The 57671-nt window shown below is 42.5% G+C and carries 52 protein-coding genes and 1 tRNA gene (1 of these 53 running past the window's edge); 32 read left to right on the forward strand and 21 right to left on the reverse strand.

The window, feature by feature from the left end:
* Positions 1–255: 255 nt before the first annotated feature.
* Entirely contained in the window at positions 256–2232 is a 1977-nt protein-coding gene (locus tag ACA086_RS12185) for a putative porin (RefSeq protein WP_371003601.1), read from the reverse strand.
* 184 nt (positions 2233–2416) lie between these two features.
* Between ACA086_RS12185 and ACA086_RS12190 the strand changes: the two genes are divergently transcribed.
* The 3 genes from ACA086_RS12190 (at position 2417) to ACA086_RS12200 (ending at position 8179) form a co-directional block, all read left to right on the forward strand.
* Complete coding sequence (locus ACA086_RS12190) at positions 2417–6733, forward strand: thrombospondin type 3 repeat-containing protein (RefSeq protein ID WP_371003602.1); 4317 nt, start codon at positions 2417–2419, stop codon at positions 6731–6733.
* The gene (locus ACA086_RS12195; RefSeq protein ID WP_371003603.1) at positions 6730–7437 is read left to right on the forward strand and encodes a hypothetical protein; all 708 of its coding nucleotides are present in this window, start codon (positions 6730–6732) and stop codon (positions 7435–7437) included. Before ACA086_RS12190 ends, ACA086_RS12195 begins: the two co-directional genes overlap by 4 nt.
* Positions 7438–7510: 73 nt before the next feature.
* Positions 7511–8179 carry a hypothetical protein gene (locus ACA086_RS12200; protein ID WP_371003604.1) on the forward strand — a complete coding sequence of 223 codons (669 nt, stop codon included), beginning with the start codon at positions 7511–7513 and terminating at the stop codon, positions 8177–8179.
* Positions 8180–8442: 263 nt separating this feature from the next.
* Here ACA086_RS12200 and ACA086_RS12205 read toward each other — a convergent pair whose 3' ends face one another.
* The 3 genes from ACA086_RS12205 to ACA086_RS12215 are packed head-to-tail and all read right to left on the reverse strand — an operon-like array spanning position 8443 to position 13819.
* Positions 8443–9267 (reverse strand): hypothetical protein, encoded by an 825-nt coding sequence (locus tag ACA086_RS12205; RefSeq protein ID WP_371003605.1) that lies wholly within the window; start codon positions 9265–9267, stop codon positions 8443–8445.
* A gap of 20 nt (positions 9268–9287) precedes the next feature.
* Positions 9288–10790 (reverse strand): RagB/SusD family nutrient uptake outer membrane protein, encoded by a 1503-nt coding sequence (locus ACA086_RS12210; RefSeq protein WP_371003607.1) that lies wholly within the window; start codon positions 10788–10790, stop codon positions 9288–9290.
* Between the two features lie 14 nt (positions 10791–10804).
* Entirely contained in the window at positions 10805–13819 is a 3015-nt protein-coding gene (locus ACA086_RS12215; RefSeq protein WP_371003608.1) for a SusC/RagA family TonB-linked outer membrane protein, read from the reverse strand.
* Positions 13820–14031: 212 nt separating this feature from the next.
* On the opposite strand from ACA086_RS12215, the gene ACA086_RS12220 reads away from it, so the two are divergent.
* The 4 genes from ACA086_RS12220 (at position 14032) to ACA086_RS12235 (ending at position 19635) form a co-directional block, all read left to right on the forward strand.
* Complete coding sequence (locus ACA086_RS12220; protein WP_371003609.1) at positions 14032–14634, forward strand: ribonuclease HII; 603 nt, start codon at positions 14032–14034, stop codon at positions 14632–14634.
* A 27-nt stretch (positions 14635–14661) separates the two neighbouring features.
* The gene (locus ACA086_RS12225; RefSeq protein WP_371003610.1) at positions 14662–17112 is read left to right on the forward strand and encodes a ribonuclease HII; all 2451 of its coding nucleotides are present in this window, start codon (positions 14662–14664) and stop codon (positions 17110–17112) included.
* Positions 17113–17426: 314 nt separating this feature from the next.
* Complete coding sequence (locus ACA086_RS12230) at positions 17427–18962, forward strand: OmpA family protein (protein ID WP_371003611.1); 1536 nt, start codon at positions 17427–17429, stop codon at positions 18960–18962.
* A 1-nt stretch (position 18963) separates the two neighbouring features.
* Positions 18964–19635 (forward strand): hypothetical protein, encoded by a 672-nt coding sequence (locus ACA086_RS12235; RefSeq protein ID WP_371003612.1) that lies wholly within the window; start codon positions 18964–18966, stop codon positions 19633–19635.
* 60 nt (positions 19636–19695) lie between these two features.
* Here the strand turns inward: ACA086_RS12235 and ACA086_RS12240 are convergent, their stop codons facing one another.
* The 4 genes from ACA086_RS12240 to ACA086_RS12255 form a co-directional block, all read right to left on the reverse strand.
* The gene (locus ACA086_RS12240; protein ID WP_371003613.1) at positions 19696–19932 is read right to left on the reverse strand and encodes a hypothetical protein; all 237 of its coding nucleotides are present in this window, start codon (positions 19930–19932) and stop codon (positions 19696–19698) included.
* Between the two features lie 136 nt (positions 19933–20068).
* On the reverse strand, positions 20069–20767 hold the full coding sequence (gene lipB, locus ACA086_RS12245) for a lipoyl(octanoyl) transferase LipB (protein ID WP_371003614.1): 699 nt from the start codon (positions 20765–20767) through the stop codon (positions 20069–20071).
* Positions 20768–20847: 80 nt separating this feature from the next.
* The gene (locus ACA086_RS12250) at positions 20848–21207 is read right to left on the reverse strand and encodes an endonuclease domain-containing protein (protein WP_371003615.1); all 360 of its coding nucleotides are present in this window, start codon (positions 21205–21207) and stop codon (positions 20848–20850) included.
* Positions 21208–21520: 313 nt separating this feature from the next.
* The gene (locus ACA086_RS12255) at positions 21521–21676 is read right to left on the reverse strand and encodes a YqaE/Pmp3 family membrane protein (protein ID WP_297761071.1); all 156 of its coding nucleotides are present in this window, start codon (positions 21674–21676) and stop codon (positions 21521–21523) included.
* 148 nt (positions 21677–21824) lie between these two features.
* Between ACA086_RS12255 and lysS the strand changes: the two genes are divergently transcribed.
* From lysS to ACA086_RS12270, 3 genes are all read left to right on the forward strand, one after another.
* Positions 21825–23513 (forward strand): lysine--tRNA ligase, encoded by a 1689-nt coding sequence (gene lysS, locus ACA086_RS12260; RefSeq protein ID WP_371003736.1) that lies wholly within the window; start codon positions 21825–21827, stop codon positions 23511–23513.
* Between the two features lie 150 nt (positions 23514–23663).
* Complete coding sequence (locus ACA086_RS12265; RefSeq protein ID WP_371003616.1) at positions 23664–25064, forward strand: PKD domain-containing protein; 1401 nt, start codon at positions 23664–23666, stop codon at positions 25062–25064.
* 97 nt (positions 25065–25161) lie between these two features.
* Positions 25162–26595, forward strand: coding sequence for a DASS family sodium-coupled anion symporter (locus tag ACA086_RS12270; RefSeq protein ID WP_371003618.1), 1434 nt, complete (start codon positions 25162–25164; stop codon positions 26593–26595).
* A gap of 56 nt (positions 26596–26651) precedes the next feature.
* Here the strand turns inward: ACA086_RS12270 and ACA086_RS12275 are convergent, their stop codons facing one another.
* Together ACA086_RS12275 and ACA086_RS12280 are read right to left on the reverse strand one after the other, a co-directional pair.
* Positions 26652–27056 (reverse strand): hypothetical protein, encoded by a 405-nt coding sequence (locus ACA086_RS12275; RefSeq protein ID WP_371003619.1) that lies wholly within the window; start codon positions 27054–27056, stop codon positions 26652–26654.
* 354 nt (positions 27057–27410) lie between these two features.
* Positions 27411–28019 (reverse strand): hypothetical protein, encoded by a 609-nt coding sequence (locus ACA086_RS12280; protein WP_371003620.1) that lies wholly within the window; start codon positions 28017–28019, stop codon positions 27411–27413.
* A gap of 266 nt (positions 28020–28285) precedes the next feature.
* Here ACA086_RS12280 and ACA086_RS12285 point away from each other — a divergent pair, with 266 nt between their 5' ends.
* The 3 genes from ACA086_RS12285 (at position 28286) to ACA086_RS12295 (ending at position 31752) form a co-directional block, all read left to right on the forward strand.
* Positions 28286–30781, forward strand: coding sequence for a zinc-dependent metalloprotease (locus ACA086_RS12285; RefSeq protein WP_371003621.1), 2496 nt, complete (start codon positions 28286–28288; stop codon positions 30779–30781).
* Positions 30782–30979: 198 nt separating this feature from the next.
* The gene (locus ACA086_RS12290) at positions 30980–31144 is read left to right on the forward strand and encodes a hypothetical protein (protein ID WP_371003622.1); all 165 of its coding nucleotides are present in this window, start codon (positions 30980–30982) and stop codon (positions 31142–31144) included.
* A gap of 164 nt (positions 31145–31308) precedes the next feature.
* Entirely contained in the window at positions 31309–31752 is a 444-nt protein-coding gene (locus ACA086_RS12295) for a hypothetical protein (RefSeq protein ID WP_371003623.1), read from the forward strand.
* 30 nt (positions 31753–31782) lie between these two features.
* Here the strand turns inward: ACA086_RS12295 and hemL are convergent, their stop codons facing one another.
* From hemL to ACA086_RS12315, 4 genes are read right to left on the reverse strand one after another with little or no spacing between them, the layout of a single operon-like run.
* The gene (gene hemL / locus ACA086_RS12300) at positions 31783–33072 is read right to left on the reverse strand and encodes a glutamate-1-semialdehyde 2,1-aminomutase (protein WP_371003624.1); all 1290 of its coding nucleotides are present in this window, start codon (positions 33070–33072) and stop codon (positions 31783–31785) included.
* A 4-nt stretch (positions 33073–33076) separates the two neighbouring features.
* Positions 33077–33898, reverse strand: coding sequence for a glucosaminidase domain-containing protein (locus tag ACA086_RS12305; protein WP_371003625.1), 822 nt, complete (start codon positions 33896–33898; stop codon positions 33077–33079).
* Complete coding sequence (locus ACA086_RS12310) at positions 33895–34803, reverse strand: 1-aminocyclopropane-1-carboxylate deaminase/D-cysteine desulfhydrase (RefSeq protein ID WP_371003626.1); 909 nt, start codon at positions 34801–34803, stop codon at positions 33895–33897. The genes ACA086_RS12305 and ACA086_RS12310 overlap by 4 nt, the downstream gene beginning before the upstream one ends.
* Positions 34803–35210 carry a hypothetical protein gene (locus ACA086_RS12315; RefSeq protein WP_371003627.1) on the reverse strand — a complete coding sequence of 136 codons (408 nt, stop codon included), beginning with the start codon at positions 35208–35210 and terminating at the stop codon, positions 34803–34805. The genes ACA086_RS12310 and ACA086_RS12315 overlap by 1 nt, the downstream gene beginning before the upstream one ends.
* Positions 35211–35340: 130 nt before the next feature.
* Here ACA086_RS12315 and ACA086_RS12320 point away from each other — a divergent pair, with 130 nt between their 5' ends.
* The 3 genes from ACA086_RS12320 to ACA086_RS12330 all read left to right on the forward strand — a co-directional run bounded on the left by ACA086_RS12320 (position 35341) and on the right by ACA086_RS12330 (position 38016).
* Positions 35341–35499 (forward strand): DUF5522 domain-containing protein, encoded by a 159-nt coding sequence (locus tag ACA086_RS12320; RefSeq protein WP_369748433.1) that lies wholly within the window; start codon positions 35341–35343, stop codon positions 35497–35499.
* Between the two features lie 67 nt (positions 35500–35566).
* A complete protein-coding gene (locus ACA086_RS12325) occupies positions 35567–36142 on the forward strand; it encodes a DUF4136 domain-containing protein (protein ID WP_371003629.1) in 576 nt (191 codons plus the stop codon).
* Positions 36143–36261: 119 nt separating this feature from the next.
* Entirely contained in the window at positions 36262–38016 is a 1755-nt protein-coding gene (locus ACA086_RS12330) for an aromatic amino acid hydroxylase (protein WP_371003630.1), read from the forward strand.
* Between the two features lie 3 nt (positions 38017–38019).
* Here the strand turns inward: ACA086_RS12330 and ACA086_RS12335 are convergent, their stop codons facing one another.
* Positions 38020–38976 (reverse strand): GSCFA domain-containing protein, encoded by a 957-nt coding sequence (locus ACA086_RS12335; protein ID WP_371003631.1) that lies wholly within the window; start codon positions 38974–38976, stop codon positions 38020–38022.
* 4 nt (positions 38977–38980) lie between these two features.
* Entirely contained in the window at positions 38981–41596 is a 2616-nt protein-coding gene (gene alaS, locus ACA086_RS12340; protein WP_371003633.1) for an alanine--tRNA ligase, read from the reverse strand.
* 104 nt (positions 41597–41700) lie between these two features.
* Between alaS and ACA086_RS12345 the strand changes: the two genes are divergently transcribed.
* From ACA086_RS12345 to ACA086_RS12370, 6 genes are read left to right on the forward strand one after another with little or no spacing between them, the layout of a single operon-like run.
* The gene (locus ACA086_RS12345; protein ID WP_371003634.1) at positions 41701–42678 is read left to right on the forward strand and encodes a M23 family metallopeptidase; all 978 of its coding nucleotides are present in this window, start codon (positions 41701–41703) and stop codon (positions 42676–42678) included.
* Complete coding sequence (locus tag ACA086_RS12350; protein ID WP_371003636.1) at positions 42678–43007, forward strand: MerR family transcriptional regulator; 330 nt, start codon at positions 42678–42680, stop codon at positions 43005–43007. Before ACA086_RS12345 ends, ACA086_RS12350 begins: the two co-directional genes overlap by 1 nt.
* A gap of 59 nt (positions 43008–43066) precedes the next feature.
* Positions 43067–43666, forward strand: a complete 600-nt coding sequence (locus tag ACA086_RS12355) for a LemA family protein (RefSeq protein ID WP_371003638.1) — start codon at positions 43067–43069, stop codon at positions 43664–43666.
* 4 nt (positions 43667–43670) lie between these two features.
* The gene (locus ACA086_RS12360) at positions 43671–44114 is read left to right on the forward strand and encodes a TPM domain-containing protein (protein ID WP_371003639.1); all 444 of its coding nucleotides are present in this window, start codon (positions 43671–43673) and stop codon (positions 44112–44114) included.
* Positions 44095–44904, forward strand: a complete 810-nt coding sequence (locus tag ACA086_RS12365; RefSeq protein WP_371003640.1) for a YgcG family protein — start codon at positions 44095–44097, stop codon at positions 44902–44904. The genes ACA086_RS12360 and ACA086_RS12365 overlap by 20 nt, the downstream gene beginning before the upstream one ends.
* Before the next feature lie 52 nt (positions 44905–44956).
* The gene (locus tag ACA086_RS12370) at positions 44957–45418 is read left to right on the forward strand and encodes a hypothetical protein (RefSeq protein ID WP_371003641.1); all 462 of its coding nucleotides are present in this window, start codon (positions 44957–44959) and stop codon (positions 45416–45418) included.
* An 8-nt stretch (positions 45419–45426) separates the two neighbouring features.
* Here the strand turns inward: ACA086_RS12370 and der are convergent, their stop codons facing one another.
* Positions 45427–46728 carry a ribosome biogenesis GTPase Der gene (der, locus tag ACA086_RS12375; RefSeq protein WP_369748422.1) on the reverse strand — a complete coding sequence of 434 codons (1302 nt, stop codon included), beginning with the start codon at positions 46726–46728 and terminating at the stop codon, positions 45427–45429.
* 71 nt (positions 46729–46799) lie between these two features.
* Positions 46800–47531, reverse strand: coding sequence for an acetyltransferase (locus tag ACA086_RS12380; protein WP_371003642.1), 732 nt, complete (start codon positions 47529–47531; stop codon positions 46800–46802).
* 404 nt (positions 47532–47935) lie between these two features.
* Between ACA086_RS12380 and ACA086_RS12385 the strand changes: the two genes are divergently transcribed.
* Positions 47936–48175: a hypothetical protein gene (locus ACA086_RS12385; RefSeq protein ID WP_371003643.1), complete on the forward strand. Its 240-nt coding sequence runs from the start codon at positions 47936–47938 to the stop codon at positions 48173–48175.
* On the opposite strand, the gene era is transcribed toward ACA086_RS12385, so the two are convergent.
* Positions 48166–49050: a GTPase Era gene (gene era / locus ACA086_RS12390; protein ID WP_371003644.1), complete on the reverse strand. Its 885-nt coding sequence runs from the start codon at positions 49048–49050 to the stop codon at positions 48166–48168. The two genes, ACA086_RS12385 and era, sit on opposite strands and share 10 nt — an antisense overlap.
* Positions 49037–50401 (reverse strand): alanine/glycine:cation symporter family protein, encoded by a 1365-nt coding sequence (locus tag ACA086_RS12395; protein ID WP_371003737.1) that lies wholly within the window; start codon positions 50399–50401, stop codon positions 49037–49039. The genes era and ACA086_RS12395 overlap by 14 nt, the downstream gene beginning before the upstream one ends.
* Positions 50402–50523: 122 nt before the next feature.
* Here ACA086_RS12395 and ACA086_RS12400 point away from each other — a divergent pair.
* Positions 50524–50596, forward strand: a tRNA-Met gene (locus ACA086_RS12400).
* An 18-nt stretch (positions 50597–50614) separates the two neighbouring features.
* Here ACA086_RS12400 and ACA086_RS12405 read toward each other — a convergent pair.
* Positions 50615–51001 (reverse strand): hypothetical protein, encoded by a 387-nt coding sequence (locus ACA086_RS12405; protein ID WP_371003645.1) that lies wholly within the window; start codon positions 50999–51001, stop codon positions 50615–50617.
* Between the two features lie 281 nt (positions 51002–51282).
* On the opposite strand from ACA086_RS12405, the gene ACA086_RS12410 reads away from it, so the two are divergent.
* From ACA086_RS12410 to ACA086_RS12445, 8 genes are all read left to right on the forward strand, one after another.
* The gene (locus ACA086_RS12410) at positions 51283–51891 is read left to right on the forward strand and encodes a TetR/AcrR family transcriptional regulator (RefSeq protein WP_371003646.1); all 609 of its coding nucleotides are present in this window, start codon (positions 51283–51285) and stop codon (positions 51889–51891) included.
* 63 nt (positions 51892–51954) lie between these two features.
* Complete coding sequence (locus ACA086_RS12415; protein ID WP_371003647.1) at positions 51955–53226, forward strand: TolC family protein; 1272 nt, start codon at positions 51955–51957, stop codon at positions 53224–53226.
* 14 nt (positions 53227–53240) lie between these two features.
* Positions 53241–54134, forward strand: a complete 894-nt coding sequence (locus ACA086_RS12420) for an HlyD family secretion protein (RefSeq protein WP_371003648.1) — start codon at positions 53241–53243, stop codon at positions 54132–54134.
* Positions 54135–54249: 115 nt separating this feature from the next.
* The gene (locus ACA086_RS12425) at positions 54250–54675 is read left to right on the forward strand and encodes a hypothetical protein (protein ID WP_371003649.1); all 426 of its coding nucleotides are present in this window, start codon (positions 54250–54252) and stop codon (positions 54673–54675) included.
* Between the two features lie 24 nt (positions 54676–54699).
* A complete protein-coding gene (locus ACA086_RS12430; RefSeq protein ID WP_371003650.1) occupies positions 54700–55116 on the forward strand; it encodes a hypothetical protein in 417 nt (138 codons plus the stop codon).
* 10 nt (positions 55117–55126) lie between these two features.
* Positions 55127–56050 carry an ABC transporter ATP-binding protein gene (locus ACA086_RS12435; RefSeq protein WP_371003651.1) on the forward strand — a complete coding sequence of 308 codons (924 nt, stop codon included), beginning with the start codon at positions 55127–55129 and terminating at the stop codon, positions 56048–56050.
* Positions 56051–56085: 35 nt separating this feature from the next.
* The gene (locus tag ACA086_RS12440) at positions 56086–56820 is read left to right on the forward strand and encodes an ABC transporter ATP-binding protein (protein WP_371003652.1); all 735 of its coding nucleotides are present in this window, start codon (positions 56086–56088) and stop codon (positions 56818–56820) included.
* A gap of 11 nt (positions 56821–56831) precedes the next feature.
* Positions 56832–57671: the 5' portion of an ABC transporter permease gene (locus tag ACA086_RS12445; RefSeq protein ID WP_371003653.1), read on the forward strand. Its footprint extends 267 nt past the window's final position; the window shows 840 of its 1107 coding nt (coding positions 1–840); its start codon is at positions 56832–56834; its stop codon lies off the right edge, out of view.

The following is a 57671-nucleotide window of genomic DNA, read 5'->3' on the forward strand; positions in this document are numbered from 1 at the left end:
GTTAAAAACTTCCAAAGTAAATCCGAAAACCTACCCCTTCTGCTCTAACAAATTCGCTGTCTACCAATATATCAATGAACTTTTGTATTCCTCTTCTCACCCAACGATCCCTCGCTAAGCGGGTGCAAATATAGAGCCATTTTTTTGGTTGCACAACCCCAGACGATAAATTTTTCTTAAATGAAAAAATATCCTGCTAACCCCTTGAAAATGAGCATTCCTTTCTCAAAGAATTTTTTTGTAGTCAATAAAAAATCAAGAAAAGAAATTCCAGACAAGCCCAAACCTGATCACAAAGTCGCGATACGGATAAGAAGGTGCCGAATAAAAAGTGTTCCCTGTAAAAGATGAATTAAAGTGTTCTGCCTTAAGATAGACTCGAGTCTGGCGTATTTTGGCATTGATAAAGAAGTCGAGAAGAGGAAATGCCCCCAACTCTTCCCTGTTCTGTACATAGAATTCCCCAAGTAAAGGATTGTAAGCATCCATTGTATAAGAGGTAAAATATTTAAAGGTTACGCCGGTTTGCAGGAACATAGCATTCTTAAATACATTGGATGAATAGTACAGCGTATTGCGCGTTACCAGTTGGGGTACATTGAGCACCATATTGCTCTGACTCACATTCTGATACATAAGGGTATTGTTCAGGGCCCATTTTCCGAATTTGAACTCCTTTGCGTATTTTACCTTCAGATGATTTACCGAATTGCCTTCCTGCTTTGGCGTGACATAGGCATTTTCTTCTCCGTCTGCAATTTGCTGTTCTGTGGCATTGGAGGAAAAGTAGGTATAATTATCAGTAGTGGAGTACTGAGCCATTAACTCCCCCCAGACCTGCGAGCTTAAACTAAATTTTAAACTCTGTACATTTTCATTTTCAAAAGTATTGCTGTTGTTCCAGTTGTAATTGGTGTATTCCGACTGATAGAGTAAAAAATTAAAATTAGGCATCCTGGAAGAAGAATGAGCGCTAAATCCAATCTCATGCTTCTCATTGAGTTTCAACTTAGCCGAGCCGTCAAAAACATAATTCGTAAGATCTCCCGTGATCCCGTATGCCAGTTCCCCATCCAGAGAAAAACCACCTATTTGTTTACTGTAACTTCCTCCAACAGCAATCTCATCCCCCCTTAACTGATTAGGGATCGTCTCATCCTCAGTGATCAGTATACTGTTAAAGTAATAATCGTACTGATAGAGGTTCACAAAGCCCTTCAGTGTACCCAGTAATTTGCTGGAGTAATCAAGACTTAAGCGGTTGTACAATGTCTTTAAAGTGGCTTTGTCATCAATCGGAGAAATGATAATGGATCCAAAATAATCATTCTGAGCATTCTGCTGGAATTGATAATATTTTGTTTCATAGGAAAATTCGTGGCCAACCCCCAAAGAAGTGTTCCTTAGTGAGTCCCTTTTGCGGGCAAGAGCGTAACGATGGTCGAGATAGTATCTCTTACCCAAAACCTTGTTGTTTGCATTGGTAAAAAATACATCTAATCTCGATCTGTCCTGGAATTCAGGATCTTCTGATTCAAACTGCAATTCCTTATCACTCAAGCCCCCATTTTCCTCTCCTAAAATATCCTGTGCTGCAATATGTGCCCTGAGAGCATATCGGCCATTCCTCGAGAGATAATTCGCCGTTGTCCTGAAATTTCCCGACTCATTCTCACTGTACAGATATTTCCCAAGAGAGCGAAAGCCTTTATAGGCAATGGAAAAGTTTAATCTGGGAGAAGTGTTAAAAGTGAGCATGGCATCAAGCATCTGTCCCTGCTCGAAAGTGGTCTTAAAAAACAGATCGGTCATAGGAGTCGGGACATTGTAATATGAAATGTCCTCTACTTCGAGATAATTGAAATGTCTTGCCCTGGCACCCAAAGCTGGATATAAGCCCGACCTTTCCAGGTCTATACCAAGTCTGTTATAGGGTTGACCTATATTGGCAAAAGGCATAAGTTCAAAATCATCACGTCTAAGGAAATTGTATTTATACTCTTTCTGGATGGTTAGTGTTGTATCGAGAAATGTGGTGTCCCTCTCATATGAAATGATCTTGTATTCTTCTATTCTCGTTATCGATTCACTTTTATCCGTCGCCTGAGCTTGTTGAAGGTTTCGCTTTCTGAACTGAGTTGAGTCTTTCTGTTTTCCCGGAGGGGGCAATTTATCCTGCGCTGCTGCTGGAAGGCATACCAGAAAAAGTAATACTATATATAGGTATCTCATAAATTCGATCACTCGCACAAAGTTACTTTTTTTTAATACTAAAGAAGTGTGAAACTTTTATAAGAAAAACATATCATTTCCCTATCTTGAAGGGCTTTTATATAAAATTCCTAAAAAAAGGGGTTTTAGAACTAAAAAAATTGAATAATCCTGTTTTTTTCTGGATATTAGTCAAAAAAATTAAATGATAAGAAAATTACTTCTTCTCTGCCTCCTGGCGGGCTTCTCCTCTTTTGCCCAGTACAACCAGAATGCGCCCTGGCTTGCGGGGCCTGACGGGAGCAAAATGGGTGAACGTCCTGTAGATCAGCCAATGACGATTTACGAAATCTCAGAAGCTTTTAACGAATATTGGAAGAACCGAGATAAAGATGCCAAAGGAAGTGGATACAAACCCTATAAACGCTGGGAGAATTATTGGATGCATTTCGTAGACCAACAGGGCTATCTTCCCAGTCCAGAGAAATTATGGCAGACATGGGAGAATAAACAAAATCGCAGCAACATGGAGACCAATCCTACCAGTTCATGGTCTACAATAGGCCCTGATGCTGTAGGTATTTATTCCGGAAGGCTCCCCGGAACAGGAAGGACCAATGCCATAGAAGTAGATCCCAATGATCCCAATACCTGGTATGTAGGTGCCCCTGCCGGTGGGATCTGGAAAACCACAGATGCCGGTGCAACCTGGACCAATCTTTTTGACGATTTTCCACAGATCGGTGTTTCAAGCATAGCTATCGATCCTCGTAATTCTAATATCATATACATTGCTACCGGCGATGACGATGCCGCGGATTCATATAGTGTTGGTGTTTTTAAATCTATAGATGGGGGTGCCAGCTGGCAGGAAACCGGACTCAACCCTTCTACCTCTAATGTAAGTACTTTGATGACCGTGATCCTCATCGATCCAGACGACTCAGATATCTTATGGGTAGCAACTAATACCGGACTCTATAAAAGTACAGATGCAGGCGTAACATGGGGAAGCCCATTACTCTCTGGGTTTATCGCCGATTTAAAATTAAAACCCGGTGATGCCAATACAGTCTATGCGGTCGTAGGCCGTTATTTAAACCGTTCTGGAAATGAGGTTACATTTTACAAATCCACGGATGGGGGGCAGACTCCTTTTGTTGCCTTAGATGATCCTATTCTCCCGACCAGCTCGGGACGTGCCTTGTTAGGAGTGACAGCTGCAGATCCTGAGGTACTCTATATCCTAACCGCCAATACGAGTTCGAGTAATCATAGCTACCAGGGCTTATACAAGTCGACAGATAGTGGAGCAACATTTACCGAAAGTCCGAATACAACCAATATCATGGAATCGAGCCAGGCCTGGTTCGATATGGCTTTTGAGGTTTCCCCCACCAATGCGAATGAGCTTTATATGGGCTGCCTCAATATCTGGAAAAGTGTCAATGGTGGAAATTCTTTTACCCGCCTCAACCAATGGTTTGTGAATGATGCAGCCTACACCCATGCCGATATCCATACCATTAAGATCTTTAACGGACAGGTGTTTGCCTGTACAGACGGAGGAATCTACAGATCGACCAACGGAGGGGGTAGCTTTACAGATTACACTAACGGGATGGCCGTTGGCCAATTTTACCGACTTTCAGTTTCTCCGGATAATTCATCTAAAATGATCGGGGGGCTACAGGACAACGGAGGCCAGATCCTTCAAAACGGGCAATGGAATAATTACCACGGTGGCGATGGGATGGACAATGTGATCGACCCGAACAATGACAATCTGGTATACGGCTTTACACAATTTGGAGGCTCCCTGAATATTTCGTCCAATTCAGGTCAGTCTATCGGCTTTGTAGGTCCACCCAGGGATGATCAAAACGACCCAATACAAGGGAATTGGATTACCCCCCTGGCTATCAGTAGTACCGGTGATGTATATGCCGGTTTTGATGCAGTTTACAAATTAGAAGGTAATAGCTGGCAAAAACTATATACTATCCCAAGTACTCAAGGAGGCATCGATGATTTGGAAGTGGACCCTACTAATCCTTCAGTTCTTTATGCTGCCGAAGGTACATTTGTCCAGCGTAGTGATGATGGCGGCCAGACCTTTAGCGCCTTCTTTAATGCCGGGGCCGAAATCTCGGACATTGCCATCAACACAAATGATGGTTCTGCTATCTATGTTATCACTTCCTTGCGCGTGGGCAGGTCTCAATCTGAGCAACAGGGTGTTACACGAAAGATTTATAAAGTTCCTGTAAATGCCAATGGTGATGCAGGCCCTGATGAGGATATCACTTTTAACATTCCCACCGATCAGGCATTATTTTCTATTGTACACCAGGGCAGACACACAGATAATCCTATATATGTTGGAACAAGTTTAGGGGTATATCGAATAGACGATACTCTAACGGAATGGGAGGATTATTTTACCAATCTTCCAAGCGTTGCTGTGAGCGACCTCGATATCAGCCTTGATGATGAATTAATCACAGCCTCTACGTACGGAAGAGGAGTTTGGCAATCGCCGATTCCTATACAGGTACCAGACAACGATGTGCGCTTGGTTTCTTTATCCCCGGCCAATGGTTTGGTCATCTGCGGGGAAATCATTCCTGAAATAGTGGTGGAAAACAACGGCCTCAATCCAATTTCTTCGGTAGATGTAAGTTACACTGTTGATGGAGGTAGTCCACAGAATTTCAATGCTCCGGTTACGCTGAACAGCGATGAAACTACGACCATTTTATTACCGTCACTCAATCTCACCACTATTGGAGAGTATACCCTCCAGGTAACTGTGTCAATTTCCAATGACGCCTTTGAGGACAACAACGAGATAAGTCATTCCTTTTTTGTCAATGGGTTCGGAGTTGGGGACGCCATCAATACATTCGAATCCACCGCCGATGCCCTCAATACATTTAATGACGGAGGCGGATCGCCTTTGTGGGAAAGAGGCCTGCCTGAAGGAAGCCTGCTGAACCAGGCCAGTTCCGGCACACAAGTATATGGCACCAACTTAAACGGCAACCATCCTGATGGAACCATTGCCTACCTGGTGAGCGATTGTTACGAAATGTCGAGTATACTAGCCCCCGTCCTGAAATTTCAGATGGCCTATGACCTTGAGATCAATTTTGATATTGTCTACGTTGAATACACTACAGACGATGGAGCCAACTGGCAGGTGCTGGGAAGTATTGATAGTCAGCCCAACTGGTACAACAGTGACAGGACAAACGCCAGTTCAGGAGCTGATGACGATTGCCAGAATTGCCCCGGAGCCCAGTGGACAGGAACAGATGCTACCTTAACTGAATATGCATATGACTTTACAGCCAATGCCGCACTAGGTGAAACCGATCTTACGGCTGAACAAAATGTCATTTTCAGGATCGTATTTCATTCAGATCCCTCTGTAAACCAGGAGGGGGTTATCATAGATGACCTTGTAGTAGAAGGGTTTCAGGATGATGATGACGATGACAACGACGGAATCCTTGATGTAAATGATAACTGTCCCCTTGTAGGTAATGCCAATCAGATAGACACTGACGGCGACGGCCAGGGAGATGCCTGTGATACGGATGATGACAATGACGGTATATTGGATACAGAGGATAATTGCCCACTGGTAGCCAATCCTGACCAGGCAGATGCAGATGGAGATGGAATTGGTGATGTATGTGACGATGATGCTGATAACGACGGCGTACCCAATGCAAATGACCTTTGTGATAACACACCTCCGGGTACAGTAGTTGATGTAACCGGTTGTGAGATATTCACCCTCCCTACAACGAACTTTAGTTTACTTACGGTTGGGGAGACCTGTACCGCCAATAATGATGGAAGTATAACGCTCAATGCTGTGGAAGTCCTGAATTATACTGCGACAATTACGGGAAGCGGACTTAATGAAAGTCAGAGTTTTAGCGACAGCCTCAGCTTCGAGAATCTCAGCGCGGGGACTTACGAAATTTGTATAACTGTGGAAGGACAGCCTGATTACGAGCTTTGTTATTCAGTTAATATTCCAGAGCCTGAAGACCTGTCAGTCTCTTCAAAAATTGATTCATTTGACAATAAGGTTACTCTCGATTTATCCGGTGGAAAATCGTATACGATCAACCTGAATGGAGAAGTCTACCGTACTTCTGAAAAAGAGATTACCCTGCCCCTTTCCCAGGTGGAAAATACATTGACGGTTAGGACAGACAAGGATTGTCAGGGAGTATACTCGGAAACGATTATGCTGAGTTCAGAATTGCTGATTTACCCGAATCCTATTTCTTCAGGAGATCTCAACATATATCTCGGAAACAACAGTTCTGAACAGGTGGAGGTCGCTTTATTCGACCTGAATGGCCGTACTGTCTTCAGAAAGCAATACACTGCAGAGAACAATGAAATCCGATTTAATGTCGATGCTCTATCCAAAGGCATCTATTTATTGAATATCAAAACATCTTCAGGTTTGATGAATTATAAAATCATTAGAAAATGAAATACAAACTAAGCTTTTTAGGGCTTCTTTCTGTAATGCTGCTCTCCTGTGGGGGTGGAAGTGATCCGGATCCTGAACCGGAACCACCTATGACGGTTACTCCCCCCTCGGCAGCAACCCTGATCTTTCCGGATAACAATACGGAATGTAACGAGGGAACAATAATTAATGATACCCAGAGTACGGTAACATTCCGTTGGACAGATGCCCAGAATGCAGATAATTATGAACTGAATATCAGGAATCTGGATAATAACAATACCGCACGTACAAACGCCAGTACAAACAGTGCAGAGATTATCCTCTTGCAAGGTGTACCTTATGAGTGGTATGTGATTTCCCTGGCCGATGGCACAAATGAAACGGCTACCAGTCCTACCTGGCGATTTTACAATCAGGGTCCCGGAGTTGAAAATTATGCCCCCTTCCCTGCAGACGTGGTAAGTCCGGAAAGAGGTTCTACCGTAACAGCTTCAGGTACTGTAAGCCTGGTTTGGGCTGGAAGTGACGTTGATAATGACCTAGAAGACTATGAAGTGTTATTTGGCACTGATAGTTCAGCCTTAGTCTCCCTTGGCACTACTACAGATAGCACCCTTGACGCTACTGTGGTATCCGGGACGGTCTATTACTGGCGAATTGTTTCCCGCGACAGTCAGGGGAACACCTCTCAGTCAGAAATCTTTGATTTCCAGGTGCAATAATGACAGTTTTTTCTTATAAATTCCAAGCTGGAATGGTATTTGATACTTTTCTGGCAACTAAAACAATGAATACATGATTAAAAAAAATCTAATGCTGGTTTTTGCCCTTGGTGCTACGTTTACCTATGCGCAAAACATTGAATTACCTACAGAATTTATCAGTAACACTACCCTTGGGGGTGTAAATAGCGGACTGCCTGCCAATGTACAGGGATCTCCCTATGCCAATGAGGAATTCGTACTGGGAAAAGTCTATGCCAAAGGACAGGATCCATACAATGGACTACTGAGGTATAATGCCTATCAGGACGGGATCGAAATGAAGACTGATAAAGGAATTATAACCTTACTGAAAAGAGATTATCTCAGTGCTGTTATTGAAGGCAAGCACTATCGCATCGAAAACTACAAGAAAAACGGAGCTATCCGCAAGACGTACTTTGTTGAGATGAATAAAGGGAATGCCCGTTTACTACTAAAACAAAGTAAGAAGTTTGTCGAAGAACGCGCTGCAACATCCTCTTATTCCAAAGATAAGCCTGCTAAATTTGAAGATGACAACTCTTATTACATTATAACTGAAGGTAATCCGGGGATTGAAATAAAACTGAAGAGTAAAGACGTGATTTCTGCTTTACCTGATCATCAGAAAGAAGTGGAGGTATTCGCCAAAAAGAACAAATTAAAGATGAAGACCGAAGAAGAAGTTATACAGGTATTGGCTTATTATAATTCACTCTGATTCTTCATCATATTATGAGTTAAATTAAAGCCCCTCTGAGAGGGGCTTATTTTTGTCGTACATTTTCAGCAAGAAAAGTCAATGAGCTTTAGGCCCGCTTGCTTGCATCTGAATCATTTATAAATAGTGTCGCCCTGATTTAGATCCCACTAATTGAAAGCTTCCTTTCTACTATTAAATTAAACTCCTTGTTACTTCCCTTATTGGCATAAAAAAACCTGCGATAAATATCGCAGGTTTTAATTAAATATTACTATTCAGACTTACTGTCTGGTAAATGTAAATTGATAAGGTCCAAACTGCGGGCCTAATTCACCAGTTACCTGAAGTTCTCCAATGCTCTCATCATAAGATGAACCATCAGTTACTAGTACGGCAAATTCAGCAACTACCGGGTCACCTCCCTCAATCAGGATAGCACCTGAGCAAGCCAGAAACTGGAAAACGGTACCATCAGGCAAATAAGTGTTGAAACCTGCACTGTTGGTTACAACCACTTTTGTACCTGAAGCATCTCCTGGTTGCAATGCCATTTCAACCTGATAGGATTCGCCAAAGAAATCAACCAATCCAGAAGGAGCGTTTACACCATCGGTGAAGTTTTCAAATACAGTGAATGTACCTACAAAAGCATTGATGTCAACAGGACAGTCATTATCAACAATGGTGATAGTTCTTGAGGTGTTGAAATTACCTTCTCCTCCTATACCGATAGGCAAGGAATTTCCTGAAGACAATTCAATAACAACATCTAAATCTCCATCCGCTGCAACGTTATCAACAGGAGTAATAGAAATATCTGCCGAAAATTCCCCGGCAGGGATATCAATAGTCCCTGTTGCAGGAGTAACCACAAATCTGCTAGGATCTGAAGATGTCACTGTAAAGCTTACAGAGACTCCTGATTCATTGGTTCCTGTTCCTAACAATACCTGGGTAATGATAGGATCTGTCGTATCTTCCGTAATCGTTCCGGTCTCAGCTGAAAGCTGGATAAAACCTTCCGGAGTGTCGTATACTAATAAGTCTTCCTCACAAGAGGTAAGCCCTACAAGAGCTAAGACGATAAGTGCAATATATTTTTTCATAATGTGTCTTATTTTAATTATTAGTATCCTGGGTTTTGTTGCTCACGAAGACCTGGATTCGCATTGAATTCTACGATAGGCAGAGGCAATGTAAACCTGAAATCTGACGCAGGAAGCGTACATGCTCCGTTAAATGCACAGTCAATCGGATCTTTTAACACGCCCTGGTTAGCACGTGCTCCCAATCTCTTGAGATCTTTGTAACGGTGTCCTTCAAAAGACAACTCAATTCTCCTCGCATCCAGAATGGCTGCAAAAGCTTCTGTTTCGTTGGCAAATACCGGTAAAGTGGTATCGGTTCCAAAACGGGCATCGTTCAACTGCTTCAATAAAGCGGCAGTAGAATTGGTAGCTCCGTTGATGCTTCCGGCATCGGCATAGGCTTCAGCACGGATCAGTAACATCTCTGAAGAACGGAATACTTTCAGGTCGTTCATCAAAGGCTGACCTTCAGATCCGGGATACTTCTGAATCACAAGGATATCAGTTGCAGGGTCGTTATTAGTCGCGTAATCAGGATCGATCAGACTTGTAGGAGCTACATTCACGTCGTAACGAATATCTGCAGGATCTAACAAGTTAAATAAAGAACGTCCCATTTCAAAATATGGAGAACCTGCCAGCGTAGCATCTACGAAAGCGAAACGAGCTCCGGCCCATCCACCTGCAGCAGGACTACCTGTGGCACCTTGTCCGTCATAAGGGTCGTTGTTTGTCCTTTCCAATTTAAAGATGATCTCAGTATTGTCAGTATCGAGGAACATAGCCTCATACTGCGCTCTGTTTGCCAGACCGTATTTGTCTAACAACTGCTGACTTAAAGTAGCTGCAAGAGTATAATTCCCTCTGTAAGCGGCCATTCTTGCCCTTAGTGCGTTCACAGCATCGATATTCATAAAAGTAGGGTCGCTGGTATCTGTACCTAACAAGGAAGCAGCACGATCCAGATCGTCTCCGATTAATCCGAAGACCTCACCGTTGGTGTTACGCAATAACTGCTGATCTATAGTAGGAACAAAGTCCACAGCGATCACACCAAGTGCATTGTCATCCTCATAATTTGTCGTGTAGTACGACTGAAGGAAGAAATGAGCAAGTGCCCTTAAGGCATAAGCCTGTCCAAGGATACTGTTATACTGATCTTCTTCCCCGGCTTCAGGGGTTATAAGCTCTGCAGCTTCGATAAGCCTATTCGCAGAGTTGATCGCACCGTATGCTCCTACCCAGAATGTGGCAGGGGCTGTGCTACCGGCATTTAATACGAAGCCGTAATCGGCTAGTCCCTGACCTCCGTTATCGAAACCGATAGAGAGTTCATCGGTAAAGATCGAACTAAAGGCGATCTCACCGGAAAGGTCGTAATTGGCATATACTCCGAAGAGTCCGGCCTGAAGATCCGCTACGTTTTCGAAAGCGGCATCAGCGTCCAATCGTCCTGGCTGGTCAATATCAATCGCATCGTTACACGCAGCGAGAACGGTGACCAAACCAAATAGATAAAATAGTTTTTTATAATTTTTCATTGCTCTTTTTATTTTTAAAATCCTAATTCGAATCCTACTGATAAAGTCTTAGGCGTTGGATACAAGCGTGAAGTATTGTTCAACGCCTCTGCATCAAACCCTCTCCATTTTGTAATGGTAAACAAGTTTTCCGCGTTTCCGAAGATTCTCAGTCTGGATAATCCTGTCCCTTCTAACAGTCTTGCTGGGAAGCTGTATCCAATAGAGGCAAAACGCAGTCTGATATAATCAGCATCTGTTATGTATCGGTCAGAAGCAAATGAAGCCCTGTTAAATGCATCATATGCCGGAATATCAGTAATCCTGTTATCAGGAGTCCATGCCCTTAAAAGGTCACGGGAAGATCTGAACTGTCCAATATTATCAGGGTTCTGGAATCCTGAAAGATCAAAGTCGAATCGATCTACCCCAACGGTGTAGTTAAACTGGGTCTGGAAAAAGAATCCTTTGTAATCCAGATTAAATCCAAAACTTCCATTGAAATCAGGGTAGATGTTTTTATCTAACCACACACGATCTGTATCAGCATCAGGGTTCTCAGTGATGTTATCATTAGCATCGAGGAACAACAGGTTACCATTGGCAGGATTTACCCCTGCATAACGGATGGAGAAATACTCAAAGAGTTTTCCGCCATTTCTACCAGTTCCGATGAGTTCCCCATCTTCACTAGGCAATTCGTCTAATTCCTGCTTGTTGTAGTTCCCAACAAAGTTCAGAACCAGGTTTACCCCGTCATCACCTCCGTTAAGGATGTTGTAGTTCAGGGTAAGGTCAACACCAGTGTTGGTTAAGGTTCCTGTATTAGCATCTAATTGAGTAACTGCGTTGATTGCAGAAACCGGAGTACTCTGGAACAGATCCGAGGTTTCTTTAACATAACCATCAACACTACCTCTCAACCTGCTGTTAAACAACTCAAAGTCGATACCAACGTTACCCTGGGTAACTGTTTCCCATCGTAAGGTTGTATTTGCAATCTGAGAAAGGAATATGGAGTTGTTGTTTCCATATCCAGATCCGGTTGCAAAGAAGTTTCTTGTAAGGTCAGGTGCAGAGAAATAGGTATTTCCTGATATCCTCTGGTTACCTGATGTACCGTAAGAAGCTCTCAATTTCAAGACATCGAAAAATGAGTTTTCCATAAAGGCTTCGTTATCGATATTCCATCGACCAGCTACAGAGTAAAAAGTCGCGTAACGGTTACTTCCCGCGAAACGGTAAGAAGCATCACGTCTGATCGTTCCGGTGATCCCGTAACGCCCGTCGTAATCGTAATCAGCCTGACTGAAAACAGAGAACAAACCTGCGTTTCTGATGGTTGCAAAAGGATTGTCCACAAACAACTGAGCGCCTGTGCTTTGATCTACAAATGCGGGAATAAATCCGGCTCCATCACCTGGAAAGAATGTTTTTGGGTCAAGACCGTTCTCACGGAAACCAAATGTTCTGAGGTGTGCCTTAAAGTATTCTGAGTATACTCCGGCATCCACAGTATGCTTACCCCAGGTATTGTTGTAATTTAAAGAGGTAACCTGGTTGTAACTAAACTGCCTAATGGAAACCTGATCCTGATAACCTGAAGTTGGGTTTTCAGCTCCACCGAACAAAAGGGCGTTAAAAGACGTTGGCCCTTCAGCTTCTGTCTCAATCTCATTCTGATAGTCAGCACTCATGGTTACGTTTGCAGAAAGGTTGTCAGTAATTTGATAACCGGCCTGGAAACTACCTATCAACTTAACTTCTTCCTCTTTACGAGTAAAAGTCTCTAATCTGTCGATAAGGAATAAAGGAGTGTTAGAGAAAAGGAGGGGAGATAAAAGATCTGCTCCGTTTGTATAATCATCAGGAGTAATATAAGGTACTGACTGATATGCACCAAGGATATAGTTCCTGTTGATCGCTCCTGAACCAATTGAATTTGGTTCATTTGATTCTGAATAGTTAATTGTCAGATTCGTACTGTAGTTAAACTTTTCATTTTCAGACTTACCCGTAGTATTACTACGAATACTGAAACGCTTAAGGTTTGAATCCTGGAGAATACCTTCCTGGTCAAAATAACCAAGGGAAGTAAATTGTGTAAAGTTTTCACTACCTGACTGTAGGGTAACCGTGTGGTTCTGGGTAAGACCTGTATCGAAGAAATAGTTTGCCCAGTCAAAGGTTGGTGCAAGGGCGATTTCCTGGTCGGTGAGTGTAGCACCACGACCAGCGCCTCTAAGGGCTTCCAGGTTTAACTGCTCCTGAGAATCCATAAGGTTATAATCATTATCCTGTAGCGTACTAAAACTCAAAATCCCCGTGTAATTGACCTGGAGACCCTGGTTAAAGCTACCCTGACGGGTTTTGATCACGATAACCCCGTTCGCACCCCTGTTACCGTAAATGGCGGTTGCCCCGGCATCTTTCAGTACAGATACCGATGCGATATCCTGTGGGTTTAAACTCCTGAAGTTGTCTTCATCTACCGGTACGCCATCTATAATATAGAGCGGCTGAGTGTTACCATTAATAGACGTAACCCCACGAAGGTTTACATTTGAGGCAGCACCGGGCTGTCCTGTTGATGTGGTAATGTTAAGACCTGCTACCTGTCCGGAAAGCGTCTGAACAAAACTCGCGTTTGGTCTGTTCTCAATAGTCTCAGCACTAATCGTTACCGATGCAATACTCGACTTTTCCTTGGTAGAGTTACGATACCCCTGTACTACAACTTCCTGTAGTGCCTCAGCATCATCTTCCATTTGAACATTCATGGTACTTTCAGCACCTACTGTTCTCGTCACCGTCTTTTGCCCCAGATAACTATACCTTAATACCTGTCCAACGCGGGCAGTGATGGTATAGTTTCCGTCAAAATCGGTCTGTGTTCCGGTAGTCGTTCCTACAACTAAAACCGCAACACCAGGTAGCGGCATACCGTTCTGGTCTGTCACAACACCTGAAATACTTTTCTCTTGTGCAAAAGAAAAGCTCATGCAGAGCACCAATAATGGTGTCAACATCCATGTTAACTTTGATTTCATTTAATTAGATTTTTGAATTAGCCAGCTGCAAAAGTGATAATTATAAGTTAATTTTCCAAACAAGAAGTGAAAGCGGAGTTAAGCCTTGTTAAAATATGGTCATTTATTATTAATAATGTAATATTTTGGGTCTTTTCTTCAGATTTTATTAAATATTTTAACGAATTTATTTGTATAAGAAAATTCTTAACTTCCTCATATTCAGTAATTCGATGGGTGTATTAAAAGGATATCATCGCTTTCTGTACGAAGCTGGTACAGACGAAGCCGGAAGGGGTTGCCTGGCCGGTCCGGTTACGGCCGCAGCCGTTATTCTGCCCCCCGGATACGATTCAGGATTACTAAATGACTCCAAGGTGCTTTCCGAAAAACAGTGCAGATTGATCGGAGCCGAAATAATAACCAATGCCCTTAGTTATGGCATTGTCCATATCGATCCTGCAGTTGTAGATGAGATTAATATATTGAACGCCTCTATCCTGGGGATGCACAAAGCACTTTCAGCACTCAGTACCGAACCTCGCCATATCCTTGTAGACGGAAATCAATTTAAACCCTATGGTAATTTTTCACATGAATGTATTGTGAAAGGTGATGGGAAATTTATGAGTATTGCCGCAGCCTCCGTGCTGGCTAAAAATGCAAGGGATGATTATATGTCAAAAATCCATGAAGAATACCCTGAGTACAACTGGCGACAAAACAAAGGATATCCAACCAGGGAGCACCGGAAGGCTATTCATAAATTTGGCCTGACACCTTACCACAGAAAAACTTTTAAAATTAAGAATGATCAATTATCACTTGAACTTTAAAATCCTAAATTTGTTTAAAATTAATGCATGAGAAGTATCCTGGCGATGGGAATCATCGCAATCCTCTTATCAGCCTGTAATCCTCTGGAAAGTTCCGAACTGTCTCTTGAAGATGCTATTCCTGATAATGCCGCCCTGATCTTTAGGGTGAACGACCCCACTACCCTGAGACTCGATTTGCGAAATTGTGATTTCGTCCTGCCATCTTCAAGGGGGGAAAAGGAACCCAACCTGATGCATCTTCTGGAAGAACTAAAAGGACTCACCACTGAAGATCCTGGCTATCTCGTAGCCCTGCCCAATGCCGCGGACAGCCTTTCTTATATTTATATTTCAGAAATTCCCCCTGCCAAACAGGTATCAGACAGTCTTTCTACCAGGGAGCACGTGGATGAAAAAGATGACGATGTTGAAGAATTGGAAGAGGTTTCCACTCCATGGTTTTCCTCGGAAACGGCTTCCCTGAGGTTTTCAGGAAAGGATTCCCTCTTGATCACGGAGAAAAAGTGGCTGAAAACGGCCACTCATCCCGACAGGGAATTGGTTCGACTTCTCCGAAGTGCGGGGCAGGGAAAAACAGCCTCCCTTTATATTCAGGCTTCGCAATTAGATTCGATGTATACGGGTTCTGAAGATCAAAGCGGCTCTGGCTGGACTGATCTGGCCCATTCTCTGGCACTGGACCTGCATGCTTCGCAGGATTTGCTCCAATGGACAGGCGTAGGGACCATCACAGATAGTGTGTCTACCCTACTATCGCTTTTTGCAAATACCCAACCTGTTGTTAATACGCTCGCCAGTCTCTCTCCCGAAGGAGCAGACGGCCTGCTCACCATATCCTTTACGGATGAAGCCGTTTTTAAGGCAAATCAACAAAAGCAGTATAAAGATGTAAAAGTGGCCGATACGCTGTTCCAGACCACAGAAGAAGTGGGTTTGGTTTTTCAGGGCACCAATAAAGCTGTCTTAATCAATACCTATGGGGCACTAAGCCTGTCGGAATTTTTACAGGATTCAAGGAGTTCCGTTTATGAATACCAGGGGAAGGAAATCGGAATACTGGAATCAAGTCCTCTTTTGGAAGAAGCATTTCCCTCAATTATTACTGGTTTTAAAATCACGCACTATACCGTCCTCGATAATGCCTTTATCTTTTGTGATAACAAAAGTTTTATGGAACTCATGATCCGAAATATCAATAGTGGTAAAACCTTTGATAATTCTGTGATTTATGAAAGTGCGCGATCTGAACTGGCAGAAGCCTCCTCCCTGCTCCTGATCGCCGATGGGAGGAAACTAGGTGATGAAATAAGCAAATATATCCCCAAAGCCTTACTCACTGACAACAGCTCAGACCTGCCGGAGCATGTATTTGCATTTCAGCTGGTAGCAGACAGATCGTTCTGCCACCTTAATACCTTTGTAAAAAGAAAATCGAGTTCACGCAAAAAACAGGGTGTGGCTCCACTTTTCACGGTAGAATTGGATGCACCCCTTGCCACAAACCCACAATTTGTCACAGACCACCGCAATGACAAAAAAGAAATTGTAGTTCAGGATACAGAGAACAACCTGTATCTTATCTCAACATCAGGGAAGATATTATGGAAAAAAGCCCTTGAAGGACGAGTACAGGGTAGGATAGAACAAATAGACCTCTACAAGAATGGGCGATTACAGCTCGCATTTACCACCAGCAATCAATTCCTTGTTCTCGACAGGAACGGAAGGGAAGTAGCCCCTTTCGAAATGACTTTTTCGGGACCTATCCTCAACCCACTAGCAGTTTTCGACTATGAAGGCAATCGAAACTACCGCTTTGTGGTGACCCAGGGCAGTGATATTCGCATGTTCAATGGCAAAGGGAAAATCGTGGAAGGATTTAAATACACCAAGGCAGATACAGCTATCCTGGACAGGCCCAGGCATTTCAGGATCGGGAGCAGGGACTACCTGGTTTTTAAACTGGAAGACGGTACCCTCAAAATTTTAAACAGGGTGGGTAATACCCGTGTGGCAGTTAAGGAACAAATCGATTTTTCTGAAAATGATGTGTACCTGAACAATAACAGATTTATCGTGACAGATAAAACAGGAACGCTCTTTGCTGTCGACACCAAAGGAAAGATCATAAAAACCCGTTTTAACCTTGCCGAGGACCATGGGATGGATGCCACCATCAAATCTCTTTCCCTTATGAATGACAATGAACTGACTATAAAAGGAAATAAGGCAAGCCTGGATCTGGGAGTCTATACCAAGCCCCGTATCTTTTATATTTACGACAAGATCTATGTTAGCGTAACAGATATACAGACCCAAAGAGCTTATCTCTTTGACAGCAGTGCCTTACCTTTTCCCAATTTCCCTGTTTATGCTGCATCGCCAATAGACCTATCCGATATAGACAACAACCGCAGCATTGAAATTGTAGCTAAGTTTGAGGAGAATTCTCTGATTGTTTATACCGTCAATTGAAAGAATCGATTAGCTGTCAATCCAATATTTTCATTTTTTAAATACAACTATTTAGAGTATTTTTAATAGGTACGAATTTAAGTGTTAGACCACTGCCCTAAGCTGGTTGTAAAATTCTACCAATGGCACAGACCGTTGATGACCATACGTTTAACTTAACTTCTGTAACCTGCTATTAAAAAAAGTATGTATTTTAACAGGGGCTACAACAAAAAATCAACAGCCAAATAAGCACTCAAATTGAGAGAAAGAGTTGTCATTTAAAACCATCAAAATACTAGCCAAATAAACCAAGTGTAAATAAAAATAAAAAAATGAAGCCCTCTCTAAAAGCAAGGATAGTCCTTTTACTCTTCGGAATCCTATTTATTAGCCCTGCCACTCAAGCACAAGAGAAAAGGTTAAAGCGACCCTCCAGCCGTGTAGGTATACTTAGTGTAGACACTTTTGTCAGGGAATCATTTGATCTATACGATAAGGTATATGTGTATGACAATTATGCACGAGAAGGCAGACCTCTCGAAGACGATGATTACGAGGCCTTAATTGATTCGGTTGAAGATATGGAGCAGTTGCTGGCCAGCGCTCCAGATGCCGTAATGGATATCGATGGTGCAGGTGTTTTAAAGCAAGGAAAGGCAACACTGCAAATGAACCGTGCGAAAAAAGCCTTGAATTACAGCTTAAAAACTGCTAAAAAGTTGTTGTCAGAAAAAAGAGAAGAAACCAGCGAAACACAATCGGATGATGATATTGCCGACAACGATTCCGGGAATGAAACCACCACTTCAAACAATGAAAGTGGTTCTTCTGACGGCGAAACCAAAGAGGCAAAAGAATTAGAAGTCTTTAGCAAATTTGACTACGTTCCTGGAGATAAACTAATGTTTTTTGAAGATTTTCAGAATGATTTTATAGGTGACTTTCCTTCCAAATGGAACACAAACGGTTCTGGTGAAGTAGTGACCCTGGGGGATTCAGATGAACGATGGCTGGAGCTCATATCTGGATATAACATTTTCTTTATCCCCGATGTTCCTGATTTGCCTGAAGAGTATACCATTGAATTTGACGTAATGTCTGTAGGCCTTACCAGAAAAACATCGTCTACTGCAATTCTGCGAGTAGACCTGAGTGACAATAGCGGCTTTAAAGAAGGAGCCAATTTTGTACATGCGCAGATTCCATTTTGTCAGTACGCAGCAGTTGGGATAACGATGTCTAACCATATCAATAATAAACGTGAAATGTACAGTACGGTAAGGGCAGATCTGAGAGATGAGGTCCTCAACAGGCCACATATATCCATTGCTGTAAATAAAAGGAGATTTCGTCTGTGGGTCAACGAGGAAAAACATATAGACATCCCCAGAATTGTACCTGAGGGTGGTATAATTAGTAGCTTAAAATTCCATATGAATAATTTTAAGGACGGGGAAGAAAGATTGTTCATCACTAACTTAAAGGTTGCAGAAGGAGGGTTAGACTTGAGGCGTACTCTTATTTCAGAAGGAGAAGTTTCAACCAACGGGATCCTTTTTGATGTGGGTTCTGCCAATATCCAGCCTCAGTCCATGGGGATTATCCGCCAGATCTCCCAGGTTTTGCAACAAGAAGGCGACATGAATTTAATTATCGAAGGCCACACCGATTCAGATGGGGACGAGTCCCTTAACATGGACCTATCTAAACGCAGAGCGGATGCTGTTCGCGATGCACTTATTGATTTTTACAATGTTGATGGTAGTCGATTACAAACTGCAGGCTTAGGCGAATCTGAGCCGGTTGGTGATAACGGCACGCCCGATGGTAAAGCTCAGAATAGACGTGTAGTGTTTAAAAAAATATGATATGAAAAACCTATTTTTTATTGTTATCCTTTTGCTAAGCGCAAGTGGATTTTCACAGGAAGTATGCAGTGTTTACTACCCTTTACAAAAGGGAACAAGCTTCCAGATCACGAGTTACGAAAAAGTCAATAAACCTACGGCAGTCGTAGATTACTCTGTTAGTGATGCGGGGACCGACTGGGCAATGCTGGCCTATGAGGTAAAGGACAAGAAAGGGAAAGTAATAGCCAATTCGGAGTATGAGATTCGCTGTCAGGATGACGGGATAGCAATAGATTTCAAATCGCTTGGAGCGCCAGGAATATTGGAGCAGTATGAAGACATGGAAATTGAAGTTTCAGGAACCAACCTCATAATCCCGAACGACCTTCTGGAAGGCCTTGAATTGCCCGATTCCAATATGCATATGACCATTCATGTTAACCCCATCAAGTTAAATATGGACGTCAATATCACCAATCGAAAAGTATCAGGTAGAGAAACCATAACCACTCCGGCAGGGACGTTCGATTGTGTTGTGCTTTCCTACAACTTTGAATCTAAAATGGGTATAAAAATTAGGGGTACAGCCAAACAATGGCTGGCGGAAGGAGTAGGTATGGTAAAGCAGGAAGATTATAATAAAAAGGGAAAGATGATGAGCTGGTCTGAATTAACCGCTTTCTCTAAATAAAAGATACAAGTATCCTGCTACCTGGGTATTCAAAAACCATGATGAAACAGAAGAATTGGTTTATTCGACTTCAGAATGAGTTTCGGTAACACCTAAGGTTGAATCGGGTTGTTCTAATGACCCATTGCTCTGGTACTCCTTTTCCTCGGAAGGGTTTTCAATATGATGTCCTACCAGTAATGTATCATCGGAATATTCCGAATCATTGCCGATAAAGATAGTGCTCAACAACACCCCCATCAGGCATATGCCCAACATAATCCCTTTGTGTAAAAATTGAGTTCTAATACTTGACATCTTTTTGATTGTTAATGTTATAAATAAAAGTTTCTATATACTAAAGACGAAAAATTCGCATAAATGTTACACGGAAAAGGTCTTAAAATTGTCTGAGCGTCATGACAGGCTTTAGCAGGTCGTCCCGGAAATCGTCTTAAGTCATTTCGGCCTCAAAGAGCTCACCGAAATGAAGAAGTAGTTTTTCCTGCACCTCGTGTATAGGTATTTCTTTTCGACCTAATTCCACATTGAGGGATGTCACCCCCTTCCCTTTGATCCCGCATGGGATCATCAGGTCGAAATAAGAGAGGTCTGTATTGATATTAAAGGCAAAGCCATGCATGGTCACCCAACGGCTGGCCCTGACACCCATAGCACATATCTTTCGCGCGAATGGAGTGCCCACATCAAGCCATACCCCCGTCTCCCCTTTGGAGCGCTCCCCAGTAAGACCATAGTCGGCCAGGGTAAGAATGATCATTTCCTCAAGAAACCTCAGGTATTTATGGATATCAGTAAAGAAATTATCCAGGTCAAGTATAGGATAACCTACAATCTGCCCCGGCCCGTGATAGGTGATATCTCCTCCGCGGTTGATCTTGTAAAACGTTGCACCCCTCTTTTTGAGCTGTTCCTCATCAACCAGTAAATTTTCGATATCCCCGCTCTTGCCCAGAGTATATACATGCGGATGTTCAACGAATAAAAAGTGATTGGGAGTAGGGAAAGTAGTTCCCTCACGCCTGTTGCGTATTTTTAATCCAAGGATCTCCTGAAACAACTCCTCCTGGTAATCCCAGGTTTCCTTGTAATCTTTCAGGCCGAGATGCTCTATGGCCACCTTTTTATTCATACTCTCTTACTAAATAAAAAATAGTCAGCTTGACGCTATTTTTCCCCTACCCCAACCCTTAAGGGAGAGGAAAAATTAGCTTAAATATATTTCATCAATCTTTTAATTACTGTTTCAAAATTATCATCGATATCACTGTTTTGAAAACGGATCACTTTTAGACCATAACTTTCAATTATTTCTGTACGCTCTTTATCATATTGTTGATTCGATTTGTGTTGATTACCATCGATTTCGATAACAAGTTTCGCTTTGTGACAGTAAAAATCTAGGATATAATCTTTAAAAGGATGCTGTCTTCGAAACTTAATCTTGTTAGGTTTGGTACGCAGAAAATTCCAAAGTTTTTTTTCTTGCGGAGTTTCAACTTTCCTTAGGAATCTTGCGAATGCAAATTTGTCTGCCGACGCACCTGCATGCATACCTTCGTCTTTTAACATGTCTCTATGTTCGTTCATTGGAAAATAATCCAGGAAAATAAATACTTAACTATCTGTAGGAATAAGAATTATTGATACTCACAAAAGTAGAAAAATTCCCCCCTTTCAGGTACGGGGTAAGATTATTTGAGCAAATACAATCTAACCCCCTGCAACATTAAAGGCAAAAACCATTGCAGAACTAAATGATCATTTTCTTTTACCTACTCTTTTAGGAGTAAAATTGATCGTAGAAATAGAAAAAATCCACCCTTCAGGGCCGGGGTAAGATTTTTTCGGCATTCTATGGATTGATACAATTGCAAACTTTTACCTAGTTGGGATTATTCAATATGATAAGAGCTGCGATAACGCCGGGCACCCAGCCACAGAGTGTTAACAAAAAGACGATAATAAAAGAGCCACACCCCTTCCCTATGACCGACAATGGTGGAAATAAAATGGCGAGCAATACGCGTAGAAAGCTCATTCTGATTTGATTTTGATTGATGTACTATATCAGTATCAAAGAAAGTTAAAATGTTACACCGTATTCCAATTGAATTTTCTCTACTACAAATGATTTTGATTGATAGATTGGCCGCATGTCGCTATATTTGCAGCTCAATTTTGGGAATATGCAACTGTCTGAACAAGAAGTAGTACGAAGGGAAAAACTGGCAAAACTAAAGGAGATGGGAATTAATCCCTATCCTGCTAATCTCTACCCGGTAAATACCAGGTCTGTTCAGATCAAACAGAACTACGAGGAAGGAAAGGAAGTGATTGTAGCTGGCCGCCTCATGTCGAGGCGTATTCAGGGCAAGGCATCCTTTGCAGAGCTTCAAGACAGTGAAGGCAGAATACAACTCTATTTCAACAGGGATGAGATCTGTCCCGGGGAAGACAAGGCCCTCTATAATGAGGTCTATAAAAAGTTGCTCGACATAGGAGATATCATTGGTGTAAAAGGAACACTCTTTACAACCCAGGTAGGTGAAAAGACCGTAATGGTAAAACACTTCGACCTGCTGAGTAAATCACTCCGGCCCCTGCCCCTGCCCAAAAAAGACGCAGAAGGACACGTCTATGACGAGTTTAACGATCCCGAACAGCGCTATCGCCAGCGTTATGTGGATCTCGTTGTTAATCCGAAAGTTAAAGAGACGTTTGTTAAAAGAACAAAGATAACTAACAGTATCCGGGGGTTCTTCAATGACATGGGCTACCTGGAAGTTGAAACACCCATCCTGCAACCCATTCCGGGAGGTGCCGCTGCTAGGCCTTTTGTAACCCATCACAATGCCCTTAATATCCCGCTATACCTGCGTATTGCCAACGAATTATACCTCAAAAGACTTATTGTAGGTGGCTTTGAAGGCGTTTATGAGTTCTCAAAAGACTTCAGGAATGAAGGGATGGACCGTACCCATAACCCGGAATTTACGGTAATGGAGCTATATGTGGCCTATAAGGACTATAACTGGATGATGGAGAAAACAGAACGCCTCCTTGAAAAAGTAGCCCTTGATGCACATGGGAGCACTAGGGTGAAGGTGGGGAAAAATGAAATCGATTTTAAAGCTCCATATCCACGAGTACCCTTGCTTGAAGCCATAAAGGAACACACCGGTCACGATCTCAATGGTAAAAACGAAGAGGAAATACGCAGCATTGCAAAAAAACTGGGTATTGAGACAGACGATAGCATGGGGAAAGGCAAACTGATTGACGAGATCTTTGGGGAAACTTGTGAAAAATTCTATGTTCAGCCCACTTTTATTATTGATTACCCCAAAGAAATGAGTCCGCTTACCAAAGAACACAGAACTAATCCGGAGCTCACCGAACGTTTCGAACTTATGGTGAATGGGAAGGAAATAGCGAATGCGTATTCTGAGTTAAACGACCCTATTGACCAAAGGGAACGATTTGAAGAGCAATTAAAACTCTCCGAAAAAGGAGATGACGAGGCCATGTTTATCGACCAGGATTTTCTCAGGGCTCTTGAATACGGTATGCCCCCAACTTCCGGGATTGGCATCGGAATAGATCGGCTGGTGATGTTAATGACCGATAACGCCTCTATACAAGAGGTCCTGTTTTTCCCGCAAATGCGTCCTGAGAAGAAAGTACCGGAGCTCAAGGAGAATGAAAAACTTATTCTGGACTATCTGAAACAGCAAAATCCCATGCCGCTCTTAACACTTAAAGAAAAGGCTGGATTAAGTAATAAGGCCTGGGATAAAGGCATAAAAGGCCTCAATGCCCACGGTTTGGTAAAAGTGGTAAAAGAAGGCGAAAACCTGCTCTGTATCCTCCAATAGGACTCTACTCGACAAACAACCTGTTAAAAATATCTAAAATATTTATTTTCAGGTAGTTATACAGCATGCATCTCATCGAAAAGCTGTTAAAAATTCAAATATCATTGCCAGTCAGGCGTTTTATAAACGTGGAACCTCAAATCTGTGTTTATGAAAAAATACTACCTACTGGGCGTATGCCTGATTCTTTTAATAGCGTGTTCTGAAGACGCTAACCCATTAATTGACGAAAAACCGGACGAAGGCGTAGCCCTGAAGGCTTGCTTTGAACTCAGCTCCACAACCATCAATGTTGGTGAGATGCTGACTGTTAGCAACTGTTCAGAAGGTGCAACATCCTATTTGTTCGATTTCGGCAATGGAACCAGCAGTGAGTTGGAAAGTCCTTCTGTCAGTTTTGAAGAAGGCGGAAGTTATGATATCACCCTTACGGTTACCAATGATGAACAGGAAAGCAAGTCGCAGACCAAAACTGTTACCGTCATTGTCATTGAAGCCTCCTATTTGTTTCCGGAGATCCCTGAAGGGTATACGGGCCTCCCTCTGGAAGTAGGGGTAAATCCAACTACAGGAAATATATATTCCCTGGAGTTGTTCCAGGACAATGTGGGCGTAGGAGGATCTAAGTTCTACTATCGTGAATTTGACGAAAACTTTCAATATGCGTCGAACTATATCGCAGATAAACCTTATAATTCAGGGAGCGGATTTGTAAATTTCTACCCGTCAGGGAAAATGAACTTTGTATTTGCGAGAACTCTGGGCGGACTCTACGGTACCCAGGAATTGAATTACACAAGCGTTTGGACGCTGCTCAATGCAGTGAGTTCTGCCACAAAACACAGCTACGGAGCTCTTGTTGCTGGTTCAGATTACCTGTATTTCGGAACAGAGGAAGAAGGTGGAATCTACAAAACGGCCGTAGAGAAACGCAATAGTAGTGGGGACGCATTTGCCGTAGTTCTAAATAACTTTGGGCCGGCCGATTCTATGATTGGAGATATGATAGCCGTAGATGGCGGATATGTAGCGTATGGGGCTGTATTCTCAAAAAATATTTCTCTCCCCTATGTTACAGACTATCAACCCCTACTTGTCTTTTTTGATGGGGATTTAAATGTGACCAGTCATGTAGTCTACGAGGACACTTCCCTTTCTGAAACCGTTGAAGATTGTAACGACTTCAACGGAAGCTATCAACTTACACGGCTCAGTAATGGGAACCTGGTAATGTACAGCCATGGAGAACTCAGAGTTACGGATGCTGAGGGCAACACGGTAAACAAGACCTTTTATGAAGGAAGTTCAACAATTCAGGCCCTGGTTGAACTGGGAGATTCTTTTGTTATTTCAACGGATGAATACCTGCGGAAATTCAACGCACAAGGTGCTCAGATAGCCCAGTTAAAGTACAACGGAAATTACCTTCCTGAACTTATTAAAAAGGACAATGCCCTCTTTTTTATTGCCGGTTATGATCAGGAAAACGAAATTAAAATCTTCTACGGAGCTTGTGATAATGATCTGATGCTCATTGATCTGAGTCCGTAAGGGTTGGTTGCCATGTTCTAAAAAGGGAGCTATCGGCTCCCTTTTTTATTTTCTCAACTAAAATTTTAAGTATAGCTTAGGCCTTAAATTTTGATCTATGGCTTTGAGTAAAAAAATTGGTCTTTTCCTTGGACCGCTGCTTTTTATTATCCTGATCAATTTACCTGACCTTCTCCCCGGCAAGGAATTTGCCAATGCCGTCATCGCCACGGCCTCCTGGATGATTGTCTGGTGGATTACCGAAGCAGTATCTATTTCGGTAACCGCCCTTCTCCCCCTTGTATTATTTCCCAGTCTCAATGTGATGGCCATTGCCGAGGTCGGCGCCAATTATGGCAGTCCTATAATCTTTCTTTTTTTCGGTGGTTTTGTACTGGCCCTTGCGCTTGAAAAGGTAAACCTTCACAAGCGGATAGCCCTGACCATCATTAGGATTACAGGAACGACACCCAACAAAGTTGTACTTGGCTTTATGATTGCCACGGCGGCCCTAAGTATGTGGATCAGTAATACAGCCAGTACAGTGGTCATGCTGCCCATCGCCATGTCTGTAATCAGTTTGTTAATCCATGATCAGGATGGATTTACGAAGGACGATAAAAATTTTGCCCTTAGTGTAATGCTGGGAATTGCGTTTTCGGCCAATGCAGGAGGTATCGCTACCGTAATCGGTACTCCTCCTAATTCAGTACTTATCGGCCTGCTTGAAAATCAGTACCAGATTGAGATTTCCTTTCTAAAATGGATGACCTTTGGCCTTCCATTCTCAACCTTACTACTTTTTATTTGCTACTGGGTGCTGGTTAAATGGATGTTTCCCAACAATCAATTACAGTTTTCGGCGTCACGCCAGGTGATTCAGGACGAGTTAAGCAAACTCGGACCAACGTCAGGGAAAGAAAAAATGGTCCTTGCCATTTTTGGAGTCACTGTTTTTTTATGGGTCTTTAGAACAGTAATTAATGGAATGATTCCTTCGCTCGGACTCTCCGATACGATCATCTCAATGACAGGAGCCATCGCTCTTTTTGCGATACCTTATAATTTGCGAAAAGGGGATTTTATTATACGATGGAATGACACCAGTAAACTGGCGTGGGGAATTCTGATTCTGTTCGGAGGAGGATTAGCACTTGCCAACGGCATGGCTAGTAGCGGTATTGTTGATGTGGTTTCCGATGCCATTGCCCAAAGTGAATTATCTGTTCTCTTTACCGTTTCCCTGCTAATCCTTTTAATGCTGTTTATGACCGAATTGATGAGCAATGTGGCCCTTGTGGCTGTGCTGGCGCCCGTAGTGGCAGGAATTGCAATAGGCCTTGATATTCCTATGCTGCATGTATTGATCCCGGTCACTATTGCCAGCAGCTGTGCTTTTATGCTCCCAATGGCTACTCCTCCCAATGCCATCGTCTTTGCCAGCGGCTACATTGAAGTCCACCAAATGGCCAGGGCAGGGATTATCCTCAACCTGATCTCAGTGGCCCTGCTTATCATCATGTTCCAATTTATCCTGCCCATACTGTTTTAAAAAAAAAGCTCCGAAATTTCTTTCGGAGCCTACATAACAACATATTATCTTACTTCTTACCTTCCAATGCTTGCATTGAAATTAGCGGGGAGGTACTCCCGGGTATCAAAATCGACTTCAAAGAGGTCATTTTCATCAATATACTCGATAGAGTTTATGTCAAAATCACATTGGTAAGGATTGAATCCCTCAGGCAGGTACTCCCTGGTATCAAATCCAAGATCAATCTCCTCTGCCTTTTCTATATAACTGACGTGTAAAACGTTAGTTGGTCCTGCATAAGGATTGAAATCCTCTGGCAGGTACGTATCTGTATCGAAATCGAGAGAAGCTGTTTCTTCCTCCAGATAGATGATATCCTCAAGGATCAGATTTTTGTCATTTAAATTTCCACTCGCGAAAGCCATCTGCCCCGCTACTAAGAGTGAAAGTGTGCTGATTTTTAAAATATCTATATTCATAATGCTTTTTTTTGGTTTAATTATAAAGCAAAGATATAACCCGAAAGCCCCATTTTTATTGTACTTGAGAAATGATTAACATATTGTAATATAAGCACATATTATTATTTTGATAATTTCTATAGATTCTTACTATCAAGTTGATAATAATAAGGTCTAAATGACACATTTAGTGTACCAGCCGACAGCTTTTATTGCAGTAAAACCAGTCGTGATTTGTGCGTTAAACTTTTGTTAAGTAAGGACCTGGGTGGTTATTTATTCTTCCAAAACAAAAAGCCCCTGCTTTCGAGGGGCTTTTCCGCTAACTAATTCAAATAAGTGATTAAATAAAATTGGTATTAATACAGCTCACTAAAGACTGTATGGGTCAAAATTTTCAGGCAGATACATGGTGGTGTCAAAACCCAATTCCACCTCTTCTTCTTCGAGATAAACTATGGAGTTTAAATCCAGTTCTTTTTTATAAGGATCAAAATGGTCAGGAAGGTATATCCTTGTATCAAACCCCATCTCTATATCTTCTTCATCTATATAAGAAATATCCATAAAATCAGCAGGAGAAGCATAGGGATCGAATCCTTCAGGCAGATAGCTGCTTAAATTTCCAATAAAGTCCTCTTCTTTGCTCAAGTCCTGATAAACTACAGTAGAGAGATCGAAATAGGCCTTTTGTGGATCAAAATTCTCAGGCAGGTATTCTGCTGTATTAAAGCCCAGATCAATCTCTTCCTCCATTTCCAAATAAGGGATAGAGGTAAGCTCCAGGGATATTGATTCTTTTTCCTCAGTACATATCCAATTCTCTGAAACTAGATGACTGGGAATTGCATCGATGTTTTCTTCTGACAAAACAAAAGAGGTTATTTCTTTTTCTAAACTTACATCGTTAGGATCAGTTGATTGCGGCGTGGAGGTTATCCCCAGGAAAACCATCCCACAAAGGATAATTAATTTGTTCATTTTTCGATTGATTAGATGAATGTTATACTCTATCTATAAGACTTTGAAAAAAACCAAATGTTACATCATTTGCGTAGGTTTAACAATCTGATCACAGCGTGATCCTTATCAAATTTTCACTCTAAAAATCCGGTAACTGCCCATTATTACTTGCCTTTTAACCTTCTGTTTTGCTTTGTCACAACTACCTCTACTTAAGATAACCTTAACAGAACTTTTGGCTATATTTTCAGTTCTTTGGAAAATTCAATTTTAAAAGTCAGAAAATGATTAAAAAAGTACTCCCAAAGATTCTTGTAATTCTGTTACTTGTAGGGTACGCACCAAGTACGGAGGCACAGCTCTTCAAAAAAAAGAAGAAAACCGAAGTTTCTAAACCGGAAGCTAAATCTAAGAAAGGTGATCCTGAACCCTATGACAAAGTAATTACCAAAGATGCGGTCACAGATTCCGGACTCTTTGATGTTCACAAAGTAGATGACTCTCATTTTTACGAGATTCCGGATTCCCTCTTCAATCGTGAAATGCTAATGGTTAGCCGAATCTCCAAGGCAGCCTCAGGAACTGGTTTCGGAGGTGGAGAAATTAATAAACAGGTCCTGAGATGGGAAAAGAAACCAAAAAAGGTTTTGCTCCGTGTAGTAAGTTATGACGTGGTAGCGGCAGATTCCCTTCCCGTGCACGAAGCTGTTGTTAATTCCAACTTTGAACCTATCTTATATTCTTTCGATATCAAAGCCTTTAAGAAAGACTCTCTGAGTCCCGCCACGGTGATTCAGGTAGACGAACTCTTTACAAAAGATGTACAGGCCCTTGGTATGCCCGACAGATTAAAGAAACGATACAAGGCAACACGATTGGATGCAGACAGGAGTTATCTTGAATCGCTGAAGAGCTACCCCCTCAATATAGAAGCCAGGCATGTAAAAACATACAATGCCGGGAATCCTCCTTCTAATCGGAGTTTGGGTTCTATATCTATAGAGATAAACAATTCGATGATCCTCCTTCCGGAAGAACCCATGAAGCGCCGTTATTTTGATGAACGCGTAGGATGGTTTGCCAGAGGACAGGTAGATTACGGCCTGGATGCGCAGGAAAGCAAGACCATCACCTTCTTAGATCGCTGGAGACTGGAAGTGAAGGATGAGGACATGGATAAATTTAAGAATGGGGAATTGGTTGAGCCAAAAAACCCAATCATATACTATGTTGACCGGGCAACTCCTGAACAATGGGTGCCTTTTATCAAACAGGGAATAGAAGATTGGCAGGTAGCCTTTGAAGCTGCAGGTTTTAAGAACGCTATCATTGCTAAAGACCCTCCTTCTCCGGAAGAAGATCCTGAATGGTCACCCGAAGACGTGAGATACTCCGTAGTTAGATATTTGGCATCCACCATTCAAAATGCCTCTGGACCTCATATAAGTGATCCCCGTAGTGGTGAAATACTGGAGGCCGACATCAACTGGTATCACAACGTAATGACACTATTACGGAACTGGTACTTTGTACAAACTGCTGCCATCAACCCTGAGGCACGTGGTGTTGCATTTAAAGATGAAGTTATGGGCAGACTAATCAGGTTTGTTTCCTCCCACGAGGTAGGACATACTTTAGGATTACCGCACAACATGGGGAGCAGTGTTGCATATGCCGTTGATTCTCTTCGCTCCGAATCCTTTACTAAGAAATATGGAACGGCCCCTTCTATTATGGATTATGCCCGTTTCAATTATATAGCACAGCCCGAAGATGGGGATGTTGCGTTGATGCCTGACATTGGTATTTACGACAAATATGCTATCAAATGGGGTTACAGACCTATTCCGGATGTTTCTGCTGAAGATGAAAAATCCATCCTTGATTCATGGATCCTTGAACATGCCGGAGATCCCATGTATAGATTCGGACATCAACAAGTAGGTGATGTGGTCGATCCCAGTTCGCAAACCGAAGATCTTGGAGATAACGCTATCCTCGCAAGCGAATACGGAATTAAAAACTTAAAGCGTATCGTTCCCAATCTGATTGAATGGACCCAGGAAGATGGAAAAAATTACGATGACCTTGAAACCTTATACAGACAGGTATTAAATCAATACAACAGGTATATGGGTCATGTTTCCAACAACATCGGAGGAGTCTACGAAAATCACAAGACCTATGATCAGGAGGGGGCCGTTTATACCTATGTCCCCAAGGAGCATCAGGAGAATTGTGTCGCCTTTTTACACGACCAGCTCTTTGAAACACCTGAGTGGCTGATCAATCCCGACCTTTTTGCGAAGATTGAGTACTCCGGTTCAGTGGAAAGAGTAAGAGCCGCACAGGTTCGTGCTCTGAATAACCTGTTGAGCCTTGGTAAAATGGCGAGGTTGGTAGAATACGAGACCATCCATGGCAATGAGGCTTATACCTTGGTCGACCTAATGACTGACCTGCGAAGTGGAATCTGGTCTGAGCTCAGGTATGGAAGAACCATAGATACTTATCGCAGGAATCTGCAAAAGGCTTATGTAGACCGACTCGAATACCTCATGAATGCTGAAAACCAGCGCAAGTTGCCTGATTTTGGCGGATACCGGAAATCAACAGCCGTAACTACAAGTCAGTCTGACATCCGGTCTATCGCCAGAGCAGAACTTACTACGCTGAGATCTGCTGCTTTAAATGCCGCTAACCGGACTTCCGACAGGATGAGTAAATATCACTTACAGGATATCGCCAAGCGCATAGAAAAGATCCTGGATCCAAGCTAATTAAAATCATACCTCTCTTTAAAAGGTACTGTTTCCTCTGTGAGCGGTACCTTTTTTTATTATCAACCCCCGCCCAATTTCTCCGTTTACCACAACTTTTTGTGCTTTCACCACATCAGAGCTGCCACTGCACAACATTCCTCCAAATTGCCTTCCTTAAGGGTCTATATTAGTGATATAAATAAAAAACCCCAGATCATGTCTTATAAAGTAAAAAGTCTCATATACCTGATTTGTTTTGTTGTTTCAGTTGTCATCTACGGACAAATAGAAAACAATATGAATGAACCTTCCTCTGAAGAGTTGCAACTCGTTCAGACGCAAGCTGAAGATTTTAACCAGGATACCGACCAGCCTTTATAAGCAATTACCTTTTTCATATCCCCAAATCAATAAGAAAGGGCCTGCAATTAGCAGGCCTTTCCTTTTTTTATAGTCCATGAGTTAAATTCATCTTAAATTCAGATTTAGGGATAAACCTTTTATTGTACTTCAGGTCTTATGGGTATAACTTAAATTAATAACACATGAAAAAAATTCTTATTGCTATGTTTATCATAGCCAGTATGAGTGCCGTTGCCCAGGAAGGACATCGGCACGGACCACGCCACGCAGAAGATCCCCTGACACCGGAACAAATGGCAACCTTGCAGACCAAAAAGATGACCCTAGCCCTCGATCTCACAGAGAAACAGCAGGAGCAGATTCAGGAATTTCACTTGGAAAATAACAAGCTACGCAGGGAAAAAATGGAGTCGAGGAAAGAAGACCGGGCCGATTCTCCTCGCAAGGAACTTAGTGCTGAGGAAAAATTTGCCATGCAGAATGAGCGCCTCGATCGGATGATTGCCAGTAAGGAAAAGTTAAAATCCATCCTTAATCAGGAACAATTCGAAAAATGGGAGAAGATGATGCACCATAGAAAAGGGCGCAAGCACAAAGGGGAGCAAAAACGTCGCGGGAAGCGATAAACGAATAAAAAGGGCCAAATTGGCCCTTTTTTATTTCAGATCCGGAGCGATATGCGACAATGCCTCTAAGGTGAAATCAATGTCTTCGTAGGATAAGGCATCATTGAGAAAATAACTTTCAAAAGCACTGGGCGGAAGATACACCCCTTTGGATAACATCCCATGGAAGTATTTTTTAAAAGTATCATTATTCCCCTTTACTGCTCCTTGAAAATCTTTAACAGCCTCTTCAGTAAAATGTACTGAAATCATTGAGCCAAAGCGGTTAATCTGGTGAGCAATTCCATGATCAGTTAGAATACTACCAATTCCCTTATGCAGGTATTCTGTTTTCTCGGAAAGGCTATCGAACACTCCGGGGTTTTGTTTCAAAGCTGTCAGCATTGCCAGTCCTGCACTCATGGCCAGCGGATTTCCGCTCAAGGTTCCGGCCTGATAAACAGGACCATCGGGGGCCAGACAATCCATGATCTCCTTTCTTGCGGCAAAGGCACCAACTGGTAATCCACCGCCTATGACCTTTCCGTAGGTTGCGATATCGGCCTGGATACCAAGTACTTCCTGGGCTCCACCCTGTGCAAGCCTGAATCCCGTCATTACTTCATCGAAGATGAGAAGGATACCATTTTCCGTACAACGATCCCTCAAACCATGAATAAAGGAGTCATCGGGGATGATACAGCCCATGTTACCGGCTACAGGTTCAATGATTATAGCGGCAATTTTATCTTTATTTGCTTCCAGCAAGGCATCAACACTCTCAAGGTCATTGTAGTTAGCCAGCAAGGTGTCTTGGGCTGTTCCAGCGGTCACTCCCGGGCTATTGGGACTTCCAAAGGTTACAGCTCCACTCCCCGCCTGGATGAGAAATGCATCGGCATGTCCGTGATAACACCCGGCAAATTTTATGATCTTATCCTTTCCTGTAAATCCCCTTGCGAGTCTGATAGCGCTCATACAGGCTTCGGTTCCGCTATTGACAAACCGGATCTTATCTACATTGGGGACCATGGAAATTGCCAGCTTAGCCAGTTCGGTCTCAATCTCGGTAGGCATCCCAAAAGAAGTGCCTTTTTTTGCTTTCTCAATGACGGCTTCAATAACGGGTTCATAGGCATGTCCCAGAATAAGCGGACCCCAGGAAGAGATATAGTCAATGAGCCTGTTACCATCCACGTCATATATATAGGCACCTTTGGCTTCCTTTACAAATACAGGGGTACCTCCCACCGCCTTAAATGCTCTAACGGGTGAATTAACTCCGCCCGGAATATAGCGTTGTGCCTCTTTAAACAAGGCACTGCTCCTTTCGTACTTCATAGGATTATCTGATCTTATTGGACTGTATTCTTAGCTCCTGTCCCACCGAAATGATATTGTCATTCAGGGCATTGAGTTCCTTGAGTTCTTCCACAGAAACAAAATATCTGCGGGAAATGGAATAAAGGGTGTCGCCTTCCTTTACCACATGAACCTTAAACCGCCCCGATGAAGATTTTTTCTCAACCACATACCCTTGCTGCAACACAGCTGTATCGTACTCATAAAGTTTGTATCGTTCGATAAAAGAGATAAGCTTGTGGGGGTATTTCCTGTCTGTTGCATAACCCGCTTTCTTTAAGCCGTATGCCCAGCCTTTATAATCATCTTTACTCAGATCGAAAAGGAATGCATATCGCGATCTGGTGGTCAAAAACAAACTGTGATCCCGGAAGGAATACATTGGATGATTGTATTTCCTGAAACATTCGCCCCTTTCATCATCATCGTGGAGTGCATAAGGTCCGTCCCATCCTGTATGGCATTTTATTCCAAAATGATTATTGGTCTTCAGTGTAAGTTCTCCTCGTCCAAAACCACTTTCGAGAATGCCCTGAGCCAGGGTAATACTCGCCGGGATTCCATATGCCTTCATTTCAAACTGAGCTATTTCTGAAAACGTATCGATATAATCCTCTATGGAAGCAATGGGAAATTCCATAAATCTTCCATTGTCCTCAGGCATAGGGTAGAGTCCGGTATCATCCGTCCTGTTCTTCTCAACAGTGGTTGTTCCGGAATTCTTTTTACTATATGTGGTGCGTTTTTTTGTCCCACAGGCAGAGACCAGGACAACCATTATTCCGATAAAAAAAATCTTCCTCATATGCTTAGCAAAGGTAAGTTCTTTTTTCTCAAAATTCCATTCATCCCTTTAATCCCTTGCAAACCACCTGTGTGAATTGCCAGTATCTTGGTTCCCTTTTTAAATGAATCCGATTTTATCATATCGAGAATGCCATACATCATTTTTCCCGTGTAAACGGGATCTAAGGGGATTTTAGTCTTTTCCTTAAAGGAATTGATAAAGGTGATTAACTCAGTTGTAATCTTGCCGTAACCCCCGAAATGATAAGAATCAATGAGCGACCAGTTTTCCTTTTCTGTATATCTTCCTATCAAGCTTGGAAGGAAATCTCCCTTTAATGCCGGAAATCCCAATATTTTCTGATGGTCCCCAGCCGCCCTGCTAAGGCCTGCCAGGGTTCCGCCACTGCCTACCGGGCAACATATTATATCAAATCGGCTATCTTCAGGGAGCAGAATTTCCTCACAACCCTTTATCCCCAGGTCATTTGTGCCTCCTTCAGGTATTAAATATGCCGCTTTGTACCGCTGAAGAACTCTCTGCTGATAATCTGCATTTTCACGCAACCGATATTCTTTGCGTGTCACAAATTCAAAATCCATCCCCATTTCCGCAGCACTAACAAGCGTTGGATTCTTTCGCCAGCTTTCGGCCAGCTCTTCTCCCCTGATAATTCCAACCGAACTCATCCCATTCGAAGAAGCAGCAAAGGCCGTTGCAGGAATATGATTTGAATAGGCACCTCCAAAAGTAAGGAGGGTTTCGCATTTGTGTTTTTTAGCCTCTTCTATATTGTATTTTAACTTTCGGAATTTATTTCCGGAGAGTGTAGGATGTATCATGTCTTCTCGTCGTAGATAAAGACTGATATGTTTTTCCTTAAGTCCCGGAAGTTCTATGACATCTGTGGGCAAAATCAACATTAGCCCTGTTTTGTCAACCAAAGATATTTTATAAATCCGAACCTACTTCTGGAAGAAAGGTATTCCGGATCCGATTCGTGAAGGTAGGCCTCTCGTTCAAAACTAAGGTTTCGGTAAGCCTTATAAGTGCTTAAATACCAAATGGATTTAAGTACCCATTCACTAATATACCAGACATAAAAAGGCAGAATAAGCATTTCGGCCTGTTGTCTGAGATGGATACGTTCGTGATTGATCAGAATTCTGTCATGGGATAGTTCCGGTTCTTTAAGGATAATAAAAGGCCATAAAGAAAGACCTACGTAATTCCTGTAAAAAAAATACTTACTGATTATCACCATATGTACACTATCCTGTCTTCCTAAAATTAATACGTTTTCGCGCAACTTTAAAAAGATCTTCGACAAATTACTCACAATTAAAGGTCATATCCCTTTAGCTATCAGGAGTAAAGATACCGGCATAATACCGATTACAGCTATGGGTTATTAACAGGAAAACCAGTAATTTTACTCTTAGGCATCAAAGAAAACTCAAGTGAAAAGGATTTTACCACTGGAAGAAGGAGATTTCTACCTTTCAAAAGAAGGCTATAAGGTTTTTACCGAGCAATACCATTTAAAAAGAGGGTACTGCTGTGAAAGTAATTGCAGACACTGCCCTTACGGCTTTAATCCGAGCGGAAAAAGATCCTGAAATGTGGTGATTCGGCATGATATTTGAGCGAAGTATACAGTATTGGTTCACTAAAAAAATCCGTATTATGAAAAAGAAGATTTTGTTTTTTCTCCCTCTCGCCCTTATGTTTCTGGCGAGTTCATGTGTTTCAGTAAGAGTTATTGCCGACTACGACCGCAACGCAGATTTTAACACCTATAAGAGTTACGCATTTTACAAAACCGGGATAGACAAAGCCCAGATTTCGGATCTGGATAAAAAGAGAATCCTCAGGGCTATTGAAAATGAAATGGCAAATAAGGGTTTTGTAAAATCTGAAAATCCAGACCTTCTGGTCAGTATTTTTACCAAAGAACGTGAACGAGTTGACGTATACAACAATGCCGGCTGGGGCTGGGGTTGGGGTTGGGGTCCCGGATGGGGCTATTGGAATCCATGGCTATGGGGAGGCCCGGGCTGGGGAAATAATATAAGTACCCGTACAGAAGGATCATTGTATATTGACCTCATCGATACCAGCTCTAAAGAATTGATTTGGCAGGGAAGAGGCGTCGGAACCTTAAACAATACAGGAAACATCGAGAAAAAGGAAGAGAGGATAAGGGAATTTGTATCCCAAATTTTGGAGAAATACCCTCCAAATACGCTGGCTTCCAGTTAAAATAAAAAACCGCCTTCCCGGCGGTTTTTTAATGAATTTTACTCAATGGTTGACACTGATTGAGACATGGCTTTGTGGTCTTGTTTTCTTACCTTTGAGTGACAGAATAAATTTGTGTAATGAGCTACGAAAGCAATCCCATTCTAGACAAACTGCCCGAACATTTGAAGCAGTATATAAAACCTCAGAACTATGAGGAATATACAGCAATCGATCAGGCTGTCTGGAGATATGTGATGCGAAAAAATGTAGACTACCTCAGTGAGGTTGCTCATAACTCTTATTTGGAAGGCCTTAAACTCACTGGTATTTCAATAGACCATATCCCGAATATGTACGGAATGAACAGGATATTGAAAGAAATTGGGTGGGCAGCAGTAGCAGTTGATGGGTTTATTCCCCCCTCTGCTTTTATGGAATTCCAGGCGTATAACGTACTGGTCATCGCAGGTGATATTCGCCAGCTTGAACATATTGAATACACTCCCGCCCCGGATATCATTCACGAAGGGGCCGGACATGCCCCTATCATTGCCAACCCGGAATACGCAGAATACCTACGGAGGTTTGGGGAAATCGGATGCAAGGCTATTTCGAATGCCAAGGATCACGAATTATACGAAGCCGTAAGGCATTTATCCATAATCAAAGAAGCATCGGGAACACCACAGGCCAGTATCGATGAGGCCGAGGCTAAGATCGAGGATCTACAAAACAATATGGGTGAGCCCAGTGAAATTGCATTGATACGTAATCTGCACTGGTGGACAGTTGAATATGGGTTGATCGGTAGTATTGAGCATCCAAAAATATATGGAGCAGGCCTTTTGTCTTCCATCGGGGAAAGTGCCTGGTGTATGACCGATAAGGTGAAAAAAGTGCCCTATTCCATTGAAGCGGCACATACTTCCTTCGACATTACAAAACCTCAACCCCAATTATTTGTCACTCCCGACTTTGCCTATCTGAGTCAGGTTTTAGAAGAATTTGCCAATACCATGGCCTTGAGAAAAGGGGGGTTAAGTGGCGTAAAAAAAGTGATCGCATCCCGGGAATTATGTACCCTGGAACTCAGTACAGGATTGCAGATCTCAGGAGCATTCAATAAGGTCATTCAACATCAGAATCAGGCTGCCTACATTCAGACTGAAGGCCCAACAGCCTTATCTTACCGGGAAAAAGAACTGGTGGGGCACAGTACTAAGCACCACCCCAACGGATTTGGCTCCCCTATTGGTAAACTAAAAGGAATCAACCTGGCTATTGAGGATATGAGTCCGCGCGACCTTAAAGCCTACAATATCTATGAAGGGGAGCGAATTTCCCTTGAATTTGAAGGAGGGATAAAGGTAGAGGGTGAAATCATTACGGGAACCCGAAATCTGAGAGGAGAGATCATTTTGATCACATTTAAAGACTGTACGGTAACCCATGGAGACACTGTATTATTTGATCCATCAAGCGGACTTTACAATATGGCTGTAGGAGAAAAGATCGTCTCAGCTTTTAACGGTCCGGCCGACCTGTCGAGTTTTGACCTTATCACACATGAAGTGACCAGTACCACCATTAAACCGGTTATTTCTCCCGAACGCAGAAAATTACAATTACTCTATAGGCAGATCAGGGAATTCAGGAAAGGAACCAATACCACCATATCCAGAAATAAAGTCTTTAAAGAAATCTGCAATAATTATCCTGATGACTGGTTGCTTTCGGTAGAATTATATGAACTGGCCAAAAATAATAATGATCAGGCATTTGCCCGGGAGATTTTAGACCATCTTCACGAAGTGAAAAAGGAACATCCTGATCTGGGTCACCTGATCGATGACGGAATCAGCCTGGTAAACAATGCGGGGGTGATCAGCTAAAGCCTACTCAAATTTCATAAAGGGGTAGCGTTGCCTTAAATCATTTATTTTCTCCCCCAAAGCCGATTTAAATGCTTTATGAGCCTCTGAAAGGGGATTAAATGGTTTGTGTGCTAAACCTTTCTGAATTTCCTCTACAGAACTCATGACAGCATGTTCTTTATTATCAACGCATACTGAGCTAAATTTCTCCCAAATATAATTAACAGCCAGGGCATTGGGATGTACCATATCAGCCTCGTAAAACCTGTAATCCCGTAGTTCATCCATCATCAGTTCATATGAAGGAAAATAGTAGACCTTCTTTTTTGAAAATTGCTCAATAAGCTGATGAACAGCAACCACAAGATGTGCCTTGCTCCTCTGATTCTCAACAAATCCATCTTTGAGATGTCTTACTGGCGAAACTGTAAATAATATCGCTATTTCCGGATTAATCCCAAAAACGGAAGTAAGGGCATTAGTCAGGTTTTCCTCTATATCGGCAGGGGTTGACAGTATCTTTGCAAACTCACTTTGGGGTACTTTGTGACAATTGGCAACCCAGGAGCCGCTATCTTTTCGTTTATAACCCCATGCAGTACCCAGGGTTATGACCAGGTGAGAAGCATTTAATAGAAATTCTCGCAGCTCTTGCAATCCATTGTTTAACCCGGCAAGAAGGTCATCAGCTTTAGCTCTGCTCATCTCAGAATGAACTTCAAAAGAATGCCATTGTTCCTGGTGGTATATCAAATCCTCATTTCTGAACACCCTTCCCTCAATGGATCGGAGTATCAGATTTGTTATAGCCTGAGGATGAAAAAGTGTGCCGAAAGGGTTGAGCCTGTTCCTGAATTGAAAGTATGTAAGCCTGGAAGCAATATGATTAGCAAAACAGGATCCCAGCAGCACTATTTCACTTTCATAGGAAATTGGAATCGGTGCCTTATTAAGCGGAACATGTGTTTGAAGTTCCATTTCTTTATCGGATCAGGGAGCGTGCCTCTTCGAGGGCCTTTTGTATTCCGGCCGGATTCTTTCCGCCGGCGGTAGCAAAGAAAGGTTGTCCACCACCTCCGCCCTGGATATATTGACCGAGCTCCTTAACTATTTTACCTGCATTCCAACCTTTGAACTCAACAAGTTTCTTTGATATATAACAACTCAGTAAGGCCTTACCATCCTTTTTGGATGCAAAAAGTAAAAATAATTTCTCCTCTTCCTGCCCCATTTCAAATGCCAGGTCTTTCATTGCAGCTGCATCGAGATCTACTTCTTTTGCCAGGAAGTAAAAATCACCTACAGATTCCAGTTCTTGTTTTAACTGAATTTTTAAGCTTTTGGCTTTGGCCTTTAACAATGCTTCAATCTCCTTCTTCATCGCATTGTTCTCCTCCAGCAGTTGTTCCACGGCTTTTACAGGATCTCCACTGCTTTTCAAATGTGATTTGATCTCGTCTAACTGTTTGTTCTTCTCCTCGTAGAATTGGCGTACAGCATCGGATGTAATGGCTTCGATCCTCCTCACCCCGGCTGCAATTGCCCCTTCAGAAATTATCTTAAAGTGCCAAATCTCTCCTGTGTTCTTTACGTGCGTTCCACCACAAAGCTCTATGGAATCGCCATAACGAACCGTACGCACCTGTTCCCCGTATTTTTCTCCAAACAGGGCCATGGCACCTTCTTCCAGGGCTTTTTTCATAGGAATATCACGCTGCTCCTCCAAAGGAAGCTGTTCCTGGATTCTTTCATTTACAAAGTCCTCAACGCGACGGACTTCCTCATTTGTAAGTTTCGCAAAATGTGAGAAATCGAAGCGCAGGTATCCCGAATGTACAGCTGAGCCTTTTTGCTCTACGTGTGTTCCTAAAATTAGCCTCAACCCCTGATGCAGCAAATGAGTTGCGCTGTGGTTCCGCTCCGTTCTCGCCCTTTGAACTTCATCCACCACGGCGATTAAAGTTTCCTCCGGGTGTTTGGGAAGGTTTTTTGCGTAATGGACGATTTCATTGTTCTCCCTCTTTGTATCCAGAATGTAAACAACATCCCCATTGGGAACTTCCAGATATCCTTTATCTCCTACCTGTCCTCCCCCTTCCGGATAAAATGGAGTTTTGTCGAAAACCAGCTGAAACTGTGTTCCTTCTTTTTTAGTGACTACCTTCCTGTATTTTACCAGCTGTACTTCAGCGCTGAGCTGATCATATCCTAAAAATTCCTGTTCCCCATTCTCCGAAACGATTTGCCAATCGTCTTTGGACACTTCAGAAGCAGAACGGGACCTGGCTTTTTGCTTCTGCATCGCTTTTTCAAAACCAGCTTTATCAAGCTCATAACCCTTTTCGCTTAAAATAAGACTTGTAAGATCTATTGGAAATCCGAAGGTATCGTATAACTCAAATGCCTTCTCACCGTCTACCACCTTCTCTTTGGTTTTAGAGATCACATTATCAAGGAGGGTAAGGCCCTGTTCAAGTGTTTTAAGAAAAGAGTGCTCTTCTTCTTTGATAACATTTTCAATAAGGGCATTTTGTTTCTTCAACTCTGGAAACGCAGATCCCATGGTAGCCACCAGGACTTTAACCAGTTTATATATAAAGGGCTCGGAGATTCCCAGAAAGGTAAATCCATACCTAACAGCCCTTCTCAGGATTCTTCTGATGACGTAGCCGGCTCCATTATTGCTCGGCAGCTGCCCATCGGCAATTGAAAAGGCCACTGCCCTGATATGGTCGACAACTACCCTGAATGCGATATCTGTCTCCTTATCTTTTCCGTAGGACTTCCCACTAACCAACTCAAGTTCTTTTACCAGCGGGGTAAAAAGATCGCTGTCGTAGCTAGAATTCACTCCCTGTAATACCATACACAGGCGTTCAAAGCCCATACCGGTATCCACATGTTGTTCAGGAAGAGGCTCAAGACTTCCATCTGCCTTCCGATTGTACTGCATAAAAACAAGATTCCAGATCTCTATTACCTCAGGGTGATCCTGATTAACCAGTTGAGCTCCGGGGATCTTTAATCTATCTTCTTTTGAACGTATATCGACATGGATCTCGGAACACGGTCCGCAGGGACCCTGATCTCCCATTTCCCAGAAATTATCCTTTTTATTCCCGAAGATGATTCTGTCCTCGGGGACTATGGCCTTCCATAATTCCAGGGCTTCTGCATCCATATCCAGATTGTCCTCATCCTTGCTTCCCTCGAAAACAGATACGTAGAGGCTGTCTTTCTCGATCCCGTATACCTGGGTCAGTAATTCCCATGCCCATTGAATGGCCTCTTTTTTAAAGTAATCCCCAAAACTCCAGTTCCCCAGCATCTCGAACATGGTATGATGGTAGGTGTCTTTTCCTACCTCTTCCAGGTCGTTGTGTTTTCCGCTTACACGCAGGCATTTTTGGGTATCTGCAATACGGGGGTGTTTTGATACGCTGTTTCCCAGAAAATATTCTTTAAACTGGTTCATTCCGGCATTGGTAAACATCAGGGTAGGATCATCTTTGATAACCATAGGAGCTGATGGCACAATGGTGTGATTTTTTCCCTTGAAAAATGCCAGGAAATGATCGCGTATTTCGCTCGAAGTCATATAAGAAGATAAGGTTTCGGTAATTTTAACGCTTTCTGCAAAACAATTTTTATATTTGTTTGTTTTGATACATTGGAAGCACAAAAATAGGATAATTTACATTCATGTCTAAAGTTAAGTACTATTACGATCCGGACACGCTCTCCTATCGAAAAATTGAGCTTAAAAAATCCCGTCGATATAGAAACATCTTTCTTTTTATTCTCGGCTCAGCGCTTTTTGGTTTTCTCGGATTAATCTTCTTATTAAACACAAACATCCTGAATACTCCCAGGGAGTTATCCCTTTCGCGGGAGGTAAAAAATTACGAACTACGATTTGAACTTCTCAATAAGAAATTAGAACAAATCGAACAGGTTCTCACCAATATAGAAGACAGGGACAATAATATCTACAGGCTCTACTTTGAAGCAAATCCTATCCCGGAAGAACAAAGGCGTGCCGGATTTGGTGGGGTAAACCGATACAAGTCCCTCGAAGGATTCAACAATTCGGAAATGATCATTGCCACGACAAAAAGACTTGACGTTATCCAGAAGCAAATAGTGATCCAGTCGCGCTCTCTTGATGAAATTACCAAGTTAGCCGAAGACAAGGAAAAATTACTTGCAGCAATCCCGGCCATTCAGCCCGTTAACAATGAAAACCTCACGAGGATGGCTTCAGGTTACGGCTGGAGGTCAGACCCATTTACCAAAGCGAGGAAAATGCACTGGGGTATGGATTTCACAGCCCCTAAAGGAGTGCCTATTTATGCTACCGGTGACGGAACGGTATCCAGAGCAGACAACGGGGCGTCAGGATACGGGAAGCACATTCGGATAGAACACGGTTATGGATATATGTCTCTCTATGCACATTTAAGCAAGTACAATGTAAAGAAGGGCCAGAAAGTAAAACGTGGTGATTTGATTGGGTTCATAGGAAGTACAGGACGATCGGAAGCCCCCCATTTGCATTATGAAGTATGGAAAGATGGCGATAGAATCAACCCTATTAATTTCTACTACGGAAGTTTAACTGCAGAGGAATTTGAAAACATGCTGAAATACGCCAACCAGGAAAACCAATCATTGGATTAATGCATATAGAGCTACCCGAAAAAAGATATTACGGTATTGGCGAGGTAGCCAGAGCCTTTGACGTCAATACTTCCCTGATCAGGTTTTGGGAAAAGGAATTTGATGTACTGCAGCCCAAAAAAAATGCCAAGGGAAACCGAAAATTTACTCCGGATGATATCAAGAATCTGCAGCTGATCTACCATTTAGTAAAAGAGCGTGGGTTTACACTCGAAGGAGCGAAGACGCATCTTAGAGAAGAAAAGAAAAAAACACTTTCCAACTTTGAAATTATTCAGAAATTAGAACGCGTAAAAGCGGAGCTTATCAAAATCAAAAAACAGTTGTGATGTAACAATCAACTAATTTTTGATACAAATATATACCTAACTTTTAATTGTGAACACTTATGAAAAAATGGTTAATTCCCGTAATTATCCTGGTGGTTGTCGCCTTTGGCATTTACCAGTGGGCGGTTGAATTTAATAACACTGCCGTAGAATATGAGGCCAATGCCAAAACGGCCTGGTCTAATGTAGAAAGTACTTATCAGAGGCGTAATGATCTTATCGGAAACCTTGTGAAAACGGTACAGGGTGCAGCCGATTTTGAACGCGGTACACTGACCGACGTGATTGAAGCAAGAGCAAAAGCTACCTCAACCACAATTGATGCAAATGACCTTACTCCCGAGAAAATGGCTGCGTTTCAGGAAGCACAAACCGGACTCTCCTCAGCACTATCTCGTCTGTTGGTTACGGTTGAACGCTACCCCGAACTTAAAGCCAATCAGAATTTCCTGGAATTACAGGCACAGCTGGAAGGCACGGAGAACAGGATTAACGTAGCGCGTGATCGCTTTAACGAGGCTGTGAACATTTACGATATTCATACTACCAAATTCCCTAATAAACTCTTAGCCGGGTGGTTTGGGTTTGAAGAAATGGCTAGATATCAGGCGAATCCCGGTTCTGAAAATGCCCCTGACGTAAACTTTGAATTTGATTGATCCCATGCCAGAATCTAAGGTAGAGGCCTTTCTAACCCCGGAAGAGGAGAACGAAGTTGTTGAAGCCATTCGTAAAGCAGAGCAGAATACTTCAGGAGAGATACGCGTCCACATAGAGGGTAGTTCCAAGCAAGATTCCTATGAGAGAGCGAAGGAAGTTTTCCACGAACTCAAGATGGACGAAACAAAAGACGCCAATGGGGTTCTTATCTATATCGCCGTCCGGGATCGGACTTTTGTGATCTACGGGGACAGAGGTATTAATGAAGTAGTTCCCAATACATTTTGGAATGACACCAAAGATGTGATCCAGTTACACTTTAAAAAGGGAGAATTTAAAAAAGGGATCGTAAATGGCATCCTAAAAGCCGGAGAAGAGTTGAAAGCCCACTTTCCATATAACGATAATGACACCAATGAACTGAGTAATGAGGTATCTAAAAGCTAGCATTTTAGTTTTATTTTTATCCAGTGTTTCATTGGTGTGGGGACAATTTACCATCCCCGAAAAACCGAAACTGCAAACCAGTGTTTACGACTATGTTTCCCTGCTCTCAAAAGGAGAACAAAAGGCATTGGAAGACAAGCTTATCAGGTATTCAGATACTACCTCAACACAAATTGTCGTTGCCATTATCGCCTCAACAGAGGGAGAGGACATCAATTACCTGGGCGCCCAATGGGGACAGAAGTGGGGAATAGGGCAGGAAAAAGAAGATAACGGTGTTCTTATCCTGGTAGCAAACGAGGATCGAAAGATCGCCATCAATACTGGTTATGGGGTTGAGGGAAGACTCACCGATGCCATGAGCAAAAGAATAATTGATCTTATTATTGTTCCGGAGTTCAGAGATGGTGATTATGCCACTGGATTAAACAAAGGAGCAGATGCGATCTTCCAGGTTCTTAATGGAGAATTCCAGAAAGGGGTAGAAACCTACTCCAGCAGCGACAAAAACATCAGAGTTGGCCTAATCGTCTTTATAATTTTCATAGTCATTTTCATCCTTATCATTGTAATCATCTTTGCAAATCGCAATAACAAAGGAGGTGGAAAGAAAGGAGGACGAGGTAAAGGTCTCGATATCTGGGATGTGATCATTCTTAGCAATATGGGCCGTGGAAGCTACAAAGGCGGTTCAGGTAGCTTTGGCGGAGGTGGTTTCGGAGGCGGTGGCTTCGGGGGCGGCTTTGGCGGAGGCGGTTTCGGAGGCGGTGGCGCATCAGGAGGCTGGTAAAAGCAACCAATCTTTAAATTCAGACTCTTGCAATAGAAAAGTCTTTGAATACATGGTAAAATACCTGTCCCTTTTTCTAATTCTAATCCTGTTTTTTAGCTGTAACACTGATAAGACCCCGGATTGTTCTTTGGTGCTTTGTGCTGCGGGAGACGCCATCCGCCTGGAGCTGATCAACAATGGAGAAAACATCATTTCAAACGGAACCTATACCGAATCCAATATTTCGATAAGCAGGGATGAATCGGAAAATTTACGAATCCGGGTTTTATCCGATGTACAAGGTGCAACTTCCGGTCTTCTTGAATTAAATAATTTTGACTGGCAACCCGGGGAATATGCTTATACAGTGGAACTTGAAAATGACTGGGTTATTAACCTGTCAGTTACTTTTGGTTTAACAGGCAACGACCCCTGCTGCGGAGACAGATTGGAAATTACCACCTTAAGTGCCGGCAACTTCACAGTAGAACAGCTGCCTAATTCGGGTTTTTATACTATAATCCTGGAATAGACCTTTTCCTATTTCTTCCGCATAAAGATGGTTACCGGAACCCCGGTAAAGTCGAAGTTATCCCGAAGTTTATTCTCCAGAAAACGTTTGTAAGGTTCTCTCACGTATTGGGGCAGGTTGCAAAAAAAGGCAAACTGAGGGTAGGGAGTAGGTAGCTGGGTAATGAATTTGATCTTGACGTATTTACCCTTATAAGCCGGTGGAGGTGTATGCTCAATAATAGGCAGCATTACATCATTTATTTTTCGTGTTGGAATCCTTTTACTCCTGTTGTTAAAAACCTCTACTGCCGTTTCAATTGCCTTGTAAATCCTTTGCTTTGTGAGGGCAGAAACAAACAATATGGGAACATCCGTAAAAGGCTCTATTGCCTTTTTGATTTTTCGTGTGTACTCTTTAACAGCATGGGTATCTTTTTCCACCAGGTCCCATTTATTAACCAGAATTACAATCCCTTTATTATTGCGCTGTGCAAGCCAGAAAATATTTTCTACCTGCCCGTCAAAACCACGGGTTGCGTCTAACATCAGGATACAGACATCACAGTGCTCAATGGCCCGAACTGATCGCATGACCGAATAGAACTCCAGATCTTCCTTTACCTTTGCCTTCCGCCTTATTCCAGCTGTATCTACCAGATTAAATTCAAAACCAAACCGGTTGTACTTAGTATCGATACTGTCTCTTGTAGTTCCTGCTATATCGGTCACTATGTATCTTTCTTCTCCTATAAGTGCATTGATAAAGGAAGATTTACCGGCATTTGGCCTTCCGACAACCGCGAATCTCGGGAACTCACTTTTCGACTCTTCTTTCTCGGGCAAAACTTTTACTAGTTCATCAAGCAGTTCCCCGCTCCCGCTACCATTAATACTTGAAATAGGAAAGTACTCTCCCAGACCCAGGGAGTAAAACTCTACCGCATCCTGTAGCCGCTGTGTATTATCGACCTTGTTTACTGCGAGAAAGACAGGTTTATCGACACGACGCAAAAGATTGGCTACATCCTCATCCATCCCCGTTATCCCCGTTTCTACATCGACCATAAATATAATAGCATCCGCTTCCCCTATCGCAAGTTCTACCTGCTTGTCGATCTCTTTCTCAAAAACATCATCGCTGCCCAGTACATAGCCTCCTGTGTCAATTACTGTAAATTCTTTCCCGTTCCAATCGCTCTTCCCATAATGGCGGTCACGGGTTACTCCGCTTACCGCATCCACGATAGCTTCACGCCGCTGGATCAGGCGGTTAAAAAAAGTTGATTTCCCAACATTGGGTCGGCCCACTATGGCAACAATTGCGCTCATACGTTAAAACTAGGGGACAAAGGTAAGGTTAAAGAATAAAACTATTCTTTAAATTAACCTATACTCTTTCTTTAGGAAATTTTAAATAATCGATTAAGAGTATTGTTGTGAGATTCAGAGTCTAAGCGATTGTTAGAAGACACCAAATATGGATCACCTATCTTTCTGTTTTTTATAATTTTTGCAGGGACTCCATAGCATAGTGTATTATTGGGAACGCTTCGAAGCACCAATGAACCTGCCCCAATTACAGAGTGTTGCCCAACATTGATATTCTCAATTATCTGACCACCCAAACATACTGCCGAATACCGGCCTAAGGAAAAATTACCTCCGGTCGTTACTTTTGGAGCTAAACTTGAATAATCGTGCATATATCCATCGTGATCAAGGGAAGAAAAAGTGTTTAAGATACAATGATTTCCAACTGTGGAATTAGTATTGATAATCACTCCTGGCATTATAGCAGAACCTTTACCAATAACAACGTTTTTTCCAATAATGGTTTGAGGATGAATTACCCTAATAAAACTGAATTTGGGTGCTATTTTTTTTATCTTATCAACTACTTGTTTTCGTACCCAATTATCTCCAATAGCTACAATTCCGCCAAAAATATTATATTTATCTATGATATAGGGTAAATCGAATTCCGTTCCTAATATTTCATAGCCATTATGTCTGAGTCCTTTCTGTTTAATAGAATCAAGGAAGCCGATGAGCTTATATTTGCCCTCTTTTTCGATACAATCCATAATAACACTCCCGTGGCCAGATGCTCCAAAAATGATGACGTTTTTCATTAGAACAGTATAAAAAGTGTATTTCATCGATGAATTAATACACTTTGTCGATAACTCAAAGATACATATTTTATTGAAATAGTAATTTATTCTTGATTCTTCTTTAATTATTTGACAAAAAATCAGCAATTATTCAGACCCACCTACCAAACGAAATAGTATTACGTCCCAGATTCAATCTCGAAAGAGAAGAGCCAAAGGAAGTCCTTCTGAAGTATTTTGAAGACAGTACTGAATCATCCTATGTTGTTAAGCGAATTGACGATCATATTTTTATAAAATTCAATTCGGAAGAAACACATTTCTGGTCACCTCAACTTCATCTGGAAATTATTGAAACTGAATCTGGAGGGAGTAAAGTGCACGGTTTATTTGGACCCAATCCCACATTGTGGACCTTTTTTATGTTTCTGCATTTCGGTGTAGCCACCTTTTTTATCATTTTCGGAATCTGGGCCTATAGCAGTGCTGCACTAAATAAACCCTACGGTTGGTTACTAGGGGCGATGGGCGCAATGATTGTACTGTGGTTCCTCTTTTACTTTATGGGAAGGGCAGGCAAGAAAAAAGGAAAACCTCAGATGCAGCAGCTTCATCTATTCCTTATGCAGGTACTAAACCGAAAAGAAGCCTCTCAGGATTGATACCCAAATCGTCGCAGCTGCTTACTGTCACTTCGCCAATTCTTATTCACTTTCACATAGAGTTCTATGTGGACCTGCTTGTCAAAAAAATTCTCGAGGTCTTTTCTGGCCTCTACTCCCACCCTTTTCAGGGCACTTCCTTTGTGTCCGATCAGAATCCCCTTTTGTGAATTTCGCTCTACCATAATGACGGCACGTATGCGGATAATCTTTTCATCCTCCAGAAACTCTTCCGTCTCAATCTCCACCGCATAAGGGATCTCCTTTTTATAGTGTTTCAGGATCTTTTCACGGATCGTCTCATTGACAAAGAAGCGCTCCGGACGATCGGTTAACTGATCTTTTGGAAAGTATGGCGGGGCCTCAGGTAAGAGAGCTACTATTCGCTCAAAAACATTCTTAACATTAAAATTGGTCAAAGCTGAAATCGGATGTAATTCTGCCCCGGGCAATTGTTCCTGCCAGTATTGTACCTGCTCTTCAAGCATAGCCTGGTCTGCTGTATCTATCTTGTTTAACAGCAATAAAACGGGTATTTTGCTGTTTTTGATCTTTTCGAAAAACGATTCGTCTTTCAGTGCCTTTTCCCCTATCTCAACCATGTAGATTAGAACATCTGCATCTTCAAAGGCCGACTTCACAAAATCCATCATGGCATTTTGCAGCTGATATGCCGGTTTTATTATCCCGGGGGTATCCGATAGAATAACCTGGAAATTTTCTCCGTTGACAATTCCCAAAATACGATGACGGGTGGTCTGAGCCTTAGAGGTGATTATAGAGAGCTTCTCCCCTACGAAGGCATTCATAAGGGTAGATTTCCCCACATTGGGATTTCCTATGATATTGACAAAACCGGCTTTATGCTTTTCCATCCTTTAACTGAGCAAAGTATTTTTTAGCTGCTGCATTTACTTTGGGTGCAAGGTACAACACTGCGATCATATTCGGAATAACCATTAAGGCGTATGAAAGATCTATTAAATTTTTAACCAGATCGAGTGAGGCAACAGCAGCAAAAACGATCATCAACACAAAGTAAACATTATACCATTTTCCAATCCTTGCATTAGAGAGGAAGGACAAACTCTTTACGCCATAGTAGGAATAAGTAAACAAGGTAGATAAGGCAAATGCCGTAACAATCAGCATCAGCAATTCGTCCCCATAACCAAAAAGGGTTTTTCTAAAGGCGTTCAGTGTCATCACTATTCCACTACCATCCTCCAGATAAGCCCCACTGAGAATGATGACGACTGCAGTGAAGGTACAGACCATGATCGTATCGATAAAGGGCCCAAGCATAGCTACCAGGCCTTCTTTGATGGGTTCGTCATTCTTGGATTGCCCGTGATACATAGGTGCACTCCCCAGACCGGCTTCGTTAGAAAACATGGCCCTTCGTATCCCAATAATGACCAGACCCCAAAAGCCTCCGGTTACAACAGTCTTAAAATTCCATGCTTCAGTGATAATCATTTTGAGAGAAGGCCATACCAATTCTGAATTCATAGCCATTACCACAATGACTGCTGCGAGATAAACCAAAACCATGAAAGGGACAATAGCAGAGGCTACCTTCGCTATTTTTGTCAATCCCCCGAAGATCACAAAAGATGTAATAATGGCGAGGATGACGCCTATTCCCAGTTTCCAGTTGAACTCACTGGTTGCATATAGGGTCTCTACCGGATCTACCACACTCATAAAGGTCTCAGTAAATTGATTTGCCGTAAATACTCCCAGAAATCCAAAGAGACCACAGATACAGAAGAATACTGCCAGGGGTCTGGCCTTTGACCCCATTCCCTGGGTTATATAAAACATGGGACCTCCTTGTAATTTACCGTCAGAATCTGTTCCCCGGTACATGATGGCAAGGCTACAGGAATAGAATTTAATGCACATCCCTATCAGGGCCGTAATCCAGATCCAGAAGACTACGCCGGGACCCCCATCATGGATGGCAATAGCCACTCCGGATATATTTCCGAGTCCGACCGTTGCCGCGACAGCAGCAGACAGGGCCTGGAAGGAACTAACATCCCCCTTGGCGTTCTTATCATCGTATTTCCCGGATGTAATTGCAATTGCATGGCCAAAGAAACGATAAGGCAAAAATCTGGAGTAGAAAACCAGGAAGAGACCTCCGCCTATCAAAAGGATAAACATGGGCCATTCCGTGTAAGGAATCAAACCGGAAAGAAAATCATTCAATATTTTCATAGGCAAACTGAAGTTCCGAAGGTAGGTATTTTTCATATTTTAGTCGGACCCCCGACTATCAAATAATTGTAGGAGCAAATTTTGATATTCCTAAAAAACCGTTGTATCTTTGCCGTCCACATCGCGGGGTAGAGCAGTAGGTAGCTCGTCGGGCTCATAACCCGAAGGTCGCTGGTTCGAGTCCAGTCCCCGCTACAAAGAAAACCATCAGCTTCAGCTGGTGGTTTTTGCTTTTGGAGCAAACCGAGCCTGCTCGAGTTTGCGAAAAAAGGAAAAGCCAGGCCTTGCGAAGCGAGGCAGATGGTTTTCTTTGTAAAGCCCTTCCAAAGGCCCATTTCCGAGTGAAGCGAGGAAATGAATCCAGTTCCCTTTGGAAATGACAAATTCCAAATTCCAAATGACAAAGTTATAGATGGTTTTCTTTGTAAAACCCCCTCTTTGGCCCATTTCCGAGCGAAGCGAGGAAATGAATCCAGTTCCCTTTGGACATGACAAATTCCAAATGACATAGTTATAGACGGCTTTCTTTATAAAGCTCTCTCTTTGGCCCTCCCGATCCACCGAAGTGGAACGAAGGTGGGGAGGAAAGAATCCAGTCATATTCCAAATTACTTCATTTCTTATATTTCAAGTACATATTTAATGATTTGGACAATTCAAGCTTTATTGTGTCCAAAAAATCCTTCGTTTTTTGCGACCAACTCGCTTTGGAGCTTTCATGGGAGACCTACACTGTTAAGAATCCATTGCTACATAGAATCACGCCACTTTTAAAAAAGATAAACTATCCATGCTAAATAAATATTAAAATTAAACCGGAAACTAAATTCGTAAGCAATTTTTTATAACTTTATTAACCATTTAGTTAAATCATGTAGTTAATGAAAGATTCCACGACAGAACAGAAAATTTTAGAGGCAGCAATCAACATATTCCAGAAGAAAGGAATGGCCGGGGCACGCATGCAGGAAATCGCTGACGAGGCCAGAATAAACAAGGCTATGCTGCACTATTATTTTAGGAGCAAACAACGATTGTTCGAAGCTGTTTTTATGCAGACTTTTCTAAAGTTCGCCCCGCAGATCAATGAAATTTTCAGTAGTGATGCTACTGTATTCGAAAAAGTAAGAAGCTTTGTAGACCGCTATATCTCCTCTGTACAGGAAAATCCGTATATCCCCTCTTTTCTGATTCAAGAGATAAATAACAATCCGGAATTTGCACATAATTTTTTCAATACTCATGGGGTTCCCGACCCCAGTCCTTTTGAAAAACAAATAACTGAAGAAATAGAAAAAGGTGTCCTAAAAACCATAGACCCAAAGCAAATGATTTTAAACCTTTTTTCGTTGACTGCATTCTCGTTTGCAGCCAATGGTTTGGTCAAAGGGCTTTTGAATATTGACGAGGAGAATTTTAAAATGATGATGGAAGAACGTAAAAAATTGATACCCGAGCTTATTATAAGTTCCATTAAAAATTATGGATGATGAATATCATTGAAACGGAGACTCTAAAAAACAACATTTGCTTGAACAACTAAATACGATACAATGAATAGACTATTTTCAATTCTCGTATTCATTTTACCCTTTATGGTTGCGGCCCAAGAGACACTTACGCTAGATGAGTGTTTTAAACTGGTAACCGAAAACTATCCGTCGGCAAAACAGTCCGAACTATTGAAAAATCAGGTACGACTGGATATCGAAGCGATCCAAAAAGGAAAATTGCCCAAATTGGATATTAATGCACAGGCCACTTACCAATCGGATGTGACCAGTTTACCCCTCCAACTTCCCAATGTAACCATCGAACCGCCCAACAAGGATCAGTACCGGGCAACTCTGGACGTAAACCAATTGATCTACAACGGCGGGCTGATCGATGCGACCTCCAAAGTGAAGGAGGCCACATCAAAAGTAAACCAACAACATGTAGATGTAAATTTGTACGGTCTGAAAAATCAGGTCAACTCGATGTACCTATCGGTGCTATTGTTGCAGGAAAACCAAGCCTTGCTAAATGCAAAGGAGGAGCAATTGAAATCCCGCATCGAAGAGGTAAGGGCAGGCGTAAAATATGGAGCACTGCTAGCCTCCTCCGAACAGGCATTGGAAGCGGAACTCCTAAAAATAAAACAGCAATTCGCAGAACTGAGTTATAACAGATCGGCCTTGGTACAGCGGTTGTCGCTGCTTATAGGAAAGGAATTGTCCGAAGATGTCAAACTCACAAGACCAGAAGTTTTTTTGGGCGCGACCGAATCACAACGGCCCGAATTACAGCTCTTCGATCTTCAACAGGAACAGATTGATTTTTCCTCTCAACTGATTTCAAAATCAAATCTTCCCAAAGTGAATGCCTTTGCACAGGGCGGGTACGGGAATCCCGGTCTGAACATGCTCGACAATTCGTTCAATACCTTTTATATGGCGGGGCTCAAATTGAATTGGAACGTGTTCGACTGGAAAAAGACCAAGACCGAAAAACAATCCCTTGAAATCAACAAAGAGATTATCGACTCTCAAAAAGAGACTTTTGAACTCAACAACAGTATGGAACTCGTCAATCTGCAATCCGAAATCGATAAAATCGAGGCATTGATCGCCACCGACAATGAAATCATCACCCTTCGGGAGAACATCCTGAAAACAGCGGAATCGCAATTAAAGAACGGGGTCATCACATCATCGGCCTATATAACCGAATTTACGAATCTATACGAGGCCAAAAGCCATCTGAACTTACACGAGACCCAGTTATTGTTGAACAAAATTGAATACCAGATTACAAAAGGAGCCTATAACAAAAACCGATTTTAATTCAATCTATCACAATGAAACAAATATATAATAGCATCGCAGCACTTCTTGTAACTACCCTTTTGTCCTGTACCGGCAATGGGAACAAGGCCGATGGTTACGGAAACTTTGAAGCCACGGAAACCACTATTTCCGCAGAGGCGAACGGAAAACTGTTGACATTCAATGTAGAGGAGGGAAACGTATTGGATAAAAACCAATTGGTCGGCGTAATCGACACGGTGCAGCTGTCGTTAAAACGCGATCAATTGTTGGCCTCCAAAAATACCATCTTTTCCAAATCACGAAATGTACTCTCACAACGGGAGGTACTCAAAGAGCAACTTAGGGTCGCCCAAAACGATCAGAACCGAATCGGAAACCTCGTAAAAGCAAATGCGGCGACGACAAAACAATTGGACGACATCAACGGACAGATTAGCATTATAAAGGAACAAATGAAAAGTGTAGAGAGCCAGAACGCACCGATCGTAAACGAGGTCAAAAGCATCGAGGTACAGGTGCAACAGATCGAGGACCAGATCGAAAAGAGCGTTATTCAAAACCCGGCAAAGGGAACGGTTCTGGTAAAATATGCCGAACCCAACGAAATTACGGCCTTTGGGAAACCCCTGTACAAAATCGCCGATCTCGATGAAATGATACTTCGTGTGTATATCAGCGAAAACCAATTGGCCAATCTAAAAGTAGGTCAAGAGGTTACGGTAAAAATCGATGATGCAGACTCGATGAAATCCTATCAAGGGCAAATATCATGGATCTCCGATTCAGCCGAGTTTACCCCAAAGATCATACAGACAAAAGAGGAGCGGGTCAATTTGGTGTATGCGGTAAAAATCAGGGTAAAAAATGATGGGAGCCTGAAAATCGGGATGCCTGCGGAGATGTGGCTTTCCAATGCCGAATGATAAATTATGTATGCGCAATTGGAAATGGTAAAACTCCAAATAAGGAAAAGTATTAAATAATAAAGATGAAAAAAACAGCACTATCAATAGCAATAATATCCTTGGCTTTTGCAAGTTGCAAGCAAGCCCCAAAGGAAGAAAAAAAAACAATGAGGCTCAAACCGAAATCCAAACGGTTGAAACAGAACATCATCCGGACAGCGAGTGGGTCAATGATATCGTACTGAACAATGGTATCAAATGGCAGGCGAACCAAGAGACTACGGATGGGGTCATGGCCATGTTATCGTTGATCGACGAAAGCAAGCTTTCCTCCAGCGAAGATTATCAAAAGTTAGGCGATGGGTTAAATGAAGTCAAGAACACAGTCGTAAAAGAGTGTACCATGAAAGGGGCCTCACACGACAACCTTCATGTATGGCTACAACCGCTTATCGAAAAAATAGAACTCCTTCAGAACACCGGAAGTGTGGAGGAAGGGGCGAAATTGACTTCCAACATAAAGGAACATTTGGTGGGATATTACGAATATTTTAACTGATCTATTCATATACAAACCACTATTATGAACGGTAAAAACAACATCGCGATAGGATTCTTGACCATGGGACTTTTCATGGCCTACGGTTTCCTTTTGATCTATTTAAGGGACTTTGCCCCGGGCAAGGAAGAATGGGTAAACAGCTATTCCTTCGGGAAGCATTTTGAAAGCAGATTGGCCCATGTACACGGCAATCTCTTTGCTTTTTTGAACATTCTGATCGGCTATCTACTATTGCATTTTAGGGAACGGCTTTCGAGCGTAAAGGCAATATCATGGCTCGCCCTGATCGGTTTGTTGATGCCCTTGGGCATTTTGGCCGAAGTCTATTTGGGCCTTCCGCCGATTTTCGTCCTGATCGGTGCCATATCCATGACCACCTCGGTAGTATGGATGGGGATCTCCTTTTATAAAATGAAATTGAAACCAGGAATAAATTAACCCCAAACCTATGTCCATTTCCTTAGATAACATCAGCAAATCGTACGGCAAAGTCAAAGCCTTGACCGACATTTCCTTTGAGGTGGAACAAGGGGAACTGTTCGGATTGATAGGCCCCGACGGGGCGGGCAAGACGACCCTGTTCCGCATCTTAACCACCTTGTTGTTTCCCGATGAGGGAGAGGCCACGGTTGCGGATTATGATATTATCAAGGATTTTAAGGATATCAGGAGTCATGTCGGATATATGCCGGGAAGGTTCTCACTCTACCAAGATCTTACGGTAGAGGAAAACCTGAACTTTTTCGCGACGATTTTCGGAACGACCATCGAAGAGAACTATGATCTGATCAAGGACATTTACGAACACATCGAACCCTTTAAAGATCGGAGGGCCGGTAAGCTTTCCGGGGGGATGAAACAGAAACTGGCCCTTTCCTGTGCCTTGATACACAAACCGAAAGTATTGTTCTTGGACGAGCCAACGACCGGAGTCGATCCCGTTTCCCGAAAGGAACTTTGGGAAATGCTCAAACGGTTGCAACAGAAAGACATTACAATTTTAGTTTCGACCGCCTATATGGACGAGGCCAGCCTTTGCAACCGGATCGCACTTATACAGGATGGGACCATCCTGAAAATAGACCGTCCGCAAAAAATCATAGATACCTTCCCCAAAAATATCTTTAACGTTAAGGCCAACGCTACCTACAAGTTGTTACAGGATTTGGAGGTCTATCCCGATACACATAGTGTCTATCCGTTCGGGGAGTATGTCCACTTTACAAGCACCGACCCGAATTTCAACCCTTCGGACTTGCTTCATTATTTGGAGGAAAAACAACATTCGGATATCGAAGTCTCGGAAACCGTTGCCACCATTGAGGATGCTTTTATGGAACTGTCCAAAGAAAATGAATTGATCGATAATTAAGAGGCAAAAACTGATAGGTCTAGCCACAAAGAAAAATGGAAAACGAAAATGTCATACAGGTCGAGAACCTGACCAAAATGTTCGGCGATTTTACCGCGGTCAACGAAATCTCGTTCGAGGTGGGCAAGGGCGAGGTCTTCGGATTTTTGGGTGCGAACGGGGCAGGCAAGACCACCGCCATGAAGATGCTGATCGGTATTTCCAAACCGACATCCGGAGAGGCCACCGTTGCAGGTTTCGACGTAAAATCCCATGCCGAGGACGTGAAGAAGAGCATCGGTTATATGAGCCAGAAATTCTCGTTGTACAATGACCTTACCATCAAGGAAAATATTGTTTTTTTCGGGGGAATCTATGGTTTGCAAAAATCGGTCCTAAAGGAAAAGACACAGGCATTGATAGACGAACTAGGGCTTCACGACCATGCGGATGAACTGGTACGTTCCCTCCCCTTGGGCTGGAAACAGAAGGTCGCTTTTTCCGTTGCCCTTTTGCACAATCCCAAGATCATATTTCTTGACGAACCTACGGGGGGTGTAGATCCCATTACCCGTCGGCAGTTTTGGGAAATGATCTATCGCGAAGCCAGTAAGGGGGTTACCATCTTTGTTACCACCCATTATATGGACGAGGCCGAATATTGCGATCGGGTCTCCATCATGGTAGAAGGTAGAATAGAGGCCTTGGATACGCCCAAAAAATTAAAGGAACAGTTTAAAGTGGATTCCATGAACGAGGTTTTTCTGAAACTGGCGAGGAATATCGAATAAACAACAGCTAAATGAAACGATTCAGGGGATTTGTCATCAAAGAGTTCTATCACATTTTTCGTGATAAACGCACATTGGTCATTCTGTTCGGGATGCCCATCGTTCAGATCCTTTTGTTCGGATATGCCGTTACCAATGAGATCAACAACGTTGACCTAGCCATTCTGGACAAATCAAGGGACACCGAGACCCAAAAGATCATCAACGATATCGAGGCCTCAAAATACTTTAAGATCAATGATATGCTGGACGACGAGGGCCAAATAGAATCCATATTCAAAAAGGGGCAGGTAAAGGCGGTATTGGTATTCGGCCCCAATTTCGACAAGAACTTGGTAACCCAAAATTCCGCTGATGTACAGATTATTACTGATGCCACCGAACCCAATGTGGCCAATTCCGTAAGCAATTATTTGTCCTCCATTTTACAGAAATACCAAACGGACATCAACAAGGCCATAAAGGTGCCGTACCAGATCGTACCGGAGACCAAAATGTACTATAATCCCGAACTCAAGAGCGTCTTTATGTTCGTGCCGGGCATCATGACCGTAATCTTGATGCTGGTCTCTGCCATCATGACCTCTATCAGTATTACAAGGGAAAAGGAACTCGGCACCATGGAAATTCTTTTGGTTTCCCCCCTGAAGCCCTACCAGGTTATTTTGGGCAAGGTGTTTCCCTATGTCTTTCTTGCGATTGTCAATGCCATCATAATCTTGGCCCTTGGCTTCTTTGTATTTAAAATGCCCATACAGGGCAGTTATTTCTTGTTAGCATTGGAAAGCATCCTGTTCATATTCAGCGCACTTTCATTGGGCATACTTATCTCGACGATTTCCGAGACGCAA

It is taken from the genome of Muriicola sp. E247, assembly GCF_041358175.1.
Taxonomy (GTDB): domain Bacteria; phylum Bacteroidota; class Bacteroidia; order Flavobacteriales; family Flavobacteriaceae; genus Muriicola.

What these genes read in the sequence shown, in the direction of transcription:
- ACA086_RS12185 (WP_371003601.1), bottom strand. Translation starts at nt 2,232, where the DNA reads ATGAGATACCTATATATAGTATTACTTTTTCTGGTATGCCTTCCAGCA.
- ACA086_RS12190 (WP_371003602.1), top strand. Translation starts at nt 2,417, where the DNA reads ATGATAAGAAAATTACTTCTTCTCTGCCTCCTGGCGGGCTTCTCCTCT.
- ACA086_RS12195 (WP_371003603.1), top strand. Translation starts at nt 6,730, where the DNA reads ATGAAATACAAACTAAGCTTTTTAGGGCTTCTTTCTGTAATGCTGCTC.
- ACA086_RS12200 (WP_371003604.1), top strand. Translation starts at nt 7,511, where the DNA reads ATGATTAAAAAAAATCTAATGCTGGTTTTTGCCCTTGGTGCTACGTTT.
- ACA086_RS12205 (WP_371003605.1), bottom strand. Translation starts at nt 9,267, where the DNA reads ATGAAAAAATATATTGCACTTATCGTCTTAGCTCTTGTAGGGCTTACC.
- ACA086_RS12210 (WP_371003607.1), bottom strand. Translation starts at nt 10,790, where the DNA reads ATGAAAAATTATAAAAAACTATTTTATCTATTTGGTTTGGTCACCGTT.
- ACA086_RS12215 (WP_371003608.1), bottom strand. Translation starts at nt 13,819, where the DNA reads ATGAAATCAAAGTTAACATGGATGTTGACACCATTATTGGTGCTCTGC.
- ACA086_RS12220 (WP_371003609.1), top strand. Translation starts at nt 14,032, where the DNA reads ATGGGTGTATTAAAAGGATATCATCGCTTTCTGTACGAAGCTGGTACA.
- ACA086_RS12225 (WP_371003610.1), top strand. Translation starts at nt 14,662, where the DNA reads ATGAGAAGTATCCTGGCGATGGGAATCATCGCAATCCTCTTATCAGCC.
- ACA086_RS12230 (WP_371003611.1), top strand. Translation starts at nt 17,427, where the DNA reads ATGAAGCCCTCTCTAAAAGCAAGGATAGTCCTTTTACTCTTCGGAATC.
- ACA086_RS12235 (WP_371003612.1), top strand. Translation starts at nt 18,964, where the DNA reads ATGAAAAACCTATTTTTTATTGTTATCCTTTTGCTAAGCGCAAGTGGA.
- ACA086_RS12240 (WP_371003613.1), bottom strand. Translation starts at nt 19,932, where the DNA reads ATGTCAAGTATTAGAACTCAATTTTTACACAAAGGGATTATGTTGGGC.
- lipB (WP_371003614.1), bottom strand. Translation starts at nt 20,767, where the DNA reads ATGAATAAAAAGGTGGCCATAGAGCATCTCGGCCTGAAAGATTACAAG.
- ACA086_RS12250 (WP_371003615.1), bottom strand. Translation starts at nt 21,207, where the DNA reads ATGTTAAAAGACGAAGGTATGCATGCAGGTGCGTCGGCAGACAAATTT.
- ACA086_RS12255 (WP_297761071.1), bottom strand. Translation starts at nt 21,676, where the DNA reads ATGAGCTTTCTACGCGTATTGCTCGCCATTTTATTTCCACCATTGTCG.
- lysS (WP_371003736.1), top strand. Translation starts at nt 21,825, where the DNA reads ATGCAACTGTCTGAACAAGAAGTAGTACGAAGGGAAAAACTGGCAAAA.
- ACA086_RS12265 (WP_371003616.1), top strand. Translation starts at nt 23,664, where the DNA reads ATGAAAAAATACTACCTACTGGGCGTATGCCTGATTCTTTTAATAGCG.
- ACA086_RS12270 (WP_371003618.1), top strand. Translation starts at nt 25,162, where the DNA reads ATGGCTTTGAGTAAAAAAATTGGTCTTTTCCTTGGACCGCTGCTTTTT.
- ACA086_RS12275 (WP_371003619.1), bottom strand. Translation starts at nt 27,056, where the DNA reads ATGAATATAGATATTTTAAAAATCAGCACACTTTCACTCTTAGTAGCG.
- ACA086_RS12280 (WP_371003620.1), bottom strand. Translation starts at nt 28,019, where the DNA reads ATGAACAAATTAATTATCCTTTGTGGGATGGTTTTCCTGGGGATAACC.
- ACA086_RS12285 (WP_371003621.1), top strand. Translation starts at nt 28,286, where the DNA reads ATGATTAAAAAAGTACTCCCAAAGATTCTTGTAATTCTGTTACTTGTA.
- ACA086_RS12290 (WP_371003622.1), top strand. Translation starts at nt 30,980, where the DNA reads ATGTCTTATAAAGTAAAAAGTCTCATATACCTGATTTGTTTTGTTGTT.
- ACA086_RS12295 (WP_371003623.1), top strand. Translation starts at nt 31,309, where the DNA reads ATGAAAAAAATTCTTATTGCTATGTTTATCATAGCCAGTATGAGTGCC.
- hemL (WP_371003624.1), bottom strand. Translation starts at nt 33,072, where the DNA reads ATGAAGTACGAAAGGAGCAGTGCCTTGTTTAAAGAGGCACAACGCTAT.
- ACA086_RS12305 (WP_371003625.1), bottom strand. Translation starts at nt 33,898, where the DNA reads ATGAGGAAGATTTTTTTTATCGGAATAATGGTTGTCCTGGTCTCTGCC.
- ACA086_RS12310 (WP_371003626.1), bottom strand. Translation starts at nt 34,803, where the DNA reads ATGTTGATTTTGCCCACAGATGTCATAGAACTTCCGGGACTTAAGGAA.
- ACA086_RS12325 (WP_371003629.1), top strand. Translation starts at nt 35,567, where the DNA reads ATGAAAAAGAAGATTTTGTTTTTTCTCCCTCTCGCCCTTATGTTTCTG.
- ACA086_RS12330 (WP_371003630.1), top strand. Translation starts at nt 36,262, where the DNA reads ATGAGCTACGAAAGCAATCCCATTCTAGACAAACTGCCCGAACATTTG.
- ACA086_RS12335 (WP_371003631.1), bottom strand. Translation starts at nt 38,976, where the DNA reads ATGGAACTTCAAACACATGTTCCGCTTAATAAGGCACCGATTCCAATT.
- alaS (WP_371003633.1), bottom strand. Translation starts at nt 41,596, where the DNA reads ATGACTTCGAGCGAAATACGCGATCATTTCCTGGCATTTTTCAAGGGA.
- ACA086_RS12345 (WP_371003634.1), top strand. Translation starts at nt 41,701, where the DNA reads ATGTCTAAAGTTAAGTACTATTACGATCCGGACACGCTCTCCTATCGA.
- ACA086_RS12350 (WP_371003636.1), top strand. Translation starts at nt 42,678, where the DNA reads ATGCATATAGAGCTACCCGAAAAAAGATATTACGGTATTGGCGAGGTA.
- ACA086_RS12355 (WP_371003638.1), top strand. Translation starts at nt 43,067, where the DNA reads ATGAAAAAATGGTTAATTCCCGTAATTATCCTGGTGGTTGTCGCCTTT.
- ACA086_RS12360 (WP_371003639.1), top strand. Translation starts at nt 43,671, where the DNA reads ATGCCAGAATCTAAGGTAGAGGCCTTTCTAACCCCGGAAGAGGAGAAC.
- ACA086_RS12365 (WP_371003640.1), top strand. Translation starts at nt 44,095, where the DNA reads ATGAGGTATCTAAAAGCTAGCATTTTAGTTTTATTTTTATCCAGTGTT.
- ACA086_RS12370 (WP_371003641.1), top strand. Translation starts at nt 44,957, where the DNA reads ATGGTAAAATACCTGTCCCTTTTTCTAATTCTAATCCTGTTTTTTAGC.
- der (WP_369748422.1), bottom strand. Translation starts at nt 46,728, where the DNA reads ATGAGCGCAATTGTTGCCATAGTGGGCCGACCCAATGTTGGGAAATCA.
- ACA086_RS12380 (WP_371003642.1), bottom strand. Translation starts at nt 47,531, where the DNA reads ATGAAAAACGTCATCATTTTTGGAGCATCTGGCCACGGGAGTGTTATT.
- ACA086_RS12385 (WP_371003643.1), top strand. Translation starts at nt 47,936, where the DNA reads ATGTTTCTGCATTTCGGTGTAGCCACCTTTTTTATCATTTTCGGAATC.
- era (WP_371003644.1), bottom strand. Translation starts at nt 49,050, where the DNA reads ATGGAAAAGCATAAAGCCGGTTTTGTCAATATCATAGGAAATCCCAAT.
- ACA086_RS12395 (WP_371003737.1), bottom strand. Translation starts at nt 50,401, where the DNA reads ATGAAAATATTGAATGATTTTCTTTCCGGTTTGATTCCTTACACGGAA.
- ACA086_RS12405 (WP_371003645.1), bottom strand. Translation starts at nt 51,001, where the DNA reads ATGACTGGATTCTTTCCTCCCCACCTTCGTTCCACTTCGGTGGATCGG.
- ACA086_RS12410 (WP_371003646.1), top strand. Translation starts at nt 51,283, where the DNA reads ATGAAAGATTCCACGACAGAACAGAAAATTTTAGAGGCAGCAATCAAC.
- ACA086_RS12415 (WP_371003647.1), top strand. Translation starts at nt 51,955, where the DNA reads ATGAATAGACTATTTTCAATTCTCGTATTCATTTTACCCTTTATGGTT.
- ACA086_RS12420 (WP_371003648.1), top strand. Translation starts at nt 53,241, where the DNA reads ATGAAACAAATATATAATAGCATCGCAGCACTTCTTGTAACTACCCTT.
- ACA086_RS12430 (WP_371003650.1), top strand. Translation starts at nt 54,700, where the DNA reads ATGAACGGTAAAAACAACATCGCGATAGGATTCTTGACCATGGGACTT.
- ACA086_RS12435 (WP_371003651.1), top strand. Translation starts at nt 55,127, where the DNA reads ATGTCCATTTCCTTAGATAACATCAGCAAATCGTACGGCAAAGTCAAA.
- ACA086_RS12440 (WP_371003652.1), top strand. Translation starts at nt 56,086, where the DNA reads ATGGAAAACGAAAATGTCATACAGGTCGAGAACCTGACCAAAATGTTC.